The sequence below is a fragment of the Vibrio sp. VP6 genome, from assembly GCF_028823755.1.
In the GTDB taxonomy this organism is placed as follows: domain Bacteria; phylum Pseudomonadota; class Gammaproteobacteria; order Enterobacterales; family Vibrionaceae; genus Vibrio; species Vibrio parahaemolyticus.
This window is the reverse complement of sequence record NZ_JAPEID010000012.1, coordinates 57,672-115,342: the sequence shown is the minus strand read 5'-3', so window position 1 is coordinate 115,342 and position 57,671 is coordinate 57,672. Positions and strand designations below refer to the sequence as shown.

Genomic DNA, 57,671 nt, shown 5'->3' with positions numbered 1-57,671 from the left:
TTTACCCGAAAACGCACTACGTGACGCCCCGCGACCGCATTCTCGAAGCGATAGAAAGCATCAAAGTTGAGCTCGAAGTACGCAAGAAACAATTACTAGAGAATAACAAGCTAATAGAAGAGCAGCGCATTAGCCAGCGTACACAGTTTGATATCGAGATGATGAATGAGCTCGGTTTTTGCTCTGGTATCGAAAACTACTCACGTTATCTCAGTGGTCGTTCTGAGGGTGAGCCGCCTCCAACCTTGTTCGATTACTTGCCTCATGATGGTTTGCTTATCATCGATGAGTCCCACGTGACTGTACCGCAGATTGGTGCGATGTATAAAGGTGACCGTTCACGTAAAGAAACTCTGGTTGAGTTTGGTTTCCGCTTACCATCGGCGTTGGACAACCGTCCTCTAAAATTTGAAGAATTTGAATCTCTTGCTCCGCAAACTATTTTCGTCTCGGCGACGCCGGGCAATTATGAGCTAGAGAAATCGGCAGGTGAAATTGCGGATCAAGTCGTGCGTCCTACTGGCTTGCTGGACCCAATACTCGAAGTTCGACCAGTCGCGACGCAGGTCGATGATTTGTTGTCTGAAATTCGTATTCGTGCCGCCAAAGAGGAGCGTGTTCTTGTTACGACTCTGACCAAACGAATGGCGGAAGATTTAACGGAATATCTGCATGAGCATGATGTTCGTGTTCGTTATCTTCACTCCGACATCGACACGGTAGAGCGCGTCGAGATCATTCGAGATTTGCGCTTAGGTGAGTTTGATGTCTTAGTGGGTATCAACTTGCTTCGAGAAGGTTTGGATATGCCGGAAGTCTCGTTGGTGGCAATTTTGGATGCCGACAAAGAAGGTTTCTTGCGTTCAGAACGTTCACTCATTCAGACGATAGGTCGTGCTGCACGAAACATTGAGGGTAAAGCGATTCTCTATGCGGATAGCATTACAAAATCGATGAAAAAAGCGATGGATGAAACCAATCGTCGTCGTGAGAAGCAGCAAGCGTACAACGAGAAAATGGGCATTACGCCGCAAGCGTTAAAACGTAATATCAAGGATATTATGGAATTGGGCGACATTACTAAGTCCAAACGTCAACGCAATACTAAGCAAGTGCCACTGTCTAAAGTGGCTGAACCATCTCAAACTTACGAAGTGATGTCTCCACAACAATTGGAGAAGGAAATCAGTCGACTAGAAGCAGCGATGTACCAACATGCTCAGGATCTGGAATTCGAGCTTGCGGCTGAGAAGCGTGATGAAATAGAAAAACTGCGTGCGCAATTCATCGCGAATAGCTAGTTAACACGAAAAGCTGTTTCTAAAGAGATACTTGGAATAGGCAAAAAAAGAAGCCAATAGGCAGTCGGGTCTATTGGCTTGTTTTGTGAACATATCGTTCACTAACAACGTCAGTTGGCTAGGTGACCCGAGGGGTCGCTAATATATCAGCATGCTTTATGCCACTTTTTAACCTATTGATATCATTTTTGATTCTATTATCATTAACCGTAACTTTGCTAATGTTATTTGCAAAATGCAAAGCGTAATGCGATTATTGTTTAAAACACAACAAAATATTAGCTAGGTTATGCAACAAAAAACTGAAGGCCAAAAATCTCGTTACCTTCTGATGGTTGAGGATACAGCATCGGTTGCGGCGTTATACCGCTCGTACCTCACGCCGTTAGGGATCGACATTAATATTGTCGGTACAGGTAGAGATGCCATTGAAAGTCTCAATCATCGAATTCCAGATCTTATTCTTCTCGATCTTCGTTTGCCTGATATGACGGGGATGGATGTTTTGCACGCCGTTAAAAAGAGTCATCCAGATGTGCCGATCATTTTCATGACGGCTCATGGCTCTATCGATACAGCGGTAGAAGCGATGCGTCATGGCTCTCAAGACTTTTTGATCAAACCGTGTGAAGCAGACCGTCTGCGTGTTACGGTCAACAACGCAATTCGCAAAGCAACTAAGCTAAAAAATGAAGCAGATAATCCGGGTAATCAGAATTACCAAGGTTTTATCGGCAGCAGCCAAACCATGCAGCAGGTCTATCGCACCATTGACTCTGCCGCTAGCAGTAAAGCGAGTATCTTTATTACTGGTGAAAGTGGTACGGGTAAAGAGGTATGCGCAGAAGCCATCCACGCTGCAAGCAAACGTGGTGATAAGCCGTTTATTGCCATCAACTGTGCAGCCATACCTAAAGACTTAATTGAAAGTGAACTATTTGGTCACGTAAAAGGGGCATTTACTGGTGCGGCAAATGACCGTCAAGGTGCCGCTGAGTTAGCCGATGGTGGCACGTTGTTCCTCGATGAATTGTGTGAAATGGATTTGGACTTACAAACCAAATTATTGCGATTCATCCAAACCGGTACTTTCCAAAAAGTAGGCTCTTCAAAAATGAAGAGTGTGGACGTGCGCTTCGTTTGTGCGACCAACCGAGACCCTTGGAAAGAAGTTCAAGAAGGACGTTTCCGCGAAGACTTATACTACCGGTTATACGTGATTCCTTTGCATCTTCCGCCTCTTCGCGAACGTGGTGAAGATGTGATTGAAATTGCGTACTCACTGTTAGGCTACATGTCTCATGAAGAGGGCAAAAACTTTGTCCGCTTTTCTCAAGAAGTGATTGATCGCTTTAACAGTTATGAGTGGCCGGGTAACGTCCGACAACTACAAAACGTACTACGCAATATCGTGGTGCTCAACAACGGCAAAGAAATTACGTTAGATATGTTGCCACCGCCGCTGAATCAACCGTTAGATAGGCCATCTGTATCTAAACTGATTGAGCCAAAAGCGATGACTGTTTCAGAGATCATGCCGCTATGGATGACAGAGAAAATGGCGATTGAGCAAGCGATTGAGGCGTGTGACGGCAATATTCCAAGAGCCGCTGGGTATCTTGATGTCAGTCCGTCAACGATTTACCGCAAACTACAAGCATGGAATGGTAAAGAAGAGCGGCAGAAGGTGTAAGCATGACGATATTGAATCAACAAAAAATAGATGAACTGTCGATGGAAATCGGCAGTGATAACGTGCCTGTTTTGCTCGATATTTTTTTGGGTGAGATGGATACGTACATCGACAACTTGTCGCAGTTAGAAGGTTCAGAGCGCTTAATGTATTTGAAAGAGATCAGCCATGCGCTAAAAAGCAGTGCTGCGAGTTTCGGAGCCGACAGTTTGTGTGAGTTAGCGATGTCTATCGATAAAAAAGCCAAATCTGGTGATTTAGTTGAACAGGGTAGTGAGGTTAACACTATGCTTGATCGCTTGAATGAAACACGCGACGCGTATCGCTCTTGGACTCAATAAAGTCTTTACTTTTTAAACACAAAGCCCTTCCATATTGGAAGGGCTTTGTCGTATCAACGTTGGCAGTCTCAAGTGGCTACTTAGTGAGTAGTTGGTTTTCTATCGCTGCTTTCAACTTATCTCGGTCGTGACGCCAATCTCGGTTGGTTGAGGCTAATGATTCGGTAACGACGTTCCATTGTTCCAACACTTTTTGGTCCGTTTCTTCGGCAAGGACGACATCGATTCTTCGTCCTTGGCACGCACGTTCACACCATTCCAGCTTTTGCGCCATCGACATTCGACCTGCTGGGCCGTATTCAGGGCTGAGGTTAGCAACGAATATCACCTTCGCTTTTCGGTTTGCTGCAATGGCTTTGCCCAGCTCAGGCAATAACAATGGCGGCATAATACTGGTGAGGAAACTGCCTGGGCCAAGAATGATTGCATCGGCTTCTGCCAGAGCAGTAACGGCTTCTTTAGTGGCTGGAACTTCTGGTGAAAGATCTAAGCGACGTAAGTCGGTTTCCATCTCATCCACATTGGTTTCACCTGTGACCCATTGACCGTTCACTGAAAGTGCAGACAAATCCGAAGGGTGCTCTGACATTGGCAGAATATTTACATCAACCTTAAGCATGTTTCGGATCAGATTGATTGCATCCAGCGGTCGAACCGACAAGTTATCCAATGCTGTTAGCATCAAATTGCCAAGGTTGTGGCCGTCCAGCTCTCCCGTACCTTTAAAGCGGTATTCGAACATCATCGAACTGATAGATGGCTCAGTGATTAGCTGGTTGATGCAGTTTCTGGTGTCTCCCCAAGCGATGCCACCTTGGCAATGACGAATACGCCCAGTTGAACCACCATTGTCGGTTGTGGCTACAATGCCCGTAGCATTGCTGCCAAAGTCTTTTAAAGCGGCTAACATTCGACCTAAGCCATGACCACCGCCAACTGCGACCACTTTCTTATCCGTATAGATATTCATTACGTTCTTCTAATAATGTTGTAAAAAACGGCTACAATTTAACTTAATGAGTGTCCTAACGGTACTCACTAAGCGGTAATTTGTGTCTCTAGAGAGTTTTTTATCACTCAAGTCTGGATTCCATTACAAATATTAAGTATTTTACTCCGCAAAGCTATCAGGGGTTATCCCTCTGGTTGCCATAACTCCGAGCTCACTATGCTAAGTCCGAGGATAAGCATTTTGAGCCAGTGACATACTGTCACAAGGGCATGATTGGAAATGGCCATGCCTCCCGTGTTTGGAAAGGTGTTCCGTGGCGCAACAATTCGAAGACAAATTTCATCGTAAGTTTTATTACTTGCGTCTGTCTGTGACCGACGTATGTAATTTCAAATGTACCTATTGCCTTCCTGATGGTTACAAACCATCGGGCAACAAAAACTCGTCTTTTTTATCTCTTCCTGAAATCAAACGGGTCGTAAAAGCGTTTGCTGATTGTGGCACGTCAAAAGTGCGCATTACTGGCGGTGAGCCAAGCTTACGCAAAGATTTCACTGACATCATTCATTCTGTCGCAACGACGCCAGGCATCAAAAAGGTGGCGACGACGACTAACGGCTACAGAATGGCGAAGCAAGTTGCAGACTGGCGTGAAGCCGGTTTAACAAACATCAACGTGAGTGTCGATAGCCTTGACCCTCGAATGTTCCATCAGATTACTGGTGAAAATAAGTTCACCGAAGTCATGAATGGTATCGAGCGTGCGTTCGAAGTCGGTTATGAGCAGGTCAAAGTTAATGTGGTGTTGATGAAAGATCTGAACCATCACGAGCTACCCGCATTTCTTAACTGGATCAAAGACCGTCCAATCCAATTGCGCTTTATTGAGCTAATGCAAACGGGCGAGATGGATGACCTATTTTCAAAGCACCATGTTTCTGGTGTTGCGATTCGTAATCAACTGATTGCGAACGGCTGGTTACTGAAAGTGCGTTCGCACAATGATGGCCCCGCTCAGGTGTTTGTTCACCCAGATTATAAAGGTGAAATCGGTCTTATCATGCCGTATGAAAAAGACTTTTGTGAAAGCTGTAACCGTCTGCGTGTTTCTGCGCTGGGTAAGCTGCACCTTTGTTTGTTTGGTGAACATGGCGTTGAATTGCGTGATTTGTTGGAGCGTGATGACCAAGAAAACGAGTTGATTGAACGTATCCAATCGCAACTGCAAACAAAGTCCGTAAGCCACTTCTTACACGATGGCAATACTGGTATGACGCCGCATCTTGCGTCTATCGGCGGCTAACTTTATTCAATTTTTAGAGAGAGCTTGGTGCTAAGCTGGCTCTAACTTTTTCCGAATCGATACCAAGCGTATCAAAGCTAATTTAGAGAATAGGTGAACAAATGGGTCACGCTGAAAGCAAATTTCAACCTGCAAATATTGCCGTTCTAACGGTATCTGACACACGTACTGAAGAAAACGATACCTCTGGTCGTTACCTTGTTGAACACGCTCAAGAAGCGGGTCACAACGTGGTAGACAAACAAATCGTTATTGATGACATGTACAAGATCCGCGCGATCGTTTCTCAATGGATTGCCGATGAAAACGTCCAAGCGATCATGATCACTGGCGGTACAGGTTTTACCTCACGCGATAGCACGCCAGAAGCACTTAAGCCTCTATTTGATAAAGAAGTTGAAGGCTTTGGTGAGTTGTTCCGTATGGTGTCGTATGAAGAGATCGGTACGTCTACTATTCAGTCTCGTGCGATTGCAGGTTTTGCTAACCACACCGTGATCTTCGCAATGCCAGGTTCAACGGGTGCGTGTCGTACAGGCTGGACAAAAATTATTAAACAGCAGTTGGATGCAAGTCATCGCCCTTGTAACTTCATGCCACACCTATCTGTATAACCTTTCCTAAAAGCGAAGGAAAAACAATGACCCAATTTACACACATTAATGCATCTGGCGAAGCGAACATGGTCGATGTGTCTGCAAAAGCAGAAACCGTGCGTGAAGCTCGCGCTGAAGCATTTGTACACATGGCTCCAGAAACCTTGCAACTTATTGTCTCTGGCCAGCACCACAAAGGTGATGTGTTCGCAACGGCTCGTATTGCTGGTATTCAAGCAGCGAAGAAAACATGGGATTTGATTCCGCTTTGTCATCCGCTACTGCTTTCTAAAGTTGAAGTTCAACTGGAAGCTATCGAAGCAGAAAACAAAGTTCGCATCGAGTCTGTATGTAAACTTGCGGGTAAAACTGGTGTCGAAATGGAAGCGCTCACTGCAGCTTCCGTCGCTGCACTAACGATTTACGATATGTGTAAAGCAGTACAAAAAGACATGGTCATTGGTCAAGTTCGTCTATTAGAGAAGACGGGTGGCAAATCTGGACATTTCAAGGCGGAATCATGATTAAAGTACTCTTCTTTGCTCAAACCCGCGAGCTAGTGGGTATCGACAGCGTTGATTTGGACGGCCAGTTCGATACGGTCGAAGCCGTTCGCGCACATCTTGTCGAAGCGGGCGCAGAAAAAGCCGGCAAGTGGGATTTGGCGCTTGAGCCAGGCAAGCTGCTTGCTGCAGTGAACCAATCGATCGTCCCACTGGATACACAAGTAAAAGCGGGTGACGAAGTTGCGTTTTTCCCACCGGTAACGGGAGGCTAAGATGGATCCTCGTGTTTCTGTACAAGTTGAAGACTTTTCTATTGATCAAGAATATCAACGCTTGTCGGAAGGCACTGCTGCTGGTGCGGTCGTGACCTTTATCGGTAAAGTCAGAGATATGAACCTTGGTGACAACGTGATTGGCCTGCACCTAGAGCATTATCCGGGCATGACGGAAAAGAGCTTGAGCGATATTTGTGATGAAGCGGAAGCTCGCTGGCCACTGCTTGGCGTGCGTGTGATTCACCGTGTGGGTGATATGGACAGCGGCGACCAAATTGTATTTGTGGGCGTTTCTAGTGCGCATCGCGGCGCGGCATTTGATGCGTGCGAGTTCATTATGGACTACCTGAAAACCAAAGCACCGTTTTGGAAAAAAGAGCGCACAACTAACGAAGATCGTTGGATTGAATCGCGCGACACCGATCATCAAGCAGCGCAGCGCTGGGAAAAATAGAACCAGCCACTCGTTTTGACAAAAAATAAAAAGCTAAGTGTTAATCGCACTTAGCTTTTTTTGTATTTCGCGATTTGTTCAACCATATTGAAACGGTTCAATACTGCGATTCTTATCTTCGAAAACACCCGTGTTTTATCTCGGTGACATTGTTCACAATAAAAAATATCGAGCAATATATAAACGATTATTTGTTAGACTTCGTTTGTCACAAATGTTAAATAATATGCAAATATCCAGCATAAGATGCTATCAAATAGTTTAAATTTAGAGTAATCGAAAGTTTTGGCTGATAAACGTCAGTTACAGTCTTCATTTTACTAGTGAATGCTTTTGTATTGGAGTTTATTGCTAGATATGTGCGGTTATTACAGAATTATTAGTTTTTTTGCTACATTTTTATGGCAAATTACTTCAATGATTGCTAATGTGTGCCGCAGTCTCTGTAAGGTTTTAGGCTTTTGTGCTCAGAAAGTGCACTAAAAAAATCTAAAACGCTGACCGTTCCAGTCCCTTATAGAGAAGTCATGGATGCTAACGAAAAAACTTGGAGTTTTACGCATGTATAAGAATAAAATCACGCGCGCTTTATTTATTGGTGCTGGTCTTTCTCTTGCCCTAGCGGGTTGTGGCGACAATAAGCCAGAAGAAAAACAGGCGGCTCAGCCAGCACCTGCACCAGAAGCAAAAACTGATTCTTCAGAACCGAAACTAGCAGCAGTTCAAGAATTGGTGCGTGGTAACGGTACAGAAGTTGCGACAATAGACCCTCACAAATCTCAAGGTGTTCCTGAATCTCACGTGATTCGCGACCTACTTGAAGGCCTAGTAAACCAAGATGCAGACGGTAACACTATCCCAGGTGTTGCAGAATCTTGGGAAACTGAAGACAACAAAACATACACTTTCCACCTACGCAAAGACGCGAAATGGTCAAACGGCGATCCTGTAACAGCAGGTGACTTCGTTTACAGTTTCCAACGTGCTGTCGACCCTGCAACGGCTTCTCCATATGCTTGGTACATGGAATACACCAAGATGAAGAATGCGAAAGACATCGTTGCTGGCAAAAAAGACAAGAGCGAGCTGGGTGTTAAAGCTGTGGATGACCACACTCTAGTGGTAGAGCTAGATACAGCTGTACCTTACTTCGTGATGATGATGGGCCACACAACAGTGAAGCCTGTTCACCAAGCGACAGTAGAGAAGTTCGGCGATCAATGGACGAAGCCAGAGAACTTTGTTGGTAACGGTGCTTATGTTGTTGACAACTGGGTTGTGAACGAGCGTCTAGTATTGAAGCGTAACGAGCAATACTGGGACAACGAAAACACCACACTAGAGAAAGTTACTTTCCTACCGATTGAAAACCAAGTTGCAGAAATGAACCGCTTCCTAGCGGGTGAAATCGACTTCACGAACGAACTGCCAACAGAGCACTTCAAGCGTCTGAAGAAAGAGCACCCACAAGAAGTATCTGTGACGGGTAACCTATGTACTTACTACTACATCTTCAACACGAAGAAAGCTCCGTTTGATGATGTACGTGTTCGTCAAGCTATCTCTTACGCGATTGATCGTAACATCGTAACTGATGCGATTTTAGCTCAAGGTCAAAAACCAGCTTACTTCCTAACGCCAGAAATCACAGCAGGTTTCAACCCAGAAATTCCTGCTTACGGCAAAATGACGCAAGAAGAGCGTAACGCAGAAGCGGCTCGTCTATTGGAAGAAGCAGGCTACGGCGCAGATAATCCACTTAAGTTTAACCTTCTTTACAACACGTCTGAGAACCACAAGAAAATTGCGGTTGCTCTAGGCTCTATGTGGAAGAAAACACTTGGTCTAGACGTAACGCTAGAAAACCAAGAGTGGAAAACATACCTATCAACAAAAGACTCAGGTAACTTCGAAGTTGCTCGTGCTGGTTGGTGTGGTGACTACAACGAAGCTTCGTCATTCTTGACTCTAATGATGAGCAACAACACCACTGGTGGTATTCACTACGACAGCAAAGAATATGATGCAATTATGAATAAAGCGTTCAGCTCTACGTCAAACGAAGAGCGTCAGGCGCTTTACCTAGAAGCTGAGAAGCTAATGGCGAAGGATATGCCAATTGCACCTATCTACCAGTACGTGAAATCACGTCTACTATCTACGAAAGTGGGTGGCTTCCCATCAAACAACGCGGAAGAAAAGATCTACTCTAAAGATCTCTACATCACTGAGTAAATCTTCAATCAGATAGAACTATAAAAATTAGGCTCTGCATGTGAGAAATTGCATGTAGCGCCTATGTTCAGTCCAAAATAAATCGGACTATTCTTTTTCATTTAAATTGTCACAGACTGAAAGAGTGAGTTTATGCTTAAATTCATCGCAAAAAGGATATTTGAGGCGATCCCAACAATGTTGGTTTTGATCACCGTATCTTTCTTTCTTATGCGTTTTGCACCGGGAAACCCTTTCTCGACAGAACGTCCACTACCGCCAGAAGTTATGGCGAACATTGAAGCGAAATACGGCCTTGATAAGCCAGTATTCGAGCAATACACAACGTATTTGACCAACGTTCTGCAAGGTGATTTTGGTCCATCGTTTAAATACCTAGATTACACCGTAAACGAGTTGATCGCCGTTGCTCTGCCAGTGTCAGCGAAAGTGGGTTTTATCGCCTTCATCTTTACGTTGGTCATGGGCGTGACGGTCGGGACGATAGCGGCTCTCAAGCAGAATACGTGGGTTGACTACACCATAATGTCGACCGCGATGCTTGGTGTGGTTATGCCGTCGTTCGTATTGGCACCAGCTCTGATTTACCTATTCTCTCTACATTGGCACATTTTCCCTGCGGGTGGTTGGCAAGATGGTAGCTGGCAGTTTTTAGTGTTGCCGGTTATTGGTATGTCATTGCTTTACGTTGCAACGTTTGCCCGTATTACTCGCGGTTCAATGATTGAGACACTAAACAGTAACTTTATCCGCACCGCTCGTGCTAAAGGTCTGAGTTACCGTTACATCATCATCAAACATGCTCTCAAACCAGCACTTCTTCCTGTTGTTTCTTACATGGGGCCTGCTTTCGTAGGCATCATCACGGGTTCTGTTGTTATCGAAACCATCTTTGGTTTGCCGGGCATCGGTAAGCTATTCGTTAACGCTGCATTTAACCGTGACTACTCGCTAGTAATGGGTGTAACCATTCTGATTGGTTTCCTATTTATCTTATTCAACGCGATTGTAGATATTCTACTTGCAATGATTGACCCGAAAATTCGCTACTAACAGGGAAGTTTGGTTATGTTGACGAAAAAAGAAAACCTAGAAGCGATTGAAAAATTCTCTGAGAACTTAGAGATTGAAGGTCGCAGTCTTTGGCAAGATGCTCGTATCCGCTTTATGCGTAACAAAGCGGCGATGGTGAGCTTATTTATTCTTGTTTTAATGACGTTGGCGGTAATTGTTCTGCCGATGATCGCTCCTTACGCGTTTGACGATACTGACTGGTATGCAATGCACGTTGCGCCAAACTCTGAACATTGGTTTGGTACCGACAGTCTAGGCCGAGATTTGTACGTGCGTACTCTAATCGGCGGCCGTATCTCGCTAATGGTTGGCGTGATGGGTGCGTTCGTAGCGGTATTGATTGGTACACTTTACGGTGCGGCTTCTGGCTTCATTGGCGGTAAAGTTGACCGCATTATGATGCGTATTCTAGAAATCTTGTACGCTGTACCGTTCATGTTCCTAGTTATCGTACTTGTTACCTTCTTCGGCCGTAACATCATTCTTATCTTCGTTGCGATTGGTGCAATCGCATGGCTGGATATGGCGCGTATCGTACGTGGTCAGACACTCAGCCTACGTAGTAAAGAGTTCATCGAAGCGGCGCACGTTTGTGGTGTAAGTAACTGGAAAATCATCACTCGCCATATTGTACCGAACGTATTAGGTATTGTAGCGGTTTACTCTACGCTTCTAATTCCGAGCATGATTCTGACCGAATCATTCCTCTCATTCCTTGGTCTTGGTGTTCAGGAACCAATGACAAGTTGGGGCGCACTTCTACAAGAAGGTGCACAGACAATGGAAGTAGCAATTTGGCAGTTGGCATTCCCAGCGGCGTTCATGGTTGTGACTCTATTCTGCTTCAACTACGTTGGTGACGGCCTGCGCGACGCGCTGGATCCAAAAGACAGATAATTAAAAGATAAGATTAAGGAAGCAATGATGAGCTTATTAGATGTCAAAGATCTGCGTGTCGAATTTACCACCCAAGATGGTATCGTAACCGCAGTAAACGATTTGAACTTCTCTCTGAAGCAGGGCGAAACTCTCGGTATCGTGGGTGAATCTGGTTCAGGTAAATCACAAACTGTATTCGCAATCATGGGTCTACTGGCGAAAAACGGCAAGATCTCAGGCAGTGCGAAATTTGAAGGTCGAGAAATTCTTAACCTTCCAGAAAAAGAGCTGAACAAAGTTCGTGCAGAACAGATCGCGATGATCTTCCAAGATCCGATGACCTCGCTAAACCCATACATGAAAGTGAGCGATCAACTGATGGAAGTGTTGATGCTGCATAAAGGCATGGGCAAGTCAGAAGCGTTTGAAGAATCTGTTCGCATGCTTGAAGCGGTAAAAATCCCTGAAGCTCGCAAACGTATCACCATGTATCCGCACGAATTTTCAGGCGGTATGCGTCAGCGTGTAATGATTGCGATGGCGCTATTGTGCCGTCCTAAACTGCTTATTGCTGATGAACCAACAACCGCGTTGGACGTAACGGTTCAAGCGCAGATCATGGACTTGTTGAACGAGCTGAAATCCGAGTTCAACACTGCAATCATTATGATCACCCACGACCTAGGTGTTGTTGCTGGTTCATGTGACAAAGTGCTTGTGATGTACGCAGGTCGTACGATGGAGTACGGCAACGTAAACGAAATTTTCTACAACCCAAGCCACCCTTATGCGGAAGGTCTTTTAAAGGCGATCCCTCGTCTGGATACAGAAGGTGAAATTCTGCCAACCATTCCTGGCAATCCACCAAACTTGCTGCGTCTACCACCGGGCTGCCCTTACCAAGAGCGTTGTCATCGTGTGATGGACCGCTGTAAGCGTGAGGCACCAATCTTGACGCCATTTGGTGATGGTCGTCAGCGTGCATGTTTTTCTGAATGGGAGGCTTGGAACAAATGAGCGCAGATAAAAAGTTAATTCTGGATGTATCTGATCTGAAAGTTCACTTCAGCATTGCATCAAAATCAGCGTGGCCTTGGTCAAAACCTTCCAGCCTAAAAGCGGTAGATGGCGTAAATGTGCGCCTCTACGAAGGGGAAACGCTTGGCGTAGTAGGTGAGTCGGGTTGTGGTAAATCGACCTTCGCACGTGCCATCATTGGACTTGTTGAAGCGACCGATGGCGAAGTGGTTTGGTTAGGCCAAGACCTCACCAAAATGAAAGATGTACAGCGTCGTGAAACGCGTAAAGAAATCCAGATGATTTTCCAAGATCCTTTGGCTTCTCTTAACCCGCGTATGACGGTTGGCGACATCATTGCTGAGCCTTTAGAGACATTCTACCCAGAATTGTCTAAGCAAGAAGTGAAAGACCGCGTTAAAGAGATGATGGCGAAAGTTGGTCTATTGCCAAACGTAATCAACCGTTACCCGCATGAATTCTCAGGTGGTCAGTGTCAGCGTATCGGTATAGCACGCGCACTTATCCTTAAGCCAAAAATGATCATCTGTGACGAACCAGTTTCGGCGCTAGACGTATCGATTCAGGCTCAAGTTGTTAACCTTCTGAAAGAGCTGCAGAAAGAGCTAGGACTTTCTTTGGTGTTTATCGCACACGATTTGTCAGTGGTGAAACACATCTCTGATCGTGTTCTCGTGATGTATTTGGGTAACGCGGTAGAGTTAGGCGAAGCGGATGCGCTATTTGCAGACCCTAAGCACCCTTATACGCGTGCGCTGATGTCGGCGGTTCCAATCCCAGACCCAGAGTTAGAACGCAATAAAACCATCCAAATGTTGGAAGGGGATCTGCCATCACCAATCAATCCTCCTTCAGGTTGTGTGTTCCGTACTCGTTGCCCTCAAGCGACAGAAGAGTGTGCAAAAACCAAACCTACGATTGAAGGTACAGACATTCACGCGGTTTCTTGTATTCACGTGAGCGTGTAACCACCAAATGTTAGGTTAAGTAAATTCAGCCTGTGACGGGCTTAAGCGCGATTCCTTTTACTAGGGTCGCGCTTTTTTTATGCTCACTTTCTTTGAACACGAATTTCAATGCTCATTCGAATTTCTTGAACAAGATGTCCTAAGCGTGATGATTTTCTGTTTCTTATGAATCTCTAATATAAAGGGAGACATAAGAAATAGGAGAGCAATCATGGGTAAGTTGGTCGAAGGCGTATGGCACGATGTGTGGTATGACACAAAAGCGAATGGCGGGAAGTTCGTTCGTGAAGACGCTGGATTTCGTGACTGGATTAAAAATGATTCAGAGGCGGTATTCCAACCAGAATCTGGCCGTTACCATTTGTACGTTTCTCTCGCGTGTCCTTGGGCACATCGAACGCTTATCTTCCGTAAGTTGAAAGGTCTAGAGCCACACATTGATGTGACGGTTGTTTGCCCTGATATGCTCAGTCAAGGTTGGCAAATGGGTTTACCCGATCCGCTGTTTGGTCATACACGTATGCACCAAATCTACACTCAAGCGAAACCTGACTACACAGGGCGTGTTACGGTGCCAGTTCTGTGGGACAAAAAGACCAACACGATCGTGTCGAATGAATCGTCAGAGATCATTCGTATGTTTAACTCCGCATTTAACGATCTCACGGGCAATCATGACGATTATTATCCCGAGCCACTACGCGGTGTGATTGATGAATGGAATGATTACATTTATCCAAACGTGAATAATGGGGTGTACCGTTGCGGTTTTGCTACTTCGCAAGAAGCGTATGAAGAGGCTTTTGAATCATTGTTTTCGGCCTTAGATAAAATTGATGGTCATTTGGCGACCCATCGCTATCTAGCAGGCAATAAAATTACGGAAGCCGATTGGCGTTTGTTCACCACGTTAGTGCGTTTTGATGCCGTGTACGTTGGGCACTTCAAGTGTAATAAACAACGCATTGCCGATTACGTCAATATTCAGGGTTATCTGAAAGAGCTGTATCAGATTGACGGTATCGCCGATACCACCGATTTCTATCATATTAAGCGCCATTATTACTTCAGTCACACAGGGATTAATCCAACGCAAGTGGTGCCTAAAGGGCCTGATTTAGACTTTAGTTCTCCTCACCAAAGAGAAATGATCGGTTAGTTTGTAACGGTTCATCCAATACAAAGCCCTTAACGACGAACTGCGTTGTTAAGGGCTTTTATTCACGCTAAGTACTGGGAGATAGAGGGGCAATTTTAAAATATATGCTCGCCTTATTTAGCGCGGACGATGTCCATCACCAACTTACCGTCAACCTTTACTGGACCATCTTCTTTGGCTCCGAGTGAGTACTCAAATACGCCCGTCTTCATTCCACCTTTTTCTCCGTGGACCATTAGCATCAGCATGTCACCAGACTCAACCGGTTCCATCAAAATTGCATTCACGTTCTCATTTTGTCCCATTTTAAGCGGAGCATAGCCGATCACGGGGCCTGGCTTCATCGATTCATCTGTTCGGTGTACAACCATCCACCCGTTTTCGTCAGCATGAGCCATTTTTGCCGTTACCGTGCCCGCGGACATATCTTGATCTGCGCCTTCAATACTTGGGGAGGAAAAACTAAACGCAGAAAAACTGAACAGACATGCAGCTAAACCAAACTTTAGGAATGAGTTGTTGATGGAGTTGTTCATATGTATTCCTTACTTATGTGTGAGATTGCGTAATTGCATTCCATCTTCGTTACGTAGTTTCTCGTAAGAAAGTTCAGATGATATGAAAATAATGCCGATAAATTGAACAGGAGAGGGAAAATCGCTCCGTATTATTGAGCTCTGGTGATCGTTAAAAGCTAGGACAAGACCCGCTGGTAAGGCAGGAACGGTGGCCAGTTTCAGATTATCTTCTTGTCGTCACAGCTTCTTACCAATATTCAAATAAACTAATGATATGACAACCGCTTTTTAACGGGGTGATGCATGGATATCAACGAGTTTGCGACTGGCGAGCATCTTATCTGGAATCTGCTTATTGCCTTGCTATTGGGTGCGATTATCGGGACACAGCGCGGCTGGGTGATGCGAAATAGTGTTGAAGGTAGTCGTGTTGCTGGTATTCGTACGTTCTCTCTTGTCGGGTTACTTGGTGGTCTTGTCGCGATTCTTGCGGATCTCTATTCTCCTTTATTGCTTGGTTTTGCCTTGATTGCGTTGGTGATATTGGCGTGTATCGCGTTTGTCATGCAGCAGAAGAAGAGTCGCGATATCAGTATTACTGGCGTGGTTAGCTTGTTGGTGACGTTTGTGTTGGGCAGTTTAGCGGTGTCGGGAGAAGCGGTGCTTGCGGCATCTGCAGCTGTGATTACCGCAGTGGTGCTCGACAACAAACGAGAACTTCACCAAGCGTTGCAAAAATTACAGGAATACGAGCTAGATGCAGCGCTCCGGTTGCTGATTATCTCCATCGTGTTATTGCCGCTTCTTCCCAATCAATCCTATGGCCCTTGGAACGCTCTTAACCCTTACGAGATTTGGTGGATGGTTGTGTTGATTGCCAGTATTTCGTTTGTGGGCTATTTCGCAATCAAAATCGGTGGGGCGAAACGTGGCATATTGTTTACCTCCATTTTTGCAGGTTTAAGTTCTTCGACGGCGTTAACGCTGCAGTTTTCCCATCTTTCTCGGGAGCAAGCCAATATCAGCCCATTACTTGCCAGTGGCATACTCTTGAGTTGCGGCACCATGTTTCCTCGGCTGTTGATTATTCTGTTTGTGATTAATCCTCAACTTGTCTCGTTACTATGGCCGATTGTGATGGCCATGATGGCGGCGCTGTATTTGCCTGCTTGGTGGATATGGCGGCGGAGCGAAGTGGAACAGATCGAACAATCGAACAAACAGAGCAACCCACTCGCACTGCAATCGGCGCTGTTTTTTGGGATGATGCTGGCTGTGATTATGCTGCTGTCACATGCGCTTGCTGAGTGGTTCGGTAATGCGGGTGTCTTAATTTTATCGGCCCTTTCAGGGATTACGGATGTAGACGCGATTTCCTTGGCGCTCGGTCGTCAGAGCATCCAAATATTGAGCGTAACCACCGCCGCGCTGGGTATCTTAATTGCAGCATCGGTCAATACCATTGTTAAGATGAGTATGGTTGTCGCGATAGGAGACAAAAAATTATGGCTTAGGGTCGCGCCTGTGATGGTGGGATGTGTTGCCGTTGGGGCACTGATGTTCTTTGTCTTGTATTGAGTATCTGTTTTCTAAACCGTGTGTCTTGAACAACAAAAAAGCCCTCGACGAATCGAGGGCTTTGACTATTCATTCAAGCAGAGAAAAGAATTACTTCTGTTCTTGAGTTGCTTGGATTGCTGTTAGAGCGATGGTGTACACGATATCGTCTACTAGCGCGCCACGAGACAAGTCGTTTACTGGCTTGCGCATACCTTGCAGCATTGGACCGATAGATACTAGGTCTGCTGAACGTTGTACCGCTTTGTAAGTCGTGTTACCAGTGTTTAGGTCTGGGAATACGAATACTGTCGCTTTACCTGCAACTGGAGAGTTTGGTGCTTTAGAAGCAGCAACGTTTTCCATGATCGCAGCGTCGTACTGTAGAGGACCGTCGATGATAAGATCAGGACGTTTCTCTTGAGCCAGTTTTGTTGCTTCACGCACTTTATCAACGTCAGCACCCTTACCAGATTCACCAGTAGAGTAAGAGATCATTGCAACGCGTGGTTCGATACCGAATGCTGCTGCAGAGTCAGCAGATTGGATAGCGATTTCAGCAAGCTGTTCAGCTGTTGGATCTGGGTTGATCGCACAGTCACCGTATACCAGTACTTGATCAGGCAGAAGCATGAAGAATACTGAAGATACGATAGACGCGTTTGGTGCAGTCTTGATGATTTGGAACGGAGGAACGATAGTGTTCGCCGTAGTGTGAACCGCACCAGAAACTAGGCCGTCAACTTCGTTGTTCTCAAGCATCATTGTGCCAAGGAATACTGAATCTTGTAGTTTCTCACGAGCTACAACTTCAGTCATACCTTTCGCGCCACGTAGCTCAACTAGACGAGCAACGTAGTTTTCGCGAATAGCATCAGCGTCGATGATTTGAACGCCAGCACCTAGCTCAACACCTTGCTGCGCTGCAACGCGTTTGATTTCTGCTGGGTTACCTAGAAGCACACATTCTGCAATGCCGCGCTCTGCACAGATAGCCGCTGCTTTCACTGTACGTGGCTCATCACCTTCAGGAAGAACGATGCGCTTACCTGCTTTACGAGCAAGTTCAGTTAACTGGTAACGGAATGCAGGTGGGCTTAGACGACGAGATTTTTGAGTACCTTCCGTCATTGACTCGATCCAGTTACCGTCGATGTGACCAGCAACGTGCTCGTTAATGAACTCGATACGCTCTTTGTCGTCTGCAGGTACTTCAATGCTGAAGCTCTGTAGGTTTAGAGAAGTCTGCCAAGTGTTACCTTGTGCTTTGAAGATAGGTAGACCAGTTTCGAATGCTGGCTTACATAGACCTTCGATCTCACGTGGGATGTCGTAACCGCCAGTTAGCAGTACAGCACCGATATCAACGCCGTTCATTGCCGCTAGAGAAGCTGCAACGATTACGTCTGGACGGTCTGCAGAAGTAACAAGTAGAGAACCTGGTTTGAAGTGCTCAATCATGTTTGGCAGAGAACGTGCACAGAACGTGATGCTCTTGATGCGACGAGTGTTGATGTCACCTTCGTTGATGATATCTGCTTTCAGGTGCTTCGCCATGTCGATTGCACGAGTAGCAATAAGATCGATGCTCCATGGCACGCAACCTAGTACACGAATTGGAGAAGTGTTGAAGATTTCCATCACTTTCATTTCGTTTTGCTTCGCGCTGTCTGCATCGTCAAAGATTTCAGATAGGTCAGGGCGAGTACGGCCAGCTTCGTCAACAGGTGCGTTTAGCTTGTTGATGATAACGCCAGAGATGTTTTTGTTCTTAGTACCGCCGAAGTTAGAACATGCTACTTCGATGCGCTCTTTAAGTTGAGCTGGGTTATCAGTGCCTGGAGTAGCCACTAGAACAATTTCTGCGCCAAGTGTTGCTGCGATTTCAGCGTTCACTTGGTTAGCGAATGGGTGCTTACGAGTTGGTACTAGACCTTCGATAAGTGTTACATCCGCATCTTTATTGATTTGGTTGTAACGCTCAACAACAGTTTCTAGTAGCTCGTCCATGTTGTCGTTACCGATTAGGCTCTCAGCAACAGACATCGCCATAGGTTCACCGATCTTCATATCGCTGTTGTGGCCAACGATAGTAGAAGTCAGATCAGGTTGATCACCACCAGAACGTGGTTGAGAAATTGGTTTGTAGAAAGAAACCTTAACGCCTTTGCGCTCCATTGCGCGAAGAACACCCATGCTTACGCTAGTTAGACCAACACCAGCACTTGCAGGGATAAGCATAATAGTACGAGACATTCGTAGAGTACCTTTAGCTATTGGGGGATAAAAGCTCAACTCTTATTCCATGACGCTCGAAGAATAGGAGTTGAGCCCCTAAGAAATTCGTTGGATGAAAATCTGGCTAGCCGAGTGGCTAGCCAGAAAATTCAATTAAAGACCTGCTAGACGTGCAGTGTCTTCAGCAATAACTAGCTCTTCGTTAGTAGAGATAACCATTGCAGGGATACGGCTGTTTTCAGTAGTGATAACGCCTTCGCCGCCGAAACGAGCTTTAAGGTTAGCTTCGCTGTCTACTTCGATACCGAAGATACCTAGACGGTTTAGAACCATTTCACGGATAGGTGCAGAGTTTTCGCCGATGCCGCCAGTGAAAGTGATTGCGTCTAGACGACCATCTAGAGTTGCAGTGTAACCAGCAACGTACTTAGCTAGACGGTGACAGAACACGTCCATTGCACGAGTTGCTTCTTCTTTCTCACCGTAGTTGTCTTCAACGAAACGACAGTCAGAAGTCACTTCAGTTAGACCTTGAAGGCCAGACTCTTTAGTTAGCATTGTGTTGATTTTCTCAACAGAGTAACCAAGTGTGTCGTGTAGGTGGAAGATGATCGCAGGGTCGATGTCACCACAACGAGTACCCATTACTAGACCTTCAAGTGGAGTTAGACCCATTGAAGTATCTACAGATTGACCGTTCTTAACTGCACATACAGAAGCACCGTTACCTAGGTGACAGTTGATGATGTTTACTTCTTCAACTGGTTTGTTTAGTAGGCCTGCAACTTCACGAGTGATGAATAGGTGTGAAGTACCGTGCATGCCGTAACGACGGATACCGTGCTCTTTGTATAGGTTGTATGGAAGAGCGTATAGGTAAGACTCTTCAGGCATTGTTTGGTGGAAAGCAGTATCGAACACAGCAACGTTTTTAAGTGCTGGGAAAGATTTTTGAGCTGCTTTGATACCGATGATGTGTGCAGGGTTGTGAAGTGGTGCTAGAGTTGCACAGTCTTCGATACCTTTTAGTACGTCGTCAGTGATAAGTGCAGACTGAGTGAATTGCTCGCCGCCGTGTACTACACGGTGACCGATAGCAGCTAGGTTCTCAGAAAGCTCTGGCTTAGAAGCAAGAATAGTTTCTACCATGAACGCTAGTGCTTCTTCGTGTGCTGCACCGTTACCAAGTTGAGCTTCGTGTTTGCCATCAAGTTTCCACTTGATACGTGCTTCAGGAAGGTGAAGACATTCAGCAAGACCTGATAGATGCTCTTCGCCGTTCTCGGCATCAACAACAGCAAATTTAAGAGAAGAACTACCGCAGTTTAAAACTAAAACTAGCTTAGACATGTGTGACTACCTGTTATTCGTCTGATCAAAATCAGTTAAAGGATGAAAAATTAATCACAAGAATAGCCGATACCAGCAATGCTGCGTACTAATCTTGGTCAAAAATCGTTCTAATTCCATATAAAGAAATAGTGATGAACCCATCCATCACTATGATGCGATCCGTGCAGATAGATATCTCGGAGTTGCTTAAATTGTAAATAACAGCAACAATGAGATTGAGGGTCTGCAAAGGATAGCGATAATAGGCAATGATAACAAAAAAAATTTGAAAGAATATTAACTTTCATCAATTTTTTGCATCTTCAGTTGAAATGTTCAACTATTTTTTAGTGAGAGAGCGGTATGAGTAATAAAGTCGGATTGATCCATAGCCTGAAAGATGGCCAAAGTTACATGGAGATCTGGCCAGTTCGTAAAGAGCTGGGTGCCATATTTCCTGAGCAACGTATTATCAAAGCGACTCGTTTTGGCATTAAAGTCATGCCAGCTGTCGCTGCTATCAGTGTTCTCACTCAAATGGCGTTCAACAATTACAACGCGTTACCTCAATCTATCGTCGTAGCCCTGTTTGCTATCAGCTTGCCTTTGCAAGGTATCTGGTGGCTCGGTGCTCGCTCAAACACCAAATTACCGCCATCATTGGCTTCTTGGTATCGCGAACTTCATCAAAAAATCGTGGAAACAGGCTTTGCCTTAGAGCCAGTTAAAGCGCGACCTCGTTATAAAGAGCTCGCAATAATTTTAAATCGTGCTTTCCGCCAGCTTGATAAATCCTCACTAGAGCGCTGGTTCTAACTCATTTTAGCGTTCAACGATTTTTAAATGGAGTGTGCAATTGCCACTCCATTTTTTGTTTTGTCTATATCCTCATCGCGCAGTATGCGCAGTGGGGTTAAGCCTTTAGCCCGCAACCATCCTCTAGCTACGTTTGAGTGCATTACATTGTTGCGTAATAGAATGCGATCTTGCGATCACAAATGTTGCCTTAGTGTTAAATGTTTCTTTTCTTTACTAAGACTTAGTAGTAATAATAAAAATAAGATGCACAAGAAGTGCACAGATACGCAAACACAACATTACGCCTTCTCACATTTGATCTCATGAGTACCCACATATTGCTGAAGCTCGTGAAACAAGGACGAAGACACATCAAGGAGTTATGATGAAAACGAAACGTTTATTAGCCACTGCCGTTCTATCCGCTACTGCTATTCTTTCTTCCACCCATGTATTTGCTAATACCGCAACAGTTGCGGTTTCTCAGATCGTTGAGCATCCAGCTTTGGATGCCACTCGCCAAGGTTTGCTAGATGGATTGAAAGCAAAAGGCTATGAAGAGGGTAAAAACCTAGAATTCGACTTTAAAACAGCACAAGGTAACCCTGCAATTGCGGTACAAATTGCGCGTCAATACGTGGGAGAGAGCCCAGACGTGCTAGTCGGTATTGCAACGCCGTCAGCGCAGGCACTGGTTTCTGCGACTCGTACGATTCCTGTTGTGTTTACTGCGGTGACTGACCCGGTAGGAGCCAAGTTGGTTAAATCTATGAAGCAGCCGGGCAAAAACGTAACAGGTTTATCAGACCTGTCTCCAGTGGCTCAGCACGTGGAGCTCATTCAAGAAATCCTTCCTCAAGTCAAAAGCATTGGTGTCGTCTTCAACCCTGGCGAGGCGAATGCGGTGACGCTGGTTAATCTTCTAAAAGAAAGTGCAGAGGCGAAAGGCATTAAAGTGGTGGAAGCCACTGCTTTGAAAAGTGCCGATGTTCAATCTGCTACGCAAGCCATCGCAGCAAAATCAGACATCCTTTACGCGCCTACGGATAACACTGTAGCGAGTGCGATCGAAGGCATGATTGTCGCGGCGAACCAAGCGAAAAAGCCAGTCTTTGGCGGTGCAACATCTTATGTTGAAAAAGGTGCGATTGCTGGCCTTGGTTTTGACTACTACCAAGTCGGTGTGCAAACGGCAGATTACGTAGCAGCCATACTTGATGGTCAAGAGCCAGGAAAGTTGGATGTAAAAGTCGCAACGGGTTCGGATTTGGTCATCAATGAGAGCGCCGCTTCTAAGTTGGGCATCCAACTGCCGAGTTCTGTTGTTCAACGTGCGACTAGCATGCAGTAAATCACTTATCTTGAGGTAAGGACTCTTTCTCTCAAGCCCATTTGTCTCAGCATGAAAAATGGGCTCGTAAATCGTAAGTTTATGAGAGCAAAGTTTTTTCTGAGCGGATTGCTCTCTTTACCTCGACCTAAGTTGAAAGTTGTAACGTCAGATCGCTGCTAGCGATCTGAACATGCAGAAAGGAGCAGTTATGTCTGCATTTGCTTTTTTTGGTGCGCTTGAGATCGGCTTGATTTATGGTTTGGTTGCTTTGGGCGTCTATCTTACGTTTCGTGTTCTTGATTTTCCTGACTTAAGTGTAGATGGCAGTTTCCCTATGGGAGCTGCGGTTGCTGCGACAGCTATCGTTGCAGGCATCAACCCTTGGATTGCAACCGGTATGGCGATTATCGCTGGTGGCATGACAGGCTGGGTCACCGCATTTCTCGCTGTACGCTGTGGAATTTTGCATCTCTTAGCGTCCATCCTCACTATGATTGCCGCGTTTTCTATCAACATTCGCATCATGGGCAAACCCAATATGGCTCTTTTGGGTGAAGACACCATTCTCACTCCTTTTGAATCGATGGGCGATGCGATGTTTATTCGTCCGTTGGTCGTAGGCGTACTGGTTCTCATCTCTGCCTTTTTGGTGGTGCGATTGCTAAATAGCGACTTCGGCTTGGGCCTTCGAGCGACGGGTGTGAATGGCCGAATGGTGTCTGCGCAAGGCGCAAGCACAGGGTTCTACACCTATTTTTGTTTGGCGCTGTCGAATGGATTTGTTGGCTTCGCTGGTGCGCTATTTGCGCAAACCAACAGCTTTGCTGACGTAACATCAGGCGTTGGTACCATCGTGGTCGGCTTGGCTGCGGTTATTTTGGGTCAAACGCTCATTCCAGGTCGCAAAATTTGGGTTGCCGTTTGCGCCGTTATTTTGGGCTCGGTGTTGTATCGACTAGCCGTCGCTTTTGCGTTGAGTTCTGGCATGTTTGGCCTTCAGGCCTCGGATCTCAACCTTGTGACCGCAGTGTTGGTTGCGGTAGCGCTCATTGCGCCTAAGCTCAAGCAAAGTATGAAAGCCAAACAACGCGTAACGACTGCGAAACAAGCGGCATCTAAAAATGGTTCTGGGGAGGCGTTATGATTGAACTTAACAACATCCAAGTGACGTTCAACCCTAGTACGATTTTGGAAAATCGCGCGTTGAAAGGGGTATCGTTAGAGGTACCAGAGCACCAATTTCTAACCGTAATCGGGTCTAACGGTGCGGGTAAATCGACATTGCTCGGAGCGGTGACGGGTGAGACACCAATGATTGGTGGTCAAGTGATCATTGATGGCAGAGACGTCACCAAGCAGACGGTTGCCCAGCGCGCTACTCAATGTGCACGAGTGTTTCAGGACCCGTTAGCAGGAACGTGTGGTGAGCTAACCATTGAAGAAAACATGGCTCTAGCGTACATGCGAGGTAAAAAACGTGGCTGGGGGCTGGCGCTGTCTGCCAAACGTCGCAAGTTGTTCCAAGAACGCATCAGTATTTTGGGTTTAGGTTTGGAAGACCGATTGGGTGACAGTATTGGTTTGTTGTCTGGTGGACAACGACAAGCCGTGAGCCTGGTGATGGCGACGTTATCGGAGAGTAAGTTATTGCTGCTTGATGAACATACGGCCGCGCTTGACCCGCGTATGGCGGCTTTTGTCATCGATTTAACCAAGCGTATCGTCAATGAGTTTGATTTGACGGTGATGATGGTAACGCACTCGATGAAAGACGCGCTCGCTTGTGGCGACAGAACCGTCATGCTCCACCAAGGTGAAATCGTTCTGGATGTCGCTGGAGAGCAGCGCGCCAATATGCAAGTACCTGATCTACTAGACATGTTTTCTAAAGTTCGAGGCGAAGAACTTTCGGATGACAGTTTATTACTCAATTAAATAGCATGTCTGATTCGTTACGCGTTTCTTCGACATAGTCAGAGCCGCGACTACGCCTACCAAGTGTGATCCTCCTTGAGAAAATAGGTAAAACACCGAATTTCCAAGGCGGATTTTTTATCTCTCATTCTTTAATAAAATAGTGGCATATCTACCTATTAAAGAGTGCTTATTATGTCTTTGCCATTTCTCTTTCATAGCCAGACGGTTGATGGTTTAGCCTTCGATGGTAAACGCGTGAAGGTTTGTCTAAAAACAGAAGCGTTAACATTTGATGCTGTTTATGTGCGTATTGAGCCAGACAACGAAGAATACCTTGTTGCCATGGTGCAATGCGGCAGAGCTGGAGAGTTGCTGCTGTGGGAAGTATCGTTCGAGCCGAATAGAGATCGAGACATCACCCACTATGTATTTAAAGTCGTTAGAAATGGTCAGCAATATTGGCTAGACGCACGTGGCGTGCAAAAACGTATTCCGCCCAAAGAATTTCATTTCAAATTGAATGTAAACCATCAACCGCCAAAGTGGGTTCAAGAACAAGTTTTCTATCAGATTTTTCCTGATCGTTTTGCCGCGAGTCAAAGTGAGTCTGCGATTCGTGAAGCGTACTGCGAGTACGATCCTGATGCTGTGATTAAAATGTGGGGAGAACCAGTAGGGAATCACCAAAACTCTGGGGCACGTGAGTTCTTCGGTGGTGATCTAAAAGGCGTTGAGCAAAAGCTTGAGTACCTTGAGCAATTGGGTGTAACTGCATTGTACTTCAATCCGATTTTTTCCTCGCCAAGTAACCATAAGTACGACACCACGGATTATTTCACGATTGATCCTATGTTCGGCACTAACGAGCATTTTGCGTCATTGTGCGAAAAAATCCGCAGCAAAAACATGAAGATCGTATTGGATGCAGTCTTTAACCATACTTCTGTGCATCACCCTTGGTTTGATATTCAGCAGAAAGGGAAAGGCGCGTACGGGAATCCTCAATCCGATTTTCGCGACTATTACTTCTTTGATGGGAAGAGTAATCACTATATTGGCTGGAAAGGTATCGACAATCTGCCGGTATTGAATTTTGAGAATCACGAAGTCAGAGAATATATCTACCAAGGTGAGGCGTCGGTTATCAAACATTGGCTGAAGCCACCATATTCCGTGGATGGCTGGCGTTTTGATGTCATTCATATGCTAGGTGAAGGGGAGGGGGCGAAAAATAATGCTCACTACGTGAAAGCATTTCGCCAAGCGACCAAATCCGTTAATCCGAATGCTTATGTGTTAGGTGAGCATTTTTTTGAGGCGACTCAATGGCTGCAAGGGGAGCAAGAAGACGGCGCGATGAACTACTACGGTTTTGCCCACCCTGTTCGAGCGTTTATCGCGCATCAAGATATCACGTATGACCCAATCGATATAGATGGTTTTGAGTTCAAAGCGTGGTTGGATGAAGCCAGAGCAAAAGTTCCTTTTGCCAATCAGCTCTCACAACTCAATCAACTCGATAGCCATGACACGGCGCGTTTTCTCACCTTGGTGAATGGGGATGAGAAAAAAATGAAAATCGCGTTGGCCTTACTCATGACTTATGTCGGCGCGCCATGCATTTATTATGGTAGTGAAGTCGGTCTTGAGGGAAGCTTTGACCCAGATAACAGACGTTGTTTCCCTTGGCATTTAGTTCAGGGTTCGCATTGGATCCATCTGTACCAACAGTGGATTGAAATTCGCAAACAGTTCAAAGCCCTACAATCTGGCAGCATGCAATGGCTTTATTGCGACGAAAGAGCATTTGCTTATGCAAGACAGCTTGGTGAAGAGACGATCATTGTTGCAGTCAATATTGGTCTACAAGAAAGCACGATTGACTTACCATTGTGGCAGTTAGGCTTGAATGCGAAACACTTGCATCAATTATTAGATAAGTGTGAAATAATTGATTATGAAGGTCATGTTTCTGTCAATATGGCAGCATTAAGTATCAATTTGTGGCAAGTGAAGTGACACCGCATTCTATATTTATTAAAATTTGTGAATATGTTCATTAATAACTATAAACAGCCTCTTTAAGCCGATGCATATGAGAGGCGAACACTTAAACAATGGTACTCAATGGTTAACCAAAGGCGATTTAGCCTCTCATTTGTTGTTTTCTTTCCTTTAGTTCTATTCATTGTGGTAATGCTCGTTACTACAAAAAACTACTACGATGCAGTCAATCGCTATATTGATACTGAATATTCGCGTATCGATAGAGCGTTAACTCGTGGTATCAAAGTCTTAACTGCACTGGACTACAGCTTTACCAACTATTCAAACTTCGCGAACCCTCTTTCTGAAGAGCATAACTCTATTGTGAAAGGCGATATCTGCTATATATGGCCGATTGATGTTTTGCTATTGGAGAACGTTTACAGCGATGGACTGCCAGCGGTTGATGTTGATTACATGATCGTCGGCGAAAAAAGCTTGTGTCAGGCAGGGACGAAAATCAACAAACTTGCAGAACAAAAAGCAGGCTTTGCCCCTTCTTTGTCCTTCCTTCATGATATTGAATCCCACATTGTTGGTATCCATTACATCGATAAACGTGGTTATGTGATTTCGTCGCCCGATAAGTACGCGAAGAATTTTACTAAAGAGCTTTGGTCAACGTTAAAGGCGAGGCCATTCTGGCAAAAAACCGCGCAAGATAAGGTCAACATTACATTGGCTGGGCCTGGGCCGATGCTTGATTCCATGGAAGGGCAAATCATCAGTTTAACAGTGCCAATTTACGAAAAAGGCGTCCACCAAGGGGTGCTCTCGATTGATTTTGATGTCGATGCGCTGCTCACGACTTCTGAAAACCTTGTCGGGAAGCTGCACTTAGTTTCCAATTTCCAAACGATTCCTGAAGATGCCGTGCGGCTCAAGCCCATTGAAAAAGAGCGCTTGAGTGCCAATCACAGTATTTATTACGAATATAACTTATGGAGCGAGATTAAGAATTTAACGTTCTTTGAAAAGTACAGCATCATGGTCGCGGTCTTTATTTACGTATTGAGTACCGTAGTACTGTTTTATGTCAACATGCACACCGAACGTCGCTACTTTAAAGATCTTGCTGCAAGAGACCCAATGACAGGGCTGCTCAACCGCAGAGGAATGCAGGCCGTTTGGCGTAATAAAATGACGAAGAAGAACGTGGCATTGGCTGTGTTCGATATCGATAACTTTAAGACTATCAATGATACTTACGGCCATGATGTAGGTGACTCTGCGATTCAACTGGTCGCGAAGTGCATCCGAGACAACATTCGTCACAGTGACGTCGCATCTCGCTTTGGTGGCGAAGAGTTTATTCTTGCGATATACGATGAAGATATTGAAGGGATGAAGCACATTCTTGAGCGAGTCAAAAAAGCGATTGATGAACGATCACGACGAGTCACGAAGAATGGATTTACCGTGTCGGGTAGTGTGGTCTTTAGCTCTGCAAGCAAAGCAGAAAGCTTTGATGAACTGTTCAAGGCGGCTGATGAGAAGCTCTATGAAGCGAAAAGTACCGGAAAGAACAAGATTTGTTATTAGTTCGAGGCGCGCTTGCTAAAAAGCAGTCTGACAAATAGCTAAAAGGGCGATAATATCGCCCTTTTTTGTACTTGTCGTTCAACCATCACGCACAATTCGTGCATGTGGAGTGCTTAAGCCACTTGGCTTTGACGCGATTGGAGTTCATCGCGGTAGCGCTGGATGTGCTCAACAATCGGTGCTGCTTTATTAAATGTTCGGATTTCGCGGAATAATTCGTTAGCTTCTGGGTAAGATTGGCGCAGGTAAGCGAACCATTGCTTCACGCGGTTTGGATAGTACAAACCTTTATCACCCTTCATTTCAAACTTTGAGTAGTAGATCAGCAGGTCGACCACATCAGACCAAACCATTGGCGTGTGGTTGTGTTTTACCATGTTACCTAGGTTCGGAATGTTGAACGCGCCACGGCACACCATCAGAGAGTCGACACCAGTGGTTTCAATGCAGCGTTGACCATCTTCGAAATTCCAGATTTCACCATTGGCAATCAAAGGGATGGAGAATCGCTCGTGAATTTTATTGATGTATTCCCACTTGATTTCAGATGCTTTATAACCGCCTTGCTTAGTACGTGCGTGAACGGTCAGTTCATTCGCTCCCGCAGATTGAATCGCATCCACGATTTCAAAACAGTCTTCAGGGTTTTCCCAGCCCAGACGAATTTTTGCGGAGACAGGGATATTCGCAGGCACTGCGTCACGGCATGCTTTTACCACGCTATGAATCAACTCAGGATGCTGCAATAGCGCCGCCCCTCCTTTGCTTTTGTTGACCATTTTTGCTGGGCAACCAAAATTTAGGTCGATGCCGCGCGCGCCAAGCTCTGCTGCTCGGATTGCGTTTTCCGCCATCCAGTGAGGCTCTTGGCCTAGTAGTTGAACATGTACAGGCACACCAGAAGTGGTCTGAGAGCCTTGCATAAGCTCCGGACATAAGCGATGAAAGACATGGTCTGGCAGGACTTGATCGATCACTCGAACGAACTCCGTCACACACAGATCATAGTCGTTTATTTCGGTCAGGATTTGGCGCATCAAATGGTCTAAAACGCCTTCCATTGGGCCTAATACAACTCGCATAGTTTGCCTAATACAGTTTGGTGATAAAAAGGAGGGCGATTGTAGCGATGTCGGCTAAGTTTGTCATTAAAAGACTCGGCGCTGGCGCCAACTGGCATCTCACTTGTATTGGAGTATAATGCCGCCAAATTCATGGGAAACCAGATGTCATGCAATACACTTTGATTGAAAAAGGTGAAGTTCAACTTGATGAATCTTCGCTATTTATTGAAGGTGCGGTACTTGCCGCAAACCTAACCACAAAACCTTTGGCGCCAGAGGCCTGGCTTGAGCCGCTATTTGGTGAAGGTTTTAAATCGATTCAGCCAGCGGTCGAAGAGCAAATTCACAAGCAACATAACCGTATTTTACGTAATGAGTATTCAGCTCTAGAACTAACTGAAAAAGATCCTGAGCAGTTAGCCGATTTTGCTGAAGGTTTCATGTCGGTTTGGCCTTTGATTGAAGAGCAGTGGCAAGAGGTTGAGTTAAATGATGGTTTACAGCGTATGCTGCAAGCGCTGCTTACCACAATGATGCTAGCCATTGATGAAGAGTCTACTCAGCAACATATGCGTGACGCGGGCATTGAAACGCCGCCAGCCTTAACAGACCTTGTTGATCAACTTGATTTGATGTTAGTTGAAGTCGCATTGGGTGCAGATGAACTAATGGTCGGCAATAAATCTCAAAGCCTAAACCCATTTAAAGATGTAGGTCGTAACGATCCATGCCCTTGTGAGAGCGGTAAAAAGTTCAAGCAATGTTGTGGTAAGTAACACTATAAAAGCGAGTTACTGAATCGAACCCAATAAAAAGCCGACCCTAAGGTCGGCTTTTTCTCATCTATATTTTTATACGCCTTAACGAATTGGATTCTTACGTTTCACCGCTTTTTCTCATCTATATTTTTATACGCCTTAACGAATTGGATTCTTACGTTTCACCGGAAAGAACTGTGCAATCACGATCAACGCCAAAGCGACCAAGTTACCAGCGAAGATAACCACCAACCATTGTGGCATCGATAAGTCGAAGAACTGCCAAACAATTTTTGAACAATCGCCATACGCTTCAAACATCCAAGGAACCCATTGGTTTAACGGAGCCCAACTTGGGAAGGTGACAAAAAGATCACAAGTTGCAAATGGTGATGGATTGAACTGGTAATCAACATGCTGCATTGCAAGCATCAATCCTTTGTACGAGCTTAATCCCCAACCAATAAGCCCTAACCAGCGGAATAGTGCGTTGTTCGGTGCGATAAGTCCGATGATAGCTGCACCGCCAATACCCATCATTGCCACACGCTCATAAATACACATTACGCACGGGGCAAGCATCATTACGTGTTGGAAGTAGAGTGCGCAGGCTTCAAAAAATATGATGAACAAAAGAAGAAGCAACCACGATAAGCGTCCCTTCGAAAACTGGTTAAGTGATGAAAAAATAGTCACGGTTTCAATCCTGTCTGAAATAGAAAAAAGCTCTGAATACTCAGAGCTTTTTATCGTGTATAAGTTTCCTAATCAACTCAAATTTTAGTGTCCGCCAGACACAACTGGAGTCAGATCACCGGTATGAGGTGCAATCCAGCCCGCATCGTAGAAAGACGCTGTTGCTGGCTCTAGGAAGAACATGATGCCCATCAGACCTACAATCGCCAAAACGACAGTGTATGGCAATGCCATCACTACCATTCGACCGTAAGACAGACGAATTAACGGTGCTAGCGCAGACGTTAGTAGGAATAGGAAAGCGGCTTGACCGTTTGGCGTTGCAACAGAAGGTAAGTTTGTACCAGTGTTGATTGCAACTGCTAGCAGGTCGAACTGTTCACGCGTGATCAAGCCTTCCATAAGGGCTGATTTTACTTCGTTGATGTATACCGTACCTACGAATACGTTGTCTGAAACCATCGATAACAAACCGTTCGCAACGTAGAAGAGGGCAAGCTGTGTGCCTTTGTCTTCAACGGCTAACACGGCGTCAATAACCGGTTTAAATAGCTCTTGGTCAATGATTACTGCAACGATCGAGAAGAACACCGCGAGTAGGGCTGTGAAAGGCAGAGCCTCTTCAAATGCTTTGCCCATTGAGTGCTCTTCAATGACGCCAGTAAATGACGTTGCTAGGATAATGACAGACAGACCAATCAGGCCAACGGCTGCTAAGTGAAGCGCTAACGCGACAATCAGCCAAACGGCGATAATACCTTGTACCCACAGTTTTGCGACGTCTTGGTTTGTACGTGTCTTACGTTCTTCGCGGTCAAAGTCCACAAGGATTTTACGTACGTTATCAGGCAGTTGTGCGCCGTAACCAAATACTTTTAGCTTCTCAACCAATGCACAGGTAATAAGGCCACAGATAAATACTGGTAACGTCACAGGAGACATACGGATTAGGAATTCACCAAATAACCAACCCGCTTGGTCTGCAATGATAAGGTTTTGAGGTTCACCGACCATCGTTGTTACGCCGCCCAGCGCGGTACCCACACCAGCGTGCATAAGCAGCGAACGTAGGAATGCACGATAGTTTTCAAGGTCATCACGAGTCAGTTCTGTGATGGTGTCGTCTTGAGTATGGTCGTGATCGCCAATTGGGTTACCTGAAGCAACTTTGTGGTAAATCGAGTAGAAACCAACTGCTACGCTGATGACAACAGCGATTACTGTCAACGCATCTAAGAATGCTGACAAAAACGCGGCTGCGAAACAGAATGCAAGCGAAAGCAGAGTTTTTGAACGAATACCAAGCAGGATTTTGGTGAAGATGAACAGCAGAAGCTGTTTCATGAAGTAGATACCCGCAACCATGAATACTAAAAGTAGTAATACTTCTATATTCGCAACCAACTCATGTTTTACTTGCGCTGGGCTGGTCATGCCAATAGCAATAGCTTCAATTGCAAGTAAACCACCAGGTTGTAATGGGTAGCATTTTAAGGCCATTGCAAGCGTGAAAATAAATTCCGCGACGAGCAACCACCCAGCAACAAATGGATTTATTAGGAAGAAAACAATCGGGTTAATAATAAGGAAGGCTATAATGGCAACTTTGTACCAATCAGGCGCTTTACCAAGGAAATTCTTGATAAAAGCGTTTCCGAGCGATATCGGCATGATAATTCTCTTTATAACAATATTATGAATAGACACTACAATTAGCGCTCAAGTATCTGTTTGTTAGACTTATTAACTAGTCTTTTAAAACAATAACTTAGTAAAACAACAATCCTTTGTTTTATTGTAGTTTTGCCAAGTTACTTCCCCTGAACTCAAGCACCGCTCACTTTCGATCGCAAACTCTACACTCCGGCTTTTATTAGTCAATAACAAAACGTAATGCTTCCGACTAAAACTACTTTTTAAGTGTAATAACGCGATCAAAACGGCGTTACTATATCATGGAAAGCTTGAAAAAATCCCCTTGGATTTTAAATGACGCCAAGTGACGAGAAAAGATCAATTAAAAAGGAATATTAACCAGAGAATACAAATTTATTTTGCATATTATAAACATAAAAATGTGACGTACTTGTCGTTATTTTTTCTCTATTTGTGTTCGGTTTCTTTTTTATAAAATACAAATTTTACGGCTTTGAACTGCTTCACTAAGTATCCTAAATTCAGCGAACGTGTAGAGTATTAACTCTATATTGAGGGATCGTTTCAATAATTGATCGTAAATTTTCTCAAATCGTTAAGTAGTGGTATGATGAGTAGTATCGACCCTCAGAAATCAATATTGGATAAAAAGTAGAATGGTCATTAAGGCGAAAAGCCCTGCGGGATTCGCAGAAAAATATATTATCGAGAGCATTTGGAACGGCCGTTTTCCTCCTGGCTCAATTTTACCTGCTGAGCGCGAGCTGTCCGAACTGATTGGTGTTACTCGAACGACTTTACGAGAGGTTCTTCAACGACTAGCACGTGATGGATGGTTGACTATCCAACACGGTAAACCAACAAAAGTTAACCAATTTATGGAGACATCTGGTCTGCATATCTTGGATACGTTGATGACGCTAGACGTCGATAATGCAACAAATATTGTAGAAGATTTGCTTGCGGCACGTACCAACATCAGCCCTATCTTTATGCGTTATGCATTCAAGGCGAACAAAGAAAACTCTGAGCGTACAATCAAGAACGTAATTGAGTCTTGTGAAGCGCTTGTGAATGCATCGTCTTGGGATGATTTCATTGCCTCTTCTCCGTATGCGGATAAGGTGCTTCAAAGCGTTAAAGAAGACAACGAAAAAGATGAAGCAAAGCGTCAGGAAATTTTGATCGCGAAAACATTTAACTTTTACGATTACATGTTGTTCCAACGCTTGGCATTCCACTCTGGTAACCAAATCTACGGTTTGATTTTCAATGGCTTGAAAAAGCTGTATGACCGAGTTGGCAGTTACTACTTCTCTAACCCGGCATCACGTGATTTGGCGCTAAGATTCTACCGTCAACTGCTAGAAACTTGTGAAACGGGCCAGCGTGAACAATTGCCAGTTGTAATTCGCCATTACGGCATGGAAAGTGCTCAAATCTGGAACGAGATGAAAAAGCAGCTACCAACCAACTTCACTGAAGATGATAGCTAAGCATTGAGTGAGCAAAGTTAGAAAAAACCGCAGGCAATGCCTGCGGTTTTTTATTGCTCGTTACTTACGGCTTTTGATCTAGTTCCTCATGCAATTATGTCGAAAAATGAGTCTTTCAGGCTAATGAGAGTCTGGGCAAAGGCAAATACAGTGTTTCGACAATATCTGATAGCACGTGATCATAGGTATTGAAAATCGTCAGTGACAGATCTGAGGTGATGCCATAAAGTTCTTCTTCTGTTAGTCCTGTGTGTTTTCCTTCGACATAGTCGTTTAACGCTTGTGTCGAACGTACGGAGATCGGCGCTGCGATAGTCAATGGTGCTATTACCGCTAACTGATTCAGTTTACGTGTCATTACAGATGCGTAGTTCTTTACTCGAACGCTTCCTCCTTGTTCGTTTAAGTCTTGAATGCTAATACGAAGTTGAGTCAAGGTTTCGAGGCTATCGATAATGGTTTGCCAATTCATGTGGTACTCATCATGCAACTCATCTCGTTGCTCAACTGCTAGCCACGCAATAGTGACTTCATCCATTAAGAACAAACAATGTCGAATCAGCTTTCCGTGCTCCATTTGATTTCTCGCGATGCTGTTTTCCTGCCATTGTTCTAGCAACTTACTGACTTTTATCTGTAACACACGATACATGGGTTTATTTTCAAAGCGCGATGTTTCCAACAAAAGGTGCAGCTTGTTGTTGAGAGCATGATGGATCTCTTCTATTTCTCGCTCATAGTTTTGTTGGGATTGAAGGGAGTAATGTGTGATTGCTCGATGACGTCTAAGCAAGTTAACGACATCGCGAAGTAGGGTAAGCAACTGATACTTTCGTGCATGTTGCTGTTCGCGTTTCGTGGAAAGGTGGTAAATGCCGGCTAATATGGCGACGGATAATAACGTTGAAATCAAAACAAACATAACCAACTCCTTGTTAGTGTTTGGACCTAGCAAGAAGGAATTAGCAGTTTTGATGCCAATTAAAATCACTTTAAAAACAAGTGGTTAAAATTTAAACCTAAATGTTTTGCGCGTTATTGGTGCAGAAGCTCCCCAATAATGTGAATTTGATCAAAAAAATCCCCGCCGAGAGAGGCGGGGATTTAACTCATTTCAAGCGTAACGTAAGGGAGTTACATTACGCGCATACCAGGCTGAGCGCCTTCGTGTGGCTCAAGAATCCATAGGTCGCTACCACCAGGGCCTGCCGCTAGGATCATGCCTTCAGACATACCGAATTTCATCTTACGAGGTTTTAGGTTCGCTACCATTACGGTTAGCTTGCCTTCTAGCTCTTCAGGTTTGTAGGCTGATTTGATGCCAGAGAAAACTTGACGAGTTTCACCACCGATGTCCAGTTGGAACTTAAGCAATTTGTTTGCTTTAGGCACTTCTTCACAAGAGATGATGCGAGCGATACGCAAATCCACTTGAGCAAAAGTATCAAACTCAATCTCGTCCGCGATTGGGTCTTTGCTTAGCTCAGTTTCTGTTTTAGCCGCTTCAGCTTTCTCTTTCGCTGCCATTTCTGCTGCAGCGTCTTCTTTCGATGCTTCGATCATCGCTTCGATGTTCTTTGGATCGATACGGTTGAATAGCGCTTTGAACTTAGTGATTTCGTGGCCTGTGAGTGGCTGAGCAATGCCTTCCCAAGTTAGCTCTTGGTTTAGGAATGCTTCAGTACGTGCAGCAAGAGCTGGCATTACTGGTTTCAAGTAAGTCATTAATACTCGGAACAGGTTGATACCTACAGAACAGATTTCTTGTAGTTCCTGATCTTTGCCTTCTTCTTTCGCTACAACCCAAGGGGCTTTCTCGTCAACGTATTGGTTTGCTTTGTCTGCTAGTGCCGTGATTTCACGGATAGCACGGCCAAATTCGCGAGCTTCAAAAAGCTCTGCGATACGGTCAGCCGCTGCCACGAATTCGTTGTAAAGCTCTGGTTCAGCGAAGTTGTCAGACAGTTTGCCTTCGAAACGTTTAGCGATGAAGCCTGCGTTACGAGATGCTAGGTTAACGATCTTGTTGACTACGTCAGCGTTAACGCGCTGAGTGAAGTCTTCAAGGTTAAGATCTAGATCGTCAATACGGCTGTTTAGTTTCGCTGCGTAGTAGTAACGTAGACATTCTGGGTCTAGGTGATCGAGGTACGTGCTTGCTTTCACGAATGTACCTTTCGACTTAGACATTTTCGCGCCGTTTACCGTTACGTAGCCGTGTACGAATACGTTGTTTGGTTTACGGAAGCCAGAACCTTCAAGCATTGCAGGCCAGAATAGGCTGTGGAAGTACACGATGTCTTTACCGATGAAGTGGTAAAGTTCAGTTTTACTGTCTTTGTTCCAGTATTCATCGAAGTCTAGATCGTCACGTTTGTTACATAGGTTTTTGAATGAGCCCATGTAGCCAATAGGTGCATCTAGCCATACGTAGAAGAACTTGTCTTTTTCGCCTGGGATTTCGAAGCCAAAGTAAGGTGCGTCACGCGAGATATCCCATTGTTGCAGACCGGATTCAAACCACTCTTGCATCTTGTTCGCGGTTTCTGATTGCAGAGAACCAGAGCGAGTCCACTCTTTTAGCATGCTTTCAAACTGAGGCAGGTCAAAGAAAAAGTGCTCAGAATCTTTCATTACTGGCGTCGCACCAGAAACTGCAGATTTAGGATTGATCAGTTCTGTCGGGCTGTAAGTCTCGCCACAGTTGTCACAGTTATCACCGTACTGATCTTCAGACTTACACTTAGGACATGTACCTTTTACGAAACGATCCGGTAGGAACATCTCTTTTTCAGGGTCGAAAAGCTGAGAAATAGTACGGCTAGAGATAAAGCCATTTTTCTTTAGCTCTAGGTAAATGTGAGATGCCAGTTCGCGGTTCTCTTCTGAGTGCGTGCTGTGGTAGTTATCAAAGCTGATATCAAAGCCAGCGAAGTCTTTTTGGTGCTCTTCGCTAACAGCGGCAATCATCTCTTCTGGAGTAATACCCATCTGTTGCGCTTTAAGCATGATTGGCGTGCCGTGAGCATCGTCAGCACAGATGAAGTTTACAGTGTTGCCGCGTAGGCGTTGGTAACGAACCCAAATGTCCGCTTGGATATGCTCAAGCATATGGCCAAGGTGGATCGAACCGTTAGCGTACGGAAGGGCACAAGTTACCAGCAGTTTCCTTGAAGGAAGGTGTCTTGGATCGTTTGCCATACTTAATATTCGCTTTTCTTGATAGGTATAAAAAAATTTTGATGGATAATACTACCCCATGAACTCATTAACTCCAAGGTGTCAAACCGCGGAATGCCTTAGTTTTTTTAGGGTTCTGGTTATGTCGGGTCGGTGGTAGCATGGTACTCAAAAGGAGGACTTATGCATCAGTTCACTTCAAAACAAGATTTTTGTCATTGGTTTAATCAATTTCAACATCCACAGTTAGTGGAAAACTGGGCCGATATTCACGGCGTTGTCACCATCACCGCTCAAGGTGAGGTGAAGATTACATTGCCATTTGCTAGTAATGAGCTTCAGCGCACATTGCAAGAATGGATTCAACAACAGCAAGCATCCAAAGCTGTAGCCGCGTTTCCGTTTCACATTGAACTCGGCGTAAAAGCACTAGAAACGCAGGTTTCTAATGCGGTGAAAGGTGTGAAGAATATCATTGCGGTGAGCTCTGCAAAGGGTGGGGTGGGCAAATCCACAACAGCCGTTAACTTAGCCTTGGCTATCGCGCAGTCGGGATCGAAGGTTGGCCTATTGGATGCCGATATATACGGTCCATCGGTTCCGATGATGCTCGGCCAGGAAGATGCGAAACCAGAAGTTCGTGATGGCAAATGGATGGAGCCTATTTTTGCTCACGGCATCTATACTCATTCTATTGGCTATTTAGTTAATAAATCTGAAGCGGCAATCTGGCGTGGGCCTATGGCATCTAAAGCGTTAGCTCAGCTATTGAATGAAACCGATTGGCCAGAGCTGGATTACCTAGTGATAGACATGCCACCAGGCACGGGTGATATCCAATTGACGTTGTCACAACAGATTCCTGTTACCGGCACGGTTTTGGTGACGACGCCGCAAGACTTAGCATTGGCAGATGCGCGTAAAGGCGCAGCAATGTTTAGCAAAGTGAATGTGCCAGTAGTTGGTGTGGTCGAGAATATGAGTTACCACATTTGTAGCCAATGCGGTGCGACTGAGCATATTTTTGGTATGGGTGGTGCGGAGAAAATGTCCCAAGAATTTGGTTTAGCTTTGTTGGGTCAAATTCCGCTGCATATTTCTATGCGTGAAGACATTGATGCAGGTGTGCCAACCGTCGCGAGACGACCTGACAGTGAGCATTCAGGCTACTACAAACAGCTTGCAGATCGAGTGTGCAGCACGATGTTTTGGCAAGGTAGAGCGAAACCAGATGCAATCAGTTTTACAATGGTGAACTAAGTTTGGTGGTTGAAAATTGGGCGTTTAAACGTTTGCCTGGGGTTTGTTACTCTAGGCTTGCAGAAACTTATGACTAAACTCTAATTCCAGCTAGTAACTACGGGGTGAACTCCCTATAATCAGGCGGTTTACCTAATTTACACTAATACAATGTGCGCTTAGTGGCGTACTGCTGTATTAGCTTATGACACCAATTCAATTCATCGGGTGCAAGAATAATGTCTGATAATAATCAATGCGTAATCGTCGGTATTGCTGGCGCGTCTGCTTCTGGAAAAAGTCTGATCGCGAGCACAATTTACAATGAGCTTCGCGCGAAAGTGGGCGATCATCAAATTGGTGTAATTAAGGAAGATTCCTACTATAACGATCAAAGCCACTTGAGCATGGAAGAGCGTGTAAAAACTAACTACGATCACCCGAACGCGATGGACCATGAACTGCTTTGTGAACACCTTGAAAAATTAACAAAAGGTGAAGCGGTTGAAGTACCAGAGTACAGCTACTCAGAGCATACTCGTACTGATGCAACAACCACTATGACACCAAAGAAAGTGATCATCCTAGAAGGCATTCTACTGCTGACTGACCCTCGTCTTCGTGACCTGATGCACGCGACTGTATTTATGGATACGCCTCTGGATATCTGTCTGCTACGCCGTATCAAACGTGACGTTGAAGAACGTGGCCGTACAATGGAATCGGTACTTAAACAATACCAGCAAACGGTTCGTCCGATGTTCATGCAGTTTATCGAACCTTCTAAGCAATATGCGGACATCATCGTACCTCGTGGCGGTAAGAACCGTATCGCGATCGATGTACTAAAAGCTCACATTGCAAAACTTTTGAAAGCTTAAGTCTTTAGACGGCTATATCGCTTTATTTTTATGATAAGAAGTGGCACTTTAGGTGCCACTTCTTTTTTGTTTTTAAATTAGTCAGTTGCATGTCAAAACCGGATGATTTTCACGCTTTTGTGGAACTCTCGGCGGTAAATCTAGTCTGCGCTTATAATTTTAAAAACACACGAGCAAGGAAAAACAAATGAAGAAACTGCTCTTAGTTCTCGCGATACCTGTTGTGGTATTTGTTGCTGCAATTTTAGCGTTAACTATTTTTGTCAATCCAAACCAATTTAAGCCACTGATTGTTGAGCAAGCACAGAAACAGACAGGGTTAGAGTTGGTGATTGAAGGGGATATCAGTTGGCAATTCTTCCCATCAATTGGTTTTGAATTGGGAAGAACCGAACTGCGTAACCCGCAAGGTTTTAGTCAGCCAAATCTTTTTAAAGTCGATACTGTCGGTGTTGATGTTTCTGTCACACCACTTTTTAGCAAACAACTTGAAATCGGTAACATTACTTTAGATGGTGCGGAGTTCTACGTTGAAACGAAGAAAGACGGCAGCAAGAACATTGATGCTTTAACGAAAGCGCAAACTCAACAAGCAGAGCAACCGAAAGACACTGCGCCAGAGCCAAGTGGTGAATCGCAGTCTGCAGGCTCAGATTGGAGTATCAACCTGGCTGGCGTTACGGTTTCTAATGGCTCACTAGAAATTCAAGACAAGCAAGCCGGCAATTACACCAAGCTGTATGACGTATCGTTGAACCTTTCTGAATTTGCTTTTGACCGCTGGACGACAGCTGACTTTGGTATGAAAGGCGAGATGAATGACCAGAAGTTTACTGCAGAAGGTAAGGCTGACTTTAAACTGGCGAAAGGTCTTGCAAGTTATGCGTTGAAGAACATCAATGTTGATGCGACGTACACTGATCCAAACAACACTATTGAATCGGCAAAAATTGGCTTAGATACATTTGAATTCGATAAAGTAAACAATCTTAGCTACGCGCTTAAAGGCAGTGCGGCTGGTATGAAGCTGGACATGCAAGGCGGTGGGCAGCTTACGGTTGACCAAGCGATTAGCAAAGTGTTGTTGAATAAGCTTACGCTGAAATCAAGCTTTGAAGGTGATGCTTTGCCACAATCACCAATGAAAGTTGATATGGTCTCTGACCTCTCATTTGACCTAAACAAAAGCCACCTTAGCTTTATTCTAGAGAAGTTAACCGCAAACGCGATTGCATTGGATGGTAAAGCCGATGTGACATTGGGAGACATTCCAAAAATACGTTTTGCCCTTCATAGCCCTAATATCGATTTAGATGAATTCTTAGGCTTGGATAAACAAGCACCAGCAAGCGAAAAGCCAGCCTCTGGTGGTAAGAGTGCATCCGCGGGGCCTGAAGTTGAGCCGGATCTTTCAGCACTGAAAACGCTGGATGTCAAAGGTGATATCACCATCGATAAGTTCAAAGCGGCTAACGCGAAAATGGAAGCGGTAAAAGCGAGCTTCACTGTCAATCGTGGTGTGTTTGACCTCACATCATTTAGCTCGAAGTTGTACCAAGGCACAATTTCAGCAACAGCAAGACTAGATGCACGTAAGACGCCAGCGACTTACAGCGTGAAAAAATCAATCAAAGGTGTGAAAGTTCAACCGCTACTGATTGATGTTGCTAACAACGACAAGTTAGAAGGTACGGGTAATATCGACGTGAATGTCCAAGGTAGCAGTTTGACGCCGACAGGTATCAAACAGAACCTGGCTGGTACGGTAGTGATTAACTTTGCTGATGGTGCGGTAAATGGCATCAACGTTGCTCAATTGATTCGTGAAAACTACGCGCGATTCAAAGGGCAAAAAGTTGAAAGTACCAACGAAGTGAAGAAAACAGACTTCAGTGCGATGACCGCGACGTTGAAACTAAACAAAGGTGTGGTATCAACGGACAACTTACATGCTCAATCACCGTTACTACGTGTGCGTGGTAAAGGCAGTGCAAACTACATCAATGAGACGGTAGACTTTACTATCAGTACTTCAATTGTGGGTACGCTAGAAGGCCAAGGTGGTAAAAACATCGATGAGCTGAAGGACATCACGATTCCAATCAATGTGTCTGGTAAGTGGGCGGACCCTAAATTCAAACTCGTATTCGATGATGTTCTTAAACAGAAAGCTCAGAAAGAAATTGACCGTGGCGTAGAGAAGCTAACGGACAAAATCAAAGATGAGAAAACCAAAGAAGCGGTCGATGGTCTGTTGAAGAATCTTTTCAACTAACCACGTGTTGAAAGTGAAAGGGTTGGCATTGTGCCAACCCTTTTTTCATTGTGCTGCAAGCTTTACCAGTCGACGCCTTTCAGCGCTTTTACGCCAGATTCAAATGCGTGCTTTACATTCTTCACTTCAGAAACGGTATCGGCCATTTCAATTAGAGTGCGATGTGCGCCACGACCAGTAATCACAACCGACTGCATTTTTGGGCGATTGTTTAACGCTTCGACCACTTCGTCCAAATCGATGTAACCGTAACTCACCATGTAAGTTAGCTCATCGAATAAGATGACATTAATAGAGTCGTCTTGCAGCATGCGCTTACATTCTTTCCAGACCAGTTGCGCTGCTTCGGTATCGGCGGCGGCAATTCTACTCCCAATTTTTCTAGCAAGTTGCGCTCGCCGTTGTCCCAAGTGCCTTTGATAAATTGAGCCACTGAACACTTAAGGCCGTGACCGACGGCGCGAGCAATCGTGCCAAAGCCCGATGTCGATTTACCTTTACCATTACCAGTAATGATCAGCAGTAGACCTTTCTCTTCTTGAGCGGCCGCAATTTTTGCGTCTACCTGTTCTTTTACTTTTTGTTGGCGTGCCTTATGGCGTGCTTCTTTATTTTCTTCGATAGACATAATACTTCCTTAAATCCGTTTCGTGCTTTGCCCGCGGTAGCTTGGGTTCATTGAATTATCTCGCTATGATAGACCAACATATCGTGAAGAAAAACCATCGATAATTCAGGGAATAAAATGAAGAGAATACTCGTTGTTTGTATGGGAAATATTTGCCGTTCACCAACCGGTGAGGCCGTTCTGAGAGCTAAAGCGAAAGAGTTAGGTGTCGATGTCGACATTGATTCGGCTGGGACAATTGGCTATCACACCGGAAACACGCCAGACTCAAGAGCCATGGCGGCAGGGAAACAACGTGGCTATTCGTTTAAAGGAATGCGAGCACGCCAAGTGTCAGTGCAAGATTTCGAAGACTTCGATTTGGTACTGGCTGCGGATAAAGCAAACTTGGCTGACTTACTCGATATTTGTCCTGTAGAACATCGTCATAAAGTCTCGCTATTTTTAAGCCACTCTAATTCGAGTTATGACGAGATCCCAGATCCTTACTATGGTGGAGATGATGGATTTGAGTTGGTATTGGACTTAATCGAAGAGGCGTCGGTAGCGGTTTTGCAGAAGCTGTAATTATCACGATATCAGATAAATAATAAAAGGGATGAGCATTGCTCATCCCTTTACGCATAGATTAGCCAGCTAAAATGTCGGTTGCGACTTTGTAGCTAGGGTCTTCTTTCACGTTGATTTCGACTAGACTGCCAGCTTTGTCGAGTAGTTTGCGACAATCCGGACTTAGGTGACGAAGGTGAAGCGTTTTGCCGATGGAAGCGTAGCGCTCTGCTAGCGTTTCAATTGCCTCAATTGCCGAGTGGTCTGTGACGCGAGAGTCTGCGAAATCGACAATCACATCTTTAGGATCTTCTGGCGCATTAAACAGCTCGAGGAAGTTTGCTGCTGAACCAAAGAAAATTGGACCGTGAATTTTGTACTCTTTTGAGCCTTCTGCGTTCAAGCAAGTATCTGCGTAAATGTGCTTCGCATGTTGCCATGCAAACATCAGCGCTGAAGCGATTACACCAACCGCGACCGCAACAGCAAGGTCAGTCAGTACTGTAACGACGGTTACTAGTACGATAACGAAGAAATCTTGCTTTGGTACACGGCGAGCCAACTTAAATGTTGCCCATTCGAATGTGCCAATCACAACCATGAACATCACACCAACTAGGGCTGCTAGTGGAATCATTTCAATCAACGATGACGCAAACAAAATGAACATCAGCAGAGCTACAGCCGCTACGATGCCAGACAGACGGCCACGGCCACCGGAGTTTACGTTGATCATTGACTGCCCAATCATTGCACAACCACCCATCGCGCCGAATACAGAACATGTCATGTTTGCCATGCCCTGACCGATACATTCGCGGTTAGATTGGCCACGAGTATTCGTCATTTCGTCTAAAACGGTCAGCGTTAGCAAAGATTCAATTAGGCCGATGGCCGCAAGGATCACTGCATAAGGCAAGATGATTTGCAGAGTCTCTAGCGTAAATGGCACTGATGGAATAGAGAAGGTTGGCAAAGAGCCTGCTAGTGTAGCGGCTTCATTACCTGACATAGAACGTAGGAAGTCGACAACTGTACGTGTCTCTAGATCTAACCCAACAACTAGTGCAGTCACGGTTACGATAGCAACAAGTGAAGATGGCACTGCTGTTGTAATTTTCGGCAAGAAGTAGATGATCGCCATGGTCAGCGCAACCAAACCTAGCATTAACATCATTTGATCTTGTGGAAGCCAAGTCAGCACGCCATTCATGTCTGGAGCCTTGAATTGTCCCAATTGCGCGAGGAAGATAACAATCGCTAGGCCATTAACAAAACCAATCATTACAGGGTGTGGAACGATTCGAATGAATTTGCCCAATTTAAATAAACCGGCAGCAATTTGCAAAATACCGGCCAACATAATGGCAGCAAATAAGTACTGAACACCGTGGCTCGCAACAAGAGAGACCATTACTACAGCCATTGCGCCTGTAGCACCAGAGATCATGCCTGGGCGACCACCAAAGATTGAGGTGATAAGGCCAACGATGAATGCTGCGTACAGACCAACCATTGGGTCTACACCAGCAACGAATGCAAATGCTACGGCTTCAGGGACAAGTGCCAGGGCAACCGTCAAACCTGATAGCACGTCATTTTTAATAGAGTGCTTAGAAAATTGCGGGAATTCGAACATGTTTGTCTTTAAGTTCTCGTTGAGATGAGTTTATCCCGACACATATTCGTATTTGCATTAACCACTAAGTGATGAAAATACATTCAAGGTACTTAGTGTAAACCGTAGTAATAAAAGAGCAGCAGTAGAATGGTGTCGAAAACTTGAGTTGGCGAATGCTACCGAAAAGTGTGATTAAGTTCAAGAATGATACGGATAATGAACCACAAATGTGATCCGTCGTTGATATTAATATGACCAATTACGCTAGACCGAGAACAAACAAAAAAGGCCACCTTTCGGTGGCCTTTTGATTCTAGCTTTCAAGCTATCGCAATGATATTCAAACTTAGTTGAAGTTTGGCTTTGTCATTGCTGCAGAGGCGCGGTTTGTTGCCACTTGGCTACCAGCACCTTTAGCTTGGTAGCGTTCAGCTTTAAACGGCGCTGCGGCTACTTCGATTTCACGTAGTTCTTGAGGGCCAGGTGCTTTTGTCATTGGTGCGCTAGCTCGTGGCTTAGCAACAACGTTGATAACTTCAGCTTTCATCTCTGGCGCTGCTACTGGAGTTTCAACGGCAACTTCTGTTGCTGCTTCTTCCACAGTTTCTGCAACGACTGGCTCTTGAACCGGAGCTTCTTCAACAACTGTTTCTGTTGTTGCTTCCGCAACAGGTGCTTCAGCCACTTCAACGATCGGCTCTACAGGAGCTTGATCAACCGCTACTGGCTCTGCCTTTTCAGGCGCTACAGCTTCAACAATCGGTGATTCAGCTTTAGCTTCTACTGTTTCTTGAACTTTAGGTTCAACAACAGGTGCTTCAGCTACCGCTGGTTGCTCACGACGGATGATGACTTTACCCATTGCCATTTCAGGGCAAGCAAAACCACCTTGCATAGCAGGTACAGTTGCAATTGCCACAACCGCTTCTTCCTGAACTCGCTCTTCCTTCTTAGGCGCTGGTTTTGGAATGTAACGTGGCATCACTTTACCCATTGCCATCTCAGGAGATGCTACACCGCCTTTGCGCAGACGGAATGGGTTAGGACGACGATCACGACCACGACGACGACGTTGACCACTTGCTCGTAGGTGACGAGGAGAACGACGGTTACGACGTTGTTTCGATTCACCTTGCTTGTTGTCTTGCTGTGCGTCTGCTGCTGTATCAACGGCTTGATCTACTTGAGACTCAACAGGTTCAATTGCTTTCACTGCTGTTTCTTCTACTTGCTCATCGGCAAGTTGATCTTTAACACGAACAGATTTGTTCAGTTTGCGACGTTGACGGCGCTCTTTGACTTTCTCTGTTTTCGCGTTTGCTTTCGCTTTATTCTCTTCAGGCTTCACTTCTGAGCGAGCTTCAGCCGCAAGTTGCAAGCCTTTTTCCGCTACTTTCGCGTTTGCTTTCGGCTCTTGAGCTTTTTCAGCTTGTTGAGGTTTTGGCTTACGCTTCTGGCTACGGTTTGGTTGCTGTTTGTTTGCAGGCTGTTGAGCTTCGTTTTGCTCATTTGCTTGCTCTTCACGAGGCTTACGGCGACGACGGTTATCACGGTTTTCACGACCTTCGCGTTGGTTGCTACGACGACGGTCGTTGCGATCGCGTTTGTTGCGCTTGTTGTCGCGGTTTGATTTCTTCTCTTCTTGTTTTGGTTCTTCTTTTACTTCTTCAGAACCACCAAATAGGAAGCTACCTAGTGCTTTAAACAAACGGCTGAATAGGCCAGGTTTTGCTTCTTGCTCTACTTCTTTCTTCTTCGCTACCGGCGCAGGTTTAGAAACAGGAGCTGGAGCGGTTTGAGCTGGCGCTGCAAAGCCCTTAAGAACTGGCTCTTCGATTCGCTTAGGTTTGATGTCTGTTTCAGAAGGTTCTTTACCTTCTGCTTCTTTCATTGCTTCCAACTTCTTAGGAAGTAGGTAAGAAATTAAATCAAACTCTTCTCCTTCGCGTACGCGAATTACTTCAAAGTGCGGTGTTTCCATGTCTGAGTTAGGAACAACCGTAATTTTCACTTCTTGAATTCGTTCGATATGGTTAACCGAGCGACGTTTTTCGTTCAATAGGTAAGATGCGATTGGCACTGGTACCACAGCCAATACTTGAGCTGTGTTGTCTTTTAGTGCTTCTTCTTCAATCAAACGAAGAACAGAAAGTGCTAGAGATTCGTTGTCACGAACAACACCTGTGCCGCTACAGCGAGGACAAATGTGGTGGCTTGCTTCTGCAAGAGAAGGGCTCAATCGTTGACGAGACATCTCTAGAAGACCAAAGCGTGAGATACGACCGATTTGTACGCGAGCACGATCTAGTCGAACAGCTTCACGTAGGCGGTTTTCTACTTCACGTTGGTGGCGTACTGGTGTCATATCGATAAAGTCGATAACCACTAGACCACCTAGGTCGCGTAGACGCAATTGACGAGCGATCTCATCTGCTGCTTCTAGGTTGGTATTAAGTGCTGTTTCCTCGATATCACCACCCTTAGTTGCACGAGCAGAGTTGATATCGATAGAAGTCAGAGCTTCCGTTGGGTCGATTACGATAGAACCGCCAGATGGTAGGCGCACTTCACGTTGGAAAGCCGATTCAATTTGGCTCTCGATTTGGTAGTGGCTAAACAGCGGCACTTCGCCTTCGTACTTCTTAACGCGGTTGATGAAATCTGGGCGAACCAATTGAATGTGCTCTTTCGCACGTTCATAAATGGTGTTGCTGTCGATAAGGATTTCACCAATATCACGACGTAAATAGTCACGAATTGCACGAACGATAACGTTACTTTCTTGGTGGATTAAGAATGGGGCAGGGTTAGAGTCTGCCGCGCCCTTAATCGCGCTCCAATGGTTCAGCAGTACGTTCAAGTCCCACTCAAGTTCTTCTGCGCTCTTACCAACGCCAGCAGTACGAACAATCAGACCCATGCCTTGAGGCAGTTCTAGAGTGCTTAATGCTGCTTTTAGTTGAGTACGCTCATCACCTTCGATACGGCGAGAAATACCGCCTGCACGAGGGTTGTTTGGCATAAGAACAAGGTAGCTACCCGCAAGAGAAATAAACGTGGTTAGAGCTGCGCCCTTGCTACCACGTTCTTCTTTTTCTACCTGTACGATTACTTCTTGGCCCTCAGTCAGCACTTCTTTAATGCTTGGACGGCCTTGGTAGGTATAACCTTCAGGGAAGTATTCGCGGGCAATTTCTTTAAGAGGGAGGAAACCGTGACGCTCAGCACCGTAATCAACAAATGCGGCTTCTAAGCTTGGTTCAATACGTGTGATACGTCCTTTGTAGATATTCGCTTTTTTAGATTCATGTCCTGGACTCTCGATATCAAGATCGAAAAGTCGCTGGCCATCAACCAGAGCGACACGCAACTCTTCTTTTTGAGTTGCGTTAATTAACATTCTTTTCATTGAAAATTCTCGTTGTCTTTTCTTTTATATCTTTCTTGTCGACTTGCCACGTTTTTTTCGCTGTTTCACGGTGCCTGATCCCATGGCTAATATTTTGCAGCCTCCCGGCTGGAAGGGGATGCTCTGGGGCACTTCAGTCATCACAAATCTATTTTGGTTTCTGTTAGAAACGTAGACTTGTAACCCGCTATTTGGGCGGTAGGTACTCAACGTGAATATGCGAGGAGTAGGGTGGCAAGAGTGTTGAATTCAATGTGTCTTACGCCAATGCAGCACCTGAGCTTCAACCTTCTACTCACATTGCTTGAGGACAAATGATTGGTAGTGAATAAAATATAACCAAACCTTCCTTAGCAGCTGTGAACTATAGCAGTGCGCGTGGATATCAGCAATCTGCTTTAGCGCAAACGATGGAAAATTTGCCGCTAAACTCAAACTTTCCAATTTATAACTGGCTGTTAAATAAGCGATTGAATCACGTAAACTTCCAAAGACAGAAAACAAAACCCGAACAAGGGAAAGGGTTTTAATAATCTAAACAAAAGGTTGGCGTATTTCGGAGCAGATTCTCGCAACAAGTGTTTCTTTTGCAGCAAGAATAATGTGAAGTCACGCGGATTTACGTTTACAATAGCGCGCATGAGCGAGATAAGAACACAAGTCCAGTTCGTTGATATCGACGAAGACATGGCGGGTCAACGCATTGATAACTTCTTGCGTAACCAATTAAAAGACATTCCAAAGAGCATGATTTATCGAATCGTGCGTAAGGGTGAAGTGCGCGTGAACAAAAAGCGCATCAAAGCCGAATATAAACTAAAAGCTGGCGACCTAGTCCGAATTCCACCTGTAACGGTTGAGAAAAAGGAAGAGGATGTCGCACCAAGCACGAAACTTAATAAGGTTGCTGAACTAGAACATATGATCATTTATGAAGATGATCATATGCTGATTCTGAACAAACCGTCTGGTACAGCAGTGCATGGTGGTAGTGGCTTGAAGTTTGGTGCAATTGAAGCATTAAGGGCATTGCGTCCACAGGCACGTTTCCTCGAATTGGTTCACCGTATTGACAGAGATACCTCGGGTATTTTACTGGTTGCTAAAAAGCGCTCCGCGCTTCGCCATTTGCAAGCGCAGTTCCGTGAAAAAACGGTGAAGAAGTTTTACTTCGCCTTAGTGATGGGGCAATGGAAAAGCAGCTGTAAAGTTGTGAACGCCCCCCTGCTTAAAAATGAAGTGAACAGTATTGTACGAGTGAACCCAAACGGTAAGCCATCGGAAACGCGTTTCAAAATTCTTGAGAAATTTGAGCAAGCGACGTTGATTCAAGCCAGCCCAATTACGGGGCGTACTCACCAAATTCGTGTGCATACTCAGTACACCGGACATCCTATCGCATGGGATGATCGTTACGGAGATAGACGTTTTGATGCCTACACTGGTCAACTTGGATTGGACCGTTTGTTTTTGCATGCCGCGAACATTAAGTTTCAACATCCGTCTAATGATGAATGGATGGAAATTAATGCTCCGATGGAATCCAAACTAGAGAAAGTGCTTGTTGGATTAAGAAAGGCAAACTGAACGCATTTACTATAAACAAAGGGAGCTTTAGCTCCCTTTTTGCATTCCACTTATATATTAGGTTTCAAATGATGAAATGATGAGTAGAGGCGTTGATTAAACTTACAAGATCTCGAAACCTTGCTTTTGCAGCATATCAATCAAATCAATCAAAGGCAGGCCAACGAGAGTGTTTGGATCTTTGCCGACTAACTTTTCGAACAAACAAATTCCCATCCCTTCGCTTTTGAAGCTGCCAGCACAGTAAAACGGTTCTTCTCTGTCGACGTAACGTTCAATTTGTTCACGGTTTAAGTTTCTAAAATGCACTTCAAAAGTGTCGTAGCCAACTTCAGTCAGATTCGTCACCGAGTTATAAACCGCCAGTCCGGTATAAAAAGTGATGGCTTTACCACTTTGAGCAAGTAATTGATTGATAGCATTTTCACGATTTAGAGGTTTGCCAACGACTTTTCCATCAATTACGCAAACTTGATCGCTGCCGATGACCAAACTTGGTTTTTTAATAGAGCAAGAGGTTGCTTTGTTTACGGCTAAGCGCTGCACTAGATCCAGAGGAGTTTCACTCTCATACGGCGTTTCATCGCAGTCAGGAGATAAACAAATGAACGGGACTGAAAGCTTTTCAAGCAGTTGTTGACGAAAAGGGGAGGTTGAGGCTAAAACCAGTTGGTAATTTTTCATTTTGAATTACAATTCACGCAAGCATTTCCAATAGGATAATCGATCAAAATTGATTATGGCTAATGCTCTGTATGTTAAGCGTAAAAAAGTACAACTTTTTTGCCTTTTTCTTTGACTAATTTTGATTTGGAAGATAATATTCGCGCCCTATGCAAAAGGTAAAAATACCGCGAAAGGTTGATCCAGCAAAGTCCGCACAGAAACGATTAGATTACGATGGCATCATCCAAGCTAGTCTTTTCAAGCGCTTAGCGGAAGCAACTGAAGGCGTAAAACGCGACGCAGAAGTCTCATTGTCATTTGAGATAGATGAACAGCGACTTGTTGTTATCTCTGGTAAAGCTAACATCGAAGTCGAACTAGAGTGTCAGCGTTGTAATGAGGTATTCACACACGCGTGTGAAGTTGAATTCCTTTACACTCCTTACTACGGTGAGAAGACGGAAGAGGAAGCACCAGAAATTTATGATTTGGTAGATCTAAATGAGTACGGTGAATTAGACCTTATACAACTGGTTGAAGACGAGTTCATCTTAGCATTACCTCAAATTGCGATGCATGATGAAGCGGATTGTAGCGTTGATTCAAATAACATGGTTTTTGGTGAGCTTCCTGAAGAAATTGAGGAAAAGAAACCGAATCCATTCGACGTTTTGAAAAATCTGAAAAAGTAACTGGTGTGGTAGCCGCTTCTTCTTTAGGTTTTTAACCCAATAGTATAGGAGTAGGGTCAATGGCCGTACAGAAAAACCGTAAAACTCGTTCTAAGCGCGGTATGCGTCGTTCACACGATGCGCTAACTACAGCTGCACTATCTGTAGACGCGACTTCTGGTGAAACTCACCTACGCCACAACGTAACTGCTGAAGGTTACTACCGTGGTCAAAAGGTTATCAACAAGTAAGGTTGAACCTTTGCAAAGTATTACCGTTGCACTTGATGCAATGGGCGGGGATTTCGGTCCACGCGTAACAGTGCCTGCCGCCGTGCAGGCACTGTCTCATTTCCCAGAGCTAAAAGTGATTCTTATAGGTGATCAAAGCCTGATCACATCTCAATTATCTCAACTCGGTACCTCTACCAGTTCCCGCTTGACTATTCTTCATAGCGAGAAAGTTATCTCGAACTCAGAAAAACCGTCTTTAGCATTACGCAATAGCCAAAACAGTTCTATGCGTATGGCAATTGATCTGGTTTCTGACCAAGAAGCGGATGCTTGTGTAAGTGGCGGCAACACCGGCGCATTAATGGCGCTGTCGCGATTTATCCTCAAGTTGCTTCCCGGTATAGAGCGGCCTGCTTTAGTTTCAGCTTTACCCACCATCAGTGGCAAACGTACTTGGATGTTAGATCTTGGTGCGAATGTGTCTTGTGACGCAGACAGTCTGTTTCAGTTTGCCGTGATGGGCAGTGCATTAGCAGAAGAACACCTATGTCGTCCTCCTCGCGTTGCTGTACTTAATATTGGTGCAGAAGAAATTAAAGGGAACGATTTAGTTAAACGCTGTGCAGAAATGCTTTCTCAAACCGACGCTATCAATTTTGTTGGTTATATTGAAGGTAATCAAATTTTGCATGACGTAGCCGATGTCATCGTTTGTGATGGATTTGTTGGCAACGTATGCTTAAAAGCCAGCGAGGGAACAGCACAACTTTTTATCGAAAAACTAAAAACCAGCATGATGGCATCGACGATAAAGGGTTGGATTGCTAGAAAGTTGTTTTCTCGGCTATTTAATGAACTAAAAACACTGAACCCCGACCAGTATAACGGCGCAAGTTTGCTAGGATTGCGCGGCATTGTCATAAAAAGCCATGGAAGTGCGGATGTATCTGCGATTGTCAATGCACTTGGCGAGGCAGTACACGAGGTCAAACGACAAGTACCAAGCCGTATTAGCGATCGTTTGGAAGCGGTTTTACTCGAGAGGCATTATTAGTCTTCATGTATAGCAAAATTTTAGGTACTGGCAGCTACCTGCCATCTCAAGTGCGTACTAACGCAAACCTAGAGAAAATGGTAGATACAAGTGATGAGTGGATCGTAGCTCGTACTGGTATTAAAGAGCGTCGAATTGCAGCAGAAGACGAAACTGTTGCGGACATGGCATTCTACGCAGCTGAAAACGCTATCGATATGGCCGGCATTGATAAAAATGATATCGACCTAATTATCGTTGCTACCACGAGCAGTAGCCATACTTTCCCTTCATCTGCGTGTCAGGTGCAGGCAAAGCTTGGCATTAAAGGTTGTCCGGCTTTCGACTTAGCCGCTGCTTGTTCTGGTTTTGTTTACGCATTGTCTGTTGCGGATCAACATATCAAATCAGGTATGTGTAAAAACGTATTGGTGATTGGTGCAGATGCACTGTCTAAAACGTGTGATCCAACTGACCGCTCAACTATCATTTTGTTTGGTGACGGTGCGGGTGCAGTTGTTGTTGGTGCAAGCCAAGAGCCTGGCATTATCTCTACGCATATCTACGCGGATGGCCAATTTGGTGATTTATTAAGTCTACCTGTACCAGAGCGTGGTAAAGATGTTGATAAATGGCTTCATATGGCTGGTAACGAAGTATTCAAAGTTGCGGTAACTCAACTGTCTAAACTCGTTAAAGATACGCTTGAAGCAAACGATATGCACAAGTCTGAGCTAGACTGGCTAGTGCCGCACCAAGCGAACTACCGTATTATTTCAGCGACGGCGAAAAAACTGTCAATGTCACTAGACCAAGTTGTTGTCACATTAGACAGACACGGTAACACGTCGGCAGCGACAGTTCCGACGGCGCTTGATGAAGCGGTTCGTGATGGCCGTATTAAGCGTGGACAAACGTTGCTACTTGAAGCTTTCGGTGGCGGTTTCACATGGGGCTCTGCTCTGGTGAAATTCTAAGTTTCGCGAGAATTCAAAATTTAAGGTGCACTCACGTGCATCTTATTTCTTTTTACATTGCTTAAAGGAAAACAACATGAGCAAGTTTGCTATCGTATTTCCAGGTCAAGGTTCTCAAGCTGTAGGTATGCTTGCTGATCTAGGCGAACAATATGACGTAGTAAAACAAACATTTGCAGAAGCATCTGACGCACTAGGTTACGATCTATGGGCGCTTGTTCAAAATGGCCCTGCTGAAGATCTAAACCAAACTTTCCGTACTCAGCCTGCATTGCTTGCTTCTTCTGTCGCTATTTGGCGCGTATGGCAAGAGCTTGGTCTAGAACAACCAGCAAACCTAGCGGGTCACAGTCTCGGTGAATACTCAGCGCTTGTGTGCGCTGGCGTGATTGACTTTAAAGAAGCAATCAAATTGGTTGAACTACGTGGCAAGCTAATGCAAGAAGCGGTTCCTGCGGGTATTGGCGCAATGTATGCAATCATCGGTCTAGATGATGATGCGATTGCAAAGGCGTGTGAAGAAGCAGCGCAAGGCGATGTCGTTTCTCCAGTAAACTTCAATTCTCCTGGTCAAGTTGTTATCGCAGGTAGTAAAGATGCAGTAGAGCGCGCTGGCGCACTGTGTAAAGAAGCTGGCGCGAAACGTGCTCTTCCTCTTCCTGTGTCAGTGCCTTCACACTGCGCGTTAATGAAACCAGCAGCAGATAAACTAGCAGTAGCGCTAGAGTCTATCGAATTCAACACACCACAACTTCCAGTTATCAATAACGTTGATGTGGCAGCTGAAACTGACCCTGCAAAAATCAAAGACGCGCTTGTTCGTCAGCTATACAGCCCAGTTCGTTGGACTGAAAGCGTACAGCTAATGAGTGAACAAGGTGTAGAAAACCTTCTTGAACTTGGCCCGGGCAAAGTTCTGACAGGTCTAACAAAACGTATCGTGAAAACACTAAGTGCAGCAGCAGTTAACGATGTGGCGTCGTTAGAAGCCGCTAAATAATTCTTTCACGATAAGAAAAGGAAAACACAACATGATGAATCTAGAAGGTAAAATCGCTCTAGTGACTGGCGCAAGCCGTGGCATTGGTCGTGCTATTGCTGAGCTTCTTGTTGAACGCGGTGCCACCGTTATTGGTACCGCAACGTCTGAAGGCGGCGCGGCTGCGATCAGCGAATACCTAGGCGAAAATGGTAAAGGTTTAGCGCTTAACGTCACTGACGTTGAGTCTATTGAAGCAACACTAAAAACCATTAACGATGAGTTTGGTGCGATCGATATTCTAGTGAATAACGCAGGTATCACTCGCGATAACCTACTAATGCGCATGAAAGACGATGAGTGGAACGACATCATCAACACAAACCTGACGCCTATTTACCGTATGTCTAAAGCGGTTCTGCGTGGAATGATGAAAAAACGCGCGGGTCGAATCATCAACGTAGGTTCTGTTGTAGGCACTATGGGTAATGCGGGTCAAACTAACTACGCAGCAGCAAAAGCGGGCGTGATTGGTTTTACCAAATCAATGGCTCGTGAAGTGGCTTCTCGTGGCGTAACGGTTAACACAGTTGCACCTGGTTTCATCGAAACTGACATGACTAAGGCGCTAAATGACGACCAACGTGCAGCAACGTTGGCGAACGTGCCAGCTGGTCGCTTGGGTGATCCTCGTGAAATTGCATCAGCAGTAGTTTTCCTAGCTTCACCTGAAGCCGCTTACATTACTGGTGAAACTTTGCATGTAAATGGTGGCATGTACATGGTTTAATGCACAGTTCGTGCAAACTTAGCTATTTTACATTGTGAAAAATAGCCTATAGTTGCAATTAACTGTCATGAACTTGTCATGCTTATGCGCAAGATTTGTGCATGATTTAAGTCAAAAATGTATTGAAATTCGGTTAAATTCGCTAATTTTGTGGTTTGACCAGCAAGGACCCCCTTGCAACTTTCAATAGTTCGAATAAACTACGGAATCATCGCATTAGGCGAAATCTGTAAAGGAAAAGAAAAATGAGCAACATCGAAGAACGCGTAAAGAAAATCATTGTTGAACAGCTAGGTGTAGACGAAGCAGAAGTTAAAAACGAAGCTTCTTTCGTTGATGATCTAGGTGCTGATTCTCTAGACACTGTAGAACTAGTTATGGCTCTAGAAGAGGAATTCGACACTGAGATTCCTGATGAAGAAGCTGAGAAGATCACTACTGTTCAAGCTGCAATCGACTACGTAAACAGCGCTCAGTAATTATCTCTCCCAGGCGGTCTCCTAGACCGCCTGTGTTCTTTCTAACTTCTTCTATCCTCTCATAGAAATATTCAATTCCCGGAGAATTATATCGTGTCCAAGCGTCGTGTAGTTGTCACTGGCATGGGTATGTTGTCACCGGTAGGCAACACAGTAGAATCATCTTGGAAAGCCCTGCTTGAAGGTAAAAGCGGTATCGTAAATATCGAACACTTCGATACTACGAACTTCTCAACTCGTTTTGCAGGTCTTGTTAAAGATTTCGATTGCACAGAGTACATGTCTAAAAAAGATGCTCGTAAAATGGATCTATTCATCCAGTACGGCATTGCAGCGGGTATCCAAGCGCTAGATGACTCTGGCTTACAAATTACCGAAGAAAACGCGCCTCGAGTTGGTGTTGCAATCGGCTCAGGTATTGGCGGCCTAGACCTCATTGAAACTGGTCACTCAGCACTGGTTGAGAAAGGTCCTCGCAAAGTTAGCCCATTTTTTGTTCCTTCGACCATCGTAAACATGGTTGCGGGTAATCTGTCTATCATGCGTGGTCTTCGTGGTCCAAACATCGCGATCTCTACTGCATGTACTACAGGTCTACATAACATTGGCCACGCTGCTCGCATGATTGCATACGGTGATGCAGACGCGATGGTTGCTGGTGGTGCAGAGAAAGCTTCTACGCCTCTTGGTATGGCTGGCTTCGGTGCTGCTAAAGCACTTTCTACTCGCAATGACGAACCTCAAAAGGCATCTCGCCCATGGGATAAAGGCCGTGACGGCTTCGTTCTAGGTGATGGTGCTGGCGTGATGGTTCTTGAAGAATACGAACATGCGAAAGCACGTGGCGCTAAGATTTACGCAGAGCTAGTTGGCTTTGGTATGTCTGGTGATGCTTACCACATGACTTCACCAAGTGAAGATGGTTCAGGTGGTGCGTTAGCAATGGAAGCCGCAATGCGTGATGCGAACATCACGGGTACTCAAGTAGGTTACGTGAATGCTCACGGTACATCTACTCCTGCTGGCGACGTTGCTGAAATCAAGGGTGTGAAACGTGCTCTTGGTGAAGAAGGCGCAAAACAAGTTCTTGTTTCTTCAACTAAGTCAATGACTGGTCACCTATTGGGTGCTGCTGGTTCAGTTGAAGCTATCATCACGATTATGTCTTTGGTTGACCAAATCGTTCCACCAACGATTAACCTTGATGATCCAGAAGAAGGTCTAGACATTGACCTTGTGCCGCACACTGCGCGCAAAGTTGAAGGTATGGAATACGCAATCTGTAACTCGTTTGGCTTTGGTGGTACAAACGGTTCTTTGATCTTCAAAAAGTTCGCTGAGTAAAATCTCTAATAAGGTTTTAAGACCGCGAAACTTGTATTCTAACGGCTCGATGCTTAGCATTGAGCCGTTTTCTTTTATTTGTCGTCTGTAACCTAAGGGTGTTCTAATGTTTTGGTTAAATGGAGTTCCACAAACACAGGTTTCATTAGGTGATCGCTCTTTTCAATATGGAGACGGTTGCTTTACTACTATCCAGACTAAAAACGGCGAGCTAGAGTACTGGCAAGCGCATGTTGAACGTTTGGAAGCATGTCTCAAAACACTTCATATTCCTTTACCTGACTGGAGTATAGTTTCCGAGTGGGCTCACTTGGCTACCCTGAAAGATGAACACGCTGGAATCAAAATTCACATTAGCCGCGGAATCGGTGGAAGAGGGTATGGCACTAAGGGCATTGAGGGCCCAATGGTGACCATCTCGAACTTTGCATTTCCTGTCCATTATGTCGACTGGCAACAAAATGGGGTGAATCTGGGGGTATGCGAAACCCGTCTCGGAATTCAGCCTTTGCTGGCAGGGCATAAACACAACAATCGCTTAGAACAAGTGCTTGCGAAAGCTGAAATTGAGCACTCTAACTTTGCCGATGCAGTGACGTTAAATGTGCAAAATCATGTCATTGAAACTACAATGGCAAACCTTTTTTGGGTTAAAGATAACAAGGTTTATACGCCTAGCTTAAATTTGTCTGGCGTCGCAGGCGTGATGCGTCGTAAGGTGCTTGAATTTTTTGAGGCCAATAATACCGAAGTTGAAGTAGGGGACTTTTCTCTGGTGGAACTGCTTTCTTCGGATGAAGTATGGATGTGCAACTCACTACTAGGTGTTGCACCTGTCACGAGCATTACAGCCTCTAATAACCACAAAACTGTCTTTCCGATAGGAAAACTGACTCAACGACTGCAAGGGAATTTAAATACGTGATTAAAAAACTGTTGGCTTTTGTTGTGCTGATCGCTGTGATAAGCGCAGCAGGGTTTTTTTACGTTGTTTCACAAACAAAGCAATACGTTAACTCGCCAATTTTAATTGAGCAACCTCAACTGTTCACTGTCGAAAACGGCACAAGCTTTCATCGTGTAATGCGCGATTTGGTGAAAGAGAACATCGTAAAAGCGTCTGATTACACTCGCTTAATGCCCCATCTTTACCCAGAGCTTCTTCAAGTGCGAGCCGGCACTTACCAACTCGAGCCAAATGTATCGCTTTACGAGGCGTTAGAGCTACTCAATACAGGCAAAGAACATCAATTTGCCATCACGTTTGTTGAAGGTAGTCGTTTTTCTGAGTGGTTAGAGCAACTTCAAAGCGCACCGTATGTTCAACACGACCTTTCAGGGTTGTCAGAAAAAGAGATGGCACAGAAGCTTGGTATTGAACGTGATAAGCTTGAAGGCTTGTTTT

General features: G+C 45.0%; 50 protein-coding genes, 1 pseudogene and 1 riboswitch (2 of these 52 cut by a window edge). Of the genes and pseudogenes, 38 read left to right on the top strand and 13 right to left on the bottom strand.

Annotated features, from left to right (window positions below):
* The 3 genes from uvrB to luxU all read left to right on the top strand — a co-directional run.
* A protein-coding gene (gene uvrB, locus OU793_RS10355; protein WP_005494496.1) for an excinuclease ABC subunit UvrB crosses the window boundary here: on the top strand, positions 1–1,301 show its 3' portion. Its footprint begins 730 nt before the window's first position; only the last 1,301 of its 2,031 coding nucleotides appear in the window; the start codon falls outside the window, past its left edge; the stop codon is at positions 1,299–1,301.
* 289 nt (positions 1,302–1,590) lie between these two features.
* Positions 1,591–2,994, top strand: coding sequence for a quorum-sensing sigma-54 dependent transcriptional regulator LuxO (gene luxO, locus OU793_RS10350; protein ID WP_005461534.1), 1,404 nt, complete (start codon positions 1,591–1,593; stop codon positions 2,992–2,994).
* A 2-nt stretch (positions 2,995–2,996) separates the two neighbouring features.
* Positions 2,997–3,335, top strand: coding sequence for a quorum-sensing phosphorelay protein LuxU (gene luxU / locus OU793_RS10345; RefSeq protein ID WP_025500803.1), 339 nt, complete (start codon positions 2,997–2,999; stop codon positions 3,333–3,335).
* A gap of 76 nt (positions 3,336–3,411) precedes the next feature.
* Here the strand turns inward: luxU and OU793_RS10340 are convergent, their stop codons facing one another.
* Positions 3,412–4,305, bottom strand: a complete 894-nt coding sequence (locus tag OU793_RS10340; RefSeq protein WP_005494500.1) for a YvcK family protein — start codon at positions 4,303–4,305, stop codon at positions 3,412–3,414.
* Between the two features lie 173 nt (positions 4,306–4,478).
* Positions 4,479–4,612, top strand: a riboswitch (molybdenum cofactor riboswitch).
* On the opposite strand from OU793_RS10340, the gene moaA reads away from it, so the two are divergent.
* From moaA to OU793_RS10285, 11 genes are all read left to right on the top strand, one after another.
* Positions 4,601–5,590 carry a GTP 3',8-cyclase MoaA gene (moaA, locus tag OU793_RS10335; RefSeq protein ID WP_005461510.1) on the top strand — a complete coding sequence of 330 codons (990 nt, stop codon included), beginning with the start codon at positions 4,601–4,603 and terminating at the stop codon, positions 5,588–5,590. It overlaps the preceding riboswitch by 12 nt.
* A 101-nt stretch (positions 5,591–5,691) precedes the next feature.
* Positions 5,692–6,204: a molybdenum cofactor biosynthesis protein B gene (gene moaB, locus OU793_RS10330; RefSeq protein ID WP_005461494.1), complete on the top strand. Its 513-nt coding sequence runs from the start codon at positions 5,692–5,694 to the stop codon at positions 6,202–6,204.
* A gap of 26 nt (positions 6,205–6,230) precedes the next feature.
* Positions 6,231–6,710 (top strand): cyclic pyranopterin monophosphate synthase MoaC, encoded by a 480-nt coding sequence (gene moaC, locus OU793_RS10325; RefSeq protein WP_005461493.1) that lies wholly within the window; start codon positions 6,231–6,233, stop codon positions 6,708–6,710.
* Positions 6,707–6,964: a molybdopterin synthase sulfur carrier subunit gene (moaD, locus tag OU793_RS10320; protein ID WP_005461535.1), complete on the top strand. Its 258-nt coding sequence runs from the start codon at positions 6,707–6,709 to the stop codon at positions 6,962–6,964. The genes moaC and moaD overlap by 4 nt, the downstream gene beginning before the upstream one ends.
* Before the next feature lies 1 nt (position 6,965).
* Positions 6,966–7,421, top strand: coding sequence for a molybdopterin synthase catalytic subunit MoaE (gene moaE, locus OU793_RS10315; RefSeq protein ID WP_058965733.1), 456 nt, complete (start codon positions 6,966–6,968; stop codon positions 7,419–7,421).
* A 561-nt stretch (positions 7,422–7,982) separates the two neighbouring features.
* Entirely contained in the window at positions 7,983–9,656 is a 1,674-nt protein-coding gene (locus OU793_RS10310; protein ID WP_005461499.1) for an ABC transporter substrate-binding protein, read from the top strand.
* 132 nt (positions 9,657–9,788) lie between these two features.
* Positions 9,789–10,709: an oligopeptide ABC transporter permease OppB gene (gene oppB / locus OU793_RS10305; RefSeq protein WP_017447833.1), complete on the top strand. Its 921-nt coding sequence runs from the start codon at positions 9,789–9,791 to the stop codon at positions 10,707–10,709.
* 15 nt (positions 10,710–10,724) lie between these two features.
* Entirely contained in the window at positions 10,725–11,627 is a 903-nt protein-coding gene (gene oppC / locus OU793_RS10300) for an oligopeptide ABC transporter permease OppC (protein WP_005482423.1), read from the top strand.
* A gap of 27 nt (positions 11,628–11,654) precedes the next feature.
* Positions 11,655–12,626 carry an ABC transporter ATP-binding protein gene (locus OU793_RS10295; RefSeq protein WP_005482402.1) on the top strand — a complete coding sequence of 324 codons (972 nt, stop codon included), beginning with the start codon at positions 11,655–11,657 and terminating at the stop codon, positions 12,624–12,626.
* Positions 12,623–13,615 (top strand): murein tripeptide/oligopeptide ABC transporter ATP binding protein OppF, encoded by a 993-nt coding sequence (gene oppF / locus OU793_RS10290; protein ID WP_017447834.1) that lies wholly within the window; start codon positions 12,623–12,625, stop codon positions 13,613–13,615. Before OU793_RS10295 ends, oppF begins: the two co-directional genes overlap by 4 nt.
* A gap of 211 nt (positions 13,616–13,826) precedes the next feature.
* Positions 13,827–14,774: a glutathione S-transferase family protein gene (locus tag OU793_RS10285; protein WP_053046982.1), complete on the top strand. Its 948-nt coding sequence runs from the start codon at positions 13,827–13,829 to the stop codon at positions 14,772–14,774.
* A gap of 113 nt (positions 14,775–14,887) precedes the next feature.
* Here OU793_RS10285 and OU793_RS10280 read toward each other — a convergent pair whose 3' ends face one another.
* Positions 14,888–15,310, bottom strand: coding sequence for a hypothetical protein (locus OU793_RS10280; protein WP_017447836.1), 423 nt, complete (start codon positions 15,308–15,310; stop codon positions 14,888–14,890).
* Positions 15,311–15,595: 285 nt separating this feature from the next.
* On the opposite strand from OU793_RS10280, the gene OU793_RS10275 reads away from it, so the two are divergent.
* On the top strand, positions 15,596–16,870 hold the full coding sequence (locus OU793_RS10275) for an MgtC/SapB family protein (RefSeq protein ID WP_020838701.1): 1,275 nt from the start codon (positions 15,596–15,598) through the stop codon (positions 16,868–16,870).
* 90 nt (positions 16,871–16,960) lie between these two features.
* Here the strand turns inward: OU793_RS10275 and pta are convergent, their stop codons facing one another.
* Together pta and OU793_RS10265 are read right to left on the bottom strand one after the other, a co-directional pair.
* Positions 16,961–19,105, bottom strand: a complete 2,145-nt coding sequence (pta, locus tag OU793_RS10270) for a phosphate acetyltransferase (protein WP_005461502.1) — start codon at positions 19,103–19,105, stop codon at positions 16,961–16,963.
* Positions 19,106–19,240: 135 nt separating this feature from the next.
* Positions 19,241–20,437, bottom strand: a complete 1,197-nt coding sequence (locus tag OU793_RS10265; RefSeq protein ID WP_005461478.1) for an acetate kinase — start codon at positions 20,435–20,437, stop codon at positions 19,241–19,243.
* A gap of 345 nt (positions 20,438–20,782) precedes the next feature.
* Here OU793_RS10265 and yfbV point away from each other — a divergent pair, with 345 nt between their 5' ends.
* From yfbV to OU793_RS10235, 6 genes are all read left to right on the top strand, one after another.
* Complete coding sequence (yfbV, locus tag OU793_RS10260) at positions 20,783–21,235, top strand: terminus macrodomain insulation protein YfbV (RefSeq protein ID WP_005461479.1); 453 nt, start codon at positions 20,783–20,785, stop codon at positions 21,233–21,235.
* 367 nt (positions 21,236–21,602) lie between these two features.
* Positions 21,603–22,568, top strand: coding sequence for an ABC transporter substrate-binding protein (locus OU793_RS10255; RefSeq protein WP_140103372.1), 966 nt, complete (start codon positions 21,603–21,605; stop codon positions 22,566–22,568).
* Positions 22,569–22,758: 190 nt separating this feature from the next.
* Positions 22,759–23,694 (top strand): ABC transporter permease, encoded by a 936-nt coding sequence (locus OU793_RS10250; protein WP_005461508.1) that lies wholly within the window; start codon positions 22,759–22,761, stop codon positions 23,692–23,694.
* The gene (locus OU793_RS10245) at positions 23,691–24,485 is read left to right on the top strand and encodes an ABC transporter ATP-binding protein (RefSeq protein WP_078230956.1); all 795 of its coding nucleotides are present in this window, start codon (positions 23,691–23,693) and stop codon (positions 24,483–24,485) included. Before OU793_RS10250 ends, OU793_RS10245 begins: the two co-directional genes overlap by 4 nt.
* Before the next feature lie 174 nt (positions 24,486–24,659).
* Positions 24,660–26,486 (top strand): maltodextrin glucosidase, encoded by a 1,827-nt coding sequence (malZ, locus tag OU793_RS10240; RefSeq protein ID WP_140103374.1) that lies wholly within the window; start codon positions 24,660–24,662, stop codon positions 26,484–26,486.
* 108 nt (positions 26,487–26,594) lie between these two features.
* A complete protein-coding gene (locus OU793_RS10235; protein WP_274647763.1) occupies positions 26,595–28,055 on the top strand; it encodes a sensor domain-containing diguanylate cyclase in 1,461 nt (486 codons plus the stop codon).
* Between the two features lie 113 nt (positions 28,056–28,168).
* On the opposite strand, the gene dusC is transcribed toward OU793_RS10235, so the two are convergent.
* Positions 28,169–29,137, bottom strand: coding sequence for a tRNA dihydrouridine(16) synthase DusC (gene dusC / locus OU793_RS10230; RefSeq protein WP_031852135.1), 969 nt, complete (start codon positions 29,135–29,137; stop codon positions 28,169–28,171).
* 149 nt (positions 29,138–29,286) lie between these two features.
* Here dusC and OU793_RS10225 point away from each other — a divergent pair, with 149 nt between their 5' ends.
* Positions 29,287–29,895 carry an SEC-C metal-binding domain-containing protein gene (locus OU793_RS10225; protein WP_025526653.1) on the top strand — a complete coding sequence of 203 codons (609 nt, stop codon included), beginning with the start codon at positions 29,287–29,289 and terminating at the stop codon, positions 29,893–29,895.
* Positions 29,896–30,036: 141 nt separating this feature from the next.
* On the opposite strand, the gene dsbB is transcribed toward OU793_RS10225, so the two are convergent.
* Positions 30,037–30,573 (bottom strand): disulfide bond formation protein DsbB, encoded by a 537-nt coding sequence (dsbB, locus tag OU793_RS10220; protein WP_017448352.1) that lies wholly within the window; start codon positions 30,571–30,573, stop codon positions 30,037–30,039.
* Between the two features lie 84 nt (positions 30,574–30,657).
* A complete protein-coding gene (gene nhaB, locus OU793_RS10215) occupies positions 30,658–32,244 on the bottom strand; it encodes a Na(+)/H(+) antiporter NhaB (RefSeq protein WP_005494537.1) in 1,587 nt (528 codons plus the stop codon).
* Positions 32,245–32,885: 641 nt separating this feature from the next.
* Between nhaB and fadR the strand changes: the two genes are divergently transcribed.
* Entirely contained in the window at positions 32,886–33,725 is an 840-nt protein-coding gene (gene fadR / locus OU793_RS10210; RefSeq protein WP_005461531.1) for a fatty acid metabolism transcriptional regulator FadR, read from the top strand.
* A 115-nt stretch (positions 33,726–33,840) separates the two neighbouring features.
* Here the strand turns inward: fadR and OU793_RS10205 are convergent, their stop codons facing one another.
* Positions 33,841–34,647: a hypothetical protein gene (locus OU793_RS10205; RefSeq protein ID WP_005494538.1), complete on the bottom strand. Its 807-nt coding sequence runs from the start codon at positions 34,645–34,647 to the stop codon at positions 33,841–33,843.
* Between the two features lie 212 nt (positions 34,648–34,859).
* Positions 34,860–36,926 carry a methionine--tRNA ligase gene (gene metG, locus OU793_RS10200; protein ID WP_005482411.1) on the bottom strand — a complete coding sequence of 689 codons (2,067 nt, stop codon included), beginning with the start codon at positions 36,924–36,926 and terminating at the stop codon, positions 34,860–34,862.
* 162 nt (positions 36,927–37,088) lie between these two features.
* On the opposite strand from metG, the gene apbC reads away from it, so the two are divergent.
* From apbC to OU793_RS10185, 3 genes are all read left to right on the top strand, one after another.
* On the top strand, positions 37,089–38,165 hold the full coding sequence (apbC, locus tag OU793_RS10195) for an iron-sulfur cluster carrier protein ApbC (RefSeq protein WP_140103376.1): 1,077 nt from the start codon (positions 37,089–37,091) through the stop codon (positions 38,163–38,165).
* Between the two features lie 218 nt (positions 38,166–38,383).
* Positions 38,384–39,025 (top strand): uridine kinase, encoded by a 642-nt coding sequence (udk, locus tag OU793_RS10190; protein WP_159404049.1) that lies wholly within the window; start codon positions 38,384–38,386, stop codon positions 39,023–39,025.
* A 187-nt stretch (positions 39,026–39,212) separates the two neighbouring features.
* Positions 39,213–41,300: an AsmA family protein gene (locus tag OU793_RS10185; protein WP_029831008.1), complete on the top strand. Its 2,088-nt coding sequence runs from the start codon at positions 39,213–39,215 to the stop codon at positions 41,298–41,300.
* Between the two features lie 62 nt (positions 41,301–41,362).
* On the opposite strand, the pseudogene OU793_RS10180 reads toward OU793_RS10185, so the two are convergent.
* A pseudogene (locus tag OU793_RS10180) lies at positions 41,363–41,928 on the bottom strand (cob(I)yrinic acid a,c-diamide adenosyltransferase).
* Between the two features lie 117 nt (positions 41,929–42,045).
* On the opposite strand from OU793_RS10180, the gene OU793_RS10175 reads away from it, so the two are divergent.
* Positions 42,046–42,495, top strand: a complete 450-nt coding sequence (locus OU793_RS10175; protein ID WP_025509959.1) for a low molecular weight protein-tyrosine-phosphatase — start codon at positions 42,046–42,048, stop codon at positions 42,493–42,495.
* A gap of 61 nt (positions 42,496–42,556) precedes the next feature.
* Here OU793_RS10175 and OU793_RS10170 read toward each other — a convergent pair whose 3' ends face one another.
* Both OU793_RS10170 and rne read right to left on the bottom strand, forming a co-directional pair.
* The gene (locus OU793_RS10170) at positions 42,557–44,116 is read right to left on the bottom strand and encodes a SulP family inorganic anion transporter (RefSeq protein ID WP_017448358.1); all 1,560 of its coding nucleotides are present in this window, start codon (positions 44,114–44,116) and stop codon (positions 42,557–42,559) included.
* A gap of 328 nt (positions 44,117–44,444) precedes the next feature.
* Entirely contained in the window at positions 44,445–47,507 is a 3,063-nt protein-coding gene (gene rne / locus OU793_RS10165; RefSeq protein ID WP_140103377.1) for a ribonuclease E, read from the bottom strand.
* Between the two features lie 639 nt (positions 47,508–48,146).
* Here rne and rluC point away from each other — a divergent pair.
* Positions 48,147–49,094, top strand: a complete 948-nt coding sequence (gene rluC / locus OU793_RS10160) for a 23S rRNA pseudouridine(955/2504/2580) synthase RluC (RefSeq protein WP_005461586.1) — start codon at positions 48,147–48,149, stop codon at positions 49,092–49,094.
* A gap of 102 nt (positions 49,095–49,196) precedes the next feature.
* On the opposite strand, the gene OU793_RS10155 is transcribed toward rluC, so the two are convergent.
* Complete coding sequence (locus OU793_RS10155) at positions 49,197–49,778, bottom strand: nucleoside triphosphate pyrophosphatase (protein ID WP_029795764.1); 582 nt, start codon at positions 49,776–49,778, stop codon at positions 49,197–49,199.
* A 149-nt stretch (positions 49,779–49,927) separates the two neighbouring features.
* Here OU793_RS10155 and yceD point away from each other — a divergent pair, with 149 nt between their 5' ends.
* From yceD to mltG, 10 genes are all read left to right on the top strand, one after another.
* Entirely contained in the window at positions 49,928–50,452 is a 525-nt protein-coding gene (gene yceD / locus OU793_RS10150; protein WP_140103378.1) for a 23S rRNA accumulation protein YceD, read from the top strand.
* Between the two features lie 59 nt (positions 50,453–50,511).
* Positions 50,512–50,682 carry a 50S ribosomal protein L32 gene (rpmF, locus tag OU793_RS10145; RefSeq protein ID WP_005396978.1) on the top strand — a complete coding sequence of 57 codons (171 nt, stop codon included), beginning with the start codon at positions 50,512–50,514 and terminating at the stop codon, positions 50,680–50,682.
* Between the two features lie 10 nt (positions 50,683–50,692).
* Positions 50,693–51,718 carry a phosphate acyltransferase PlsX gene (gene plsX, locus OU793_RS10140; RefSeq protein WP_005490633.1) on the top strand — a complete coding sequence of 342 codons (1,026 nt, stop codon included), beginning with the start codon at positions 50,693–50,695 and terminating at the stop codon, positions 51,716–51,718.
* A 5-nt stretch (positions 51,719–51,723) separates the two neighbouring features.
* The gene (locus tag OU793_RS10135) at positions 51,724–52,674 is read left to right on the top strand and encodes a beta-ketoacyl-ACP synthase III (protein WP_140103379.1); all 951 of its coding nucleotides are present in this window, start codon (positions 51,724–51,726) and stop codon (positions 52,672–52,674) included.
* Positions 52,675–52,750: 76 nt separating this feature from the next.
* Positions 52,751–53,674: an ACP S-malonyltransferase gene (gene fabD / locus OU793_RS10130; protein WP_140103380.1), complete on the top strand. Its 924-nt coding sequence runs from the start codon at positions 52,751–52,753 to the stop codon at positions 53,672–53,674.
* A 34-nt stretch (positions 53,675–53,708) separates the two neighbouring features.
* Positions 53,709–54,443: a 3-oxoacyl-ACP reductase FabG gene (gene fabG, locus OU793_RS10125; protein ID WP_005494558.1), complete on the top strand. Its 735-nt coding sequence runs from the start codon at positions 53,709–53,711 to the stop codon at positions 54,441–54,443.
* A gap of 245 nt (positions 54,444–54,688) precedes the next feature.
* Complete coding sequence (gene acpP, locus OU793_RS10120; protein ID WP_004406112.1) at positions 54,689–54,922, top strand: acyl carrier protein; 234 nt, start codon at positions 54,689–54,691, stop codon at positions 54,920–54,922.
* A gap of 93 nt (positions 54,923–55,015) precedes the next feature.
* The gene (fabF, locus tag OU793_RS10115) at positions 55,016–56,266 is read left to right on the top strand and encodes a beta-ketoacyl-ACP synthase II (protein WP_005482767.1); all 1,251 of its coding nucleotides are present in this window, start codon (positions 55,016–55,018) and stop codon (positions 56,264–56,266) included.
* Positions 56,267–56,372: 106 nt separating this feature from the next.
* Positions 56,373–57,191 carry an aminodeoxychorismate lyase gene (gene pabC / locus OU793_RS10110; protein WP_140103381.1) on the top strand — a complete coding sequence of 273 codons (819 nt, stop codon included), beginning with the start codon at positions 56,373–56,375 and terminating at the stop codon, positions 57,189–57,191.
* A protein-coding gene (mltG, locus tag OU793_RS10105; RefSeq protein WP_025532771.1) for an endolytic transglycosylase MltG crosses the window boundary here: on the top strand, positions 57,188–57,671 show its 5' portion. The gene runs 533 nt beyond the window's last position; only the first 484 of its 1,017 coding nucleotides appear in the window; its start codon is at positions 57,188–57,190; its stop codon lies beyond the right edge, outside the window. Before pabC ends, mltG begins: the two co-directional genes overlap by 4 nt.

Excerpts from the sequence above, each read along its gene's own strand:
- luxO (WP_005461534.1), top strand. The coding sequence starts at position 1,591 with ATGCAACAAAAAACTGAAGGCCAAAAATCTCGTTACCTTCTGATGGTT.
- luxU (WP_025500803.1), top strand. The coding sequence starts at position 2,997 with ATGACGATATTGAATCAACAAAAAATAGATGAACTGTCGATGGAAATC.
- OU793_RS10340 (WP_005494500.1), bottom strand. The coding sequence starts at position 4,305 with ATGAATATCTATACGGATAAGAAAGTGGTCGCAGTTGGCGGTGGTCAT.
- moaB (WP_005461494.1), top strand. The coding sequence starts at position 5,692 with ATGGGTCACGCTGAAAGCAAATTTCAACCTGCAAATATTGCCGTTCTA.
- moaC (WP_005461493.1), top strand. The coding sequence starts at position 6,231 with ATGACCCAATTTACACACATTAATGCATCTGGCGAAGCGAACATGGTC.
- moaD (WP_005461535.1), top strand. The coding sequence starts at position 6,707 with ATGATTAAAGTACTCTTCTTTGCTCAAACCCGCGAGCTAGTGGGTATC.
- moaE (WP_058965733.1), top strand. The coding sequence starts at position 6,966 with ATGGATCCTCGTGTTTCTGTACAAGTTGAAGACTTTTCTATTGATCAA.
- OU793_RS10310 (WP_005461499.1), top strand. The coding sequence starts at position 7,983 with ATGTATAAGAATAAAATCACGCGCGCTTTATTTATTGGTGCTGGTCTT.
- oppB (WP_017447833.1), top strand. The coding sequence starts at position 9,789 with ATGCTTAAATTCATCGCAAAAAGGATATTTGAGGCGATCCCAACAATG.
- oppC (WP_005482423.1), top strand. The coding sequence starts at position 10,725 with ATGTTGACGAAAAAAGAAAACCTAGAAGCGATTGAAAAATTCTCTGAG.
- OU793_RS10295 (WP_005482402.1), top strand. The coding sequence starts at position 11,655 with ATGAGCTTATTAGATGTCAAAGATCTGCGTGTCGAATTTACCACCCAA.
- oppF (WP_017447834.1), top strand. The coding sequence starts at position 12,623 with ATGAGCGCAGATAAAAAGTTAATTCTGGATGTATCTGATCTGAAAGTT.
- OU793_RS10285 (WP_053046982.1), top strand. The coding sequence starts at position 13,827 with ATGGGTAAGTTGGTCGAAGGCGTATGGCACGATGTGTGGTATGACACA.
- OU793_RS10280 (WP_017447836.1), bottom strand. The coding sequence starts at position 15,310 with ATGAACAACTCCATCAACAACTCATTCCTAAAGTTTGGTTTAGCTGCA.
- OU793_RS10275 (WP_020838701.1), top strand. The coding sequence starts at position 15,596 with ATGGATATCAACGAGTTTGCGACTGGCGAGCATCTTATCTGGAATCTG.
- pta (WP_005461502.1), bottom strand. The coding sequence starts at position 19,105 with ATGTCTCGTACTATTATGCTTATCCCTGCAAGTGCTGGTGTTGGTCTA.
- OU793_RS10265 (WP_005461478.1), bottom strand. The coding sequence starts at position 20,437 with ATGTCTAAGCTAGTTTTAGTTTTAAACTGCGGTAGTTCTTCTCTTAAA.
- yfbV (WP_005461479.1), top strand. The coding sequence starts at position 20,783 with ATGAGTAATAAAGTCGGATTGATCCATAGCCTGAAAGATGGCCAAAGT.
- OU793_RS10255 (WP_140103372.1), top strand. The coding sequence starts at position 21,603 with ATGAAAACGAAACGTTTATTAGCCACTGCCGTTCTATCCGCTACTGCT.
- OU793_RS10250 (WP_005461508.1), top strand. The coding sequence starts at position 22,759 with ATGTCTGCATTTGCTTTTTTTGGTGCGCTTGAGATCGGCTTGATTTAT.
- OU793_RS10245 (WP_078230956.1), top strand. The coding sequence starts at position 23,691 with ATGATTGAACTTAACAACATCCAAGTGACGTTCAACCCTAGTACGATT.
- malZ (WP_140103374.1), top strand. The coding sequence starts at position 24,660 with ATGTCTTTGCCATTTCTCTTTCATAGCCAGACGGTTGATGGTTTAGCC.
- OU793_RS10235 (WP_274647763.1), top strand. The coding sequence starts at position 26,595 with ATGGTTAACCAAAGGCGATTTAGCCTCTCATTTGTTGTTTTCTTTCCT.
- dusC (WP_031852135.1), bottom strand. The coding sequence starts at position 29,137 with ATGCGAGTTGTATTAGGCCCAATGGAAGGCGTTTTAGACCATTTGATG.
- OU793_RS10225 (WP_025526653.1), top strand. The coding sequence starts at position 29,287 with ATGCAATACACTTTGATTGAAAAAGGTGAAGTTCAACTTGATGAATCT.
- nhaB (WP_005494537.1), bottom strand. The coding sequence starts at position 32,244 with ATGCCGATATCGCTCGGAAACGCTTTTATCAAGAATTTCCTTGGTAAA.
- fadR (WP_005461531.1), top strand. The coding sequence starts at position 32,886 with ATGGTCATTAAGGCGAAAAGCCCTGCGGGATTCGCAGAAAAATATATT.
- OU793_RS10205 (WP_005494538.1), bottom strand. The coding sequence starts at position 34,647 with ATGTTTGTTTTGATTTCAACGTTATTATCCGTCGCCATATTAGCCGGC.
- metG (WP_005482411.1), bottom strand. The coding sequence starts at position 36,926 with ATGGCAAACGATCCAAGACACCTTCCTTCAAGGAAACTGCTGGTAACT.
- apbC (WP_140103376.1), top strand. The coding sequence starts at position 37,089 with ATGCATCAGTTCACTTCAAAACAAGATTTTTGTCATTGGTTTAATCAA.
- udk (WP_159404049.1), top strand. The coding sequence starts at position 38,384 with ATGTCTGATAATAATCAATGCGTAATCGTCGGTATTGCTGGCGCGTCT.
- OU793_RS10185 (WP_029831008.1), top strand. The coding sequence starts at position 39,213 with ATGAAGAAACTGCTCTTAGTTCTCGCGATACCTGTTGTGGTATTTGTT.
- OU793_RS10175 (WP_025509959.1), top strand. The coding sequence starts at position 42,046 with ATGAAGAGAATACTCGTTGTTTGTATGGGAAATATTTGCCGTTCACCA.
- OU793_RS10170 (WP_017448358.1), bottom strand. The coding sequence starts at position 44,116 with ATGTTCGAATTCCCGCAATTTTCTAAGCACTCTATTAAAAATGACGTG.
- rne (WP_140103377.1), bottom strand. The coding sequence starts at position 47,507 with ATGAAAAGAATGTTAATTAACGCAACTCAAAAAGAAGAGTTGCGTGTC.
- rluC (WP_005461586.1), top strand. The coding sequence starts at position 48,147 with ATGAGCGAGATAAGAACACAAGTCCAGTTCGTTGATATCGACGAAGAC.
- OU793_RS10155 (WP_029795764.1), bottom strand. The coding sequence starts at position 49,778 with ATGAAAAATTACCAACTGGTTTTAGCCTCAACCTCCCCTTTTCGTCAA.
- yceD (WP_140103378.1), top strand. The coding sequence starts at position 49,928 with ATGCAAAAGGTAAAAATACCGCGAAAGGTTGATCCAGCAAAGTCCGCA.
- rpmF (WP_005396978.1), top strand. The coding sequence starts at position 50,512 with ATGGCCGTACAGAAAAACCGTAAAACTCGTTCTAAGCGCGGTATGCGT.
- OU793_RS10135 (WP_140103379.1), top strand. The coding sequence starts at position 51,724 with ATGTATAGCAAAATTTTAGGTACTGGCAGCTACCTGCCATCTCAAGTG.
- fabD (WP_140103380.1), top strand. The coding sequence starts at position 52,751 with ATGAGCAAGTTTGCTATCGTATTTCCAGGTCAAGGTTCTCAAGCTGTA.
- fabG (WP_005494558.1), top strand. The coding sequence starts at position 53,709 with ATGAATCTAGAAGGTAAAATCGCTCTAGTGACTGGCGCAAGCCGTGGC.
- acpP (WP_004406112.1), top strand. The coding sequence starts at position 54,689 with ATGAGCAACATCGAAGAACGCGTAAAGAAAATCATTGTTGAACAGCTA.
- pabC (WP_140103381.1), top strand. The coding sequence starts at position 56,373 with ATGTTTTGGTTAAATGGAGTTCCACAAACACAGGTTTCATTAGGTGAT.